Source organism: Nocardioides sp. 31GB23 (assembly GCF_040012395.1).
Lineage (GTDB): Bacteria > Actinomycetota > Actinomycetes > Propionibacteriales > Nocardioidaceae > Nocardioides > Nocardioides salarius.
In genome coordinates, this window is sequence record NZ_JBDYKJ010000020.1 from 1 (window position 1) to 55,673 (window position 55,673).

Here is a 55,673-nt window from a genome sequence, read left to right on the forward strand (position 1 = left end):
GGCGTACGGCGTCGCGTCGTCGAGGCGCCGCCCCGCGGCGGCCGCCCCCGCGACCACCAGCGGGAACGGGACAGCGAGCAGGGCGAGGGCGCCGAAGGACGCCACGGCCAGGGCGACCAGCGCCGGGTGCAGCAGCGCACGCCGCGCGACCCGTACGACGGCCTGCGCGACGATCGCGATCACCGCCGGCGCGAGCCCGAGGAAGAGCGCCTGCACCACGGCGGTCTCGCCGTAGGTCACGTAGACGCCCGAGAGCACCAGCAGCGCCACGACGCCGGGGAGGACGAACAGCACGCCGGCGACCAGCGCACCCCGCACCCCGTTGAGCAGCCAGCCGACGTACGTCGCCAGCTGCTGCGCCTCGGGACCGGGCAGCAGGGTGCAGTAGGACAGCGCGAAGAGGAAGCGCTGCTGGCCGATCCAGCGGGTCTCCTCGACCAGCACCCGCTGCATCACCGCGATCTGGCCGGCCGGGCCGCCGAAGGTCTGCAGCGAGATCGCGAACCACACCCGCGCCGCGGCGCGCAGGGGGATGACGTCGCCCGCGCGTCGGCTCACGCGAGGAGACTACGGGCGCGCCCCGCCGGTCGCCGACCTAGGATGGGCGGGTCGCCCACGGGAGGAACCCATGACCACGATCCCGACCGTCCACGTCGAGGGAGTGCCCGACCCGGTGCCGCCGGGTCTCTCGGTGCTCGACGTCCGCGAACCGACCGAGTGGGAGCACGGCCACATCGACGGCGCCCAGCACATCCCCCTCGGCGAGCTCGGCGCCCGCGTCGACGAGCTGCCCGAGGGGCAGGTCCTGGTGGTGTGCCGCATCGGCGGCCGCTCCGCCCAGGCCGTGGCCTGGCTGGGCCAGCAGGGCCACGACGTGGTGAACCTCGGGGGCGGGATGCTCGACTGGGAGGCGGCCGGCCGGCCGATGGTCAGCGAGACCGGCCGGACGCCCCAGGTCGTCTAGCTCACTGCTCGGAGGAGTCGTCCTGCTCCTCGGCGGGCTCCGACTCCTCGCCGGTGCCCCCCTCGGTGCCGCCCTCGGCACCGTCCTCGGGAGCGGCGGTCTCGGCGCAGGTGGCGCCGGCGTACTGCACGAGCGCGTTCATCTGGTTCTGCTCGGTCTTCGACAGGTCGAAGTCGTCCATGGCCGCGAGGTCCTCGGCGGTCGCGTCGGTGTCGATCTCGGCGAGGATCTCGAGGTAGACGTCGAGGCCCTTCGACGCGTCCTGCGGGGCGTCGTCGGGGATGCCGCTGGCGCTGAGCCCCTCCTTGAGGGCCTCGACGTCGGAGCCGTCCTCGAGGGCGCCGTTGCCGACCAGGGCGGTGCAGAACGCGTCGTCGCTGCCGGGCTCGCCGGCGGCCGAGGGGGAGCTCGACGACGGGGTCGTCGGGTCGCTCGCCGCGTCGGACGTCTCGTCGTCGGAGCCGCAGGCGCTGGCCGTCAGGGCGACGAGCACCGCGAGGGGGGCGAGAGCGTGCTTCACGGGGGGTCCTTCCGTTCGAGGGCGCACGGGGCAGCTGCCCCGGCGCAGCCCACGACGGTGCCACAGGATCCCGAGAGGAACCTGAACGCCGCCGCACGTGCGGCCTACTGCTGCTGGGGGTCGAGCTCGCCGAGGTCCTCCTCGGTGGGCAGGTCGAGCTCGTCGGCGCAGGTCTGGGAGACGTAGCCGATGAAGGCCACGAAGTCGCGCTGCACCTGCTCGCCGAGGTCCTCGCCCAGGGTCTCGAGGTCGTCCTGGCCGTCGGCCCGGCGCACCAGCTCGCCGAGGGTCTCGAAGCCGGACCGGGCGTCGTCGGGGATGTCCTCGGGGGTGCCGACCTCGACCAGCCGATCGACGGCGTCCTTGGCGGCGTCGAGGTCGTCGCCGCCGCTGTCCTCGATCTCGGCGTAGACGCCGCAGAAGTCCTCCCGCGAGGCGTCGTCGGGGTCCGGGTCAGGCGAAGGCCGCCGGCGGCGGCAGCGCCACCGCGACCGCGAGCCGGCGCAGGTACTCCTCGCGGTCGATCTCGACGACGCCGAGGCTGGCCAGGTGGGCGGTGCTCCACTGCACGTCGAGCAGCCGGTCGGCGGCGTGCTCGTCGCCGAGCAGGTCGACGAGGGCCACGAGGGCCACCTTCGAGGCGTCGGTCTCGCGGTGGAACATCGACTCGCCGGCGAAGAGCCCGCCCGAGGCGACGCCGTAGAGGCCGCCGACCAGGCGCCCGTCGTGCCAGGTCTCCACGCTGTGGGCCCAGCCGAGGTCGTGCAGGCACAGGTAGGCCTCGCGGATGTCGTCGTCGATCCACCCCGAGGGCCGGCGCGGGTCGGCGCACGCGTCGAGGACCTGCTCGAAGGCGGTGTCGACGCGGGTCTCGTAGGTGCGCACCGAGCGGCGCAGCGAGCGCGAGACGTGCAGCCCGTCGAGGGGCAGCACCCCGCGCCGCACCGGGCAGAACCAGTACATCGGGTCGCCGGCGTGGCCCGAGGGCATCGGGAAGAGCCCCTGCCGGTACGCCGAGAGCAGGGTGCCGGGCTCCAGGTCGGCGCCGACCCCCACCAGGTCGTCGCGCGCGTCGAAGCGGGCGGGGTCGCCGAACGACCAGGGGGAGGCGGGGGGTTCGATCGGCACCCGGGCGACGGTAACGACCATGCGGGCCGCGGCACAGACCCGGAGGGGGGTTTGTGGTGGGCCTGGGCTGCCTACCATCGGCACATGAGCAAGCGTGGAGCCCTGACGGGGCAGATCGGTCGTCGACTGGCGCCCAAGGTGACCGGCATGGCCCCCGGCGTGACGTCGTCGTTCGTGCGGGAGGCGCTCAACCGCGCCATCAGCGGCGTGGGGCCCCTGCCGCCCGCCGCGGCCGCGGCCGACGAGCAGCGCCGCGAGCAGCACGGCGACGCCGAGAAGGGCGTGCACGAGGTCATCGAGAACCACGTGCGCTACGCCGGCGCCCAGGGGTTCCTGACCAACATCGGCGGCGTGGTCACCGCCGCCGTCGCGATCCCCGCCAACATCACCGGCCTCGCGCTCGTGCAGTGCCGGATGATCGCCGGCATCGCGCACCTGCGCGGCTACGACCTCGACGACCCGCGGGTGCGCAACGCGATCCTGGTCTGCCTGCTGGGCGAGGACAGCGTGCAGCGCCTCGTCAAGGCCGGCACCGTCCCCGCGCACCCCGCCGACCTGGCCACCGGGCCGGACTCCGACCAGGCCCTCGACCGCGCCATCTCCTCGGCGGTCGCCGACGACATCATCTCGCGCATCCTGGGCAAGCGGATGGCGGTCACGGTCGCCCGCCGGGTGCCGGTGGTGGGCGGCGTCGTGGGCATGGGCGCCGACGGTTACGCCACGTGGCGCATCGGGCGCTACGCCGAGCGCGAGCTGCGGCCCCTGGCCAACCGGTAGGCCCGGTGCAGCGCGCGGCCCGGCGCCGAGCGGCGTACGACGCGCAGCGCGCGCTCCTTGGCCCGCTGCACCGGCCGCGCGGCGTCGAGCTCGCGGCGCAGGTGGACGACCTCGCCGTGCAGCCGCTCCTCCTCGTGGCGCAGCCGGGCGTTGTCGAGCAGCAGCGCGCGGACCGCGTCGACCGCGGCGGCGGCCACCTGGCTCTCACGCGGTGAGTCGGGGTCGGCCCAGTGCGGCGCGGCGGGGGCGCCGGTGAGGTCGTCGAGGTCGCCGACGACGTCGTAGCCGCGGCGGCGCAGCTCGGCGATCCACGCGTGCCCGAGCTCCTCGGCCCAGGGGTGCACGTCGGCGGGCAGGCCCAGGCGCGCCGACCGGGTGCGCGCCGACAGGGTCTGGTGGGCCAGCAGCTCGCGCACCAGCGGCCGGTAGTCGGGCGGGTCGAGCACCGGGTTGACGGCCTTGTTGATGCGCCGCAGCAGCGCGGTCTCGGGCACCCCGAGCGAGGGGTTGGCGCGCTCGGCCTCGAGGTCGAGCTCGACCTCGCCGAGCTCGTCGAGCCCGAAGGTGTGCGAGAACCGCTGCCACAGCAGGTCGCGGGGACCGCCGGGCGGCGGCACCGTCACCACGTGCACCCGCTCGGGCGGCAGGGCGTAGCCCCACCGGTCGAGGATCTCGGGGATCTCCTGCACCCCCCAGAACCAGGTGGCGATGCGGGTCGCGTGTTCGGGGTCGCGCAGCTCGGCCAGGAAGCGCTCGAAGGTGATGGTGCTGCGGTGCTTGACGTTCTCCTGCCACTCCGCGGGGATCTGGCGCACCAGGTCGCGCACCGAGACCACCACGTGCACCTCGGTGCCGTCGTCGTGGCCCAGCGAGGCCAGCGCCCGCCCTACCTGGCTGCGCGAGGCGGTGGCCAGGATCTCGTGGCTGATGATGGCGGTGCCCTCGTGGGCCCGCACCTTCGCGGCCAGCTCGTCCCAGGCGCCGATGGCCTCGGTCTCCAGGCCGCCCCAGGGCAGCCGCATCAGGTCGAGCGCGGCCAGGAAGTGCGCGTCGAAGCGGTCCGCGGGGTAGAGCACGCCCGCCTCGAGCAGCCGCTCGCGGTTGCGGAACAGCACGTCCTGGAGGTGGGAGGTGCCGGTCTTGGGGGTGCCGACGTGCAGCAGGACCCGCTGGCTCACCGTCGGTCCTCCTGCCTGGGTCGGTCTGGGTCGTGGTCTGCGTGTGGGTGGGGGTGGCGGCCTGGGTGTCGGCCGGGGTGTGCGCCTGGGTGTGGCTCCGCGTGCTCGAGCAGCATCCGCACGGCCAGGTCGAGCACCCGGTCGTCGTGCGGCTCCCCCGGCTCGGCGCCGGCCAGGCGGCGCGGGTGGTCGAGCAGCGCGTCGGCGGAGCCCAGCACCGTGCCGACGACAGGGTACGGCGCCGCGAGCAGCTCGTGGCGCATCCGGCGCGAACGGCGCACCAGCCACCGGTGGTGCTCGGGCGGGACGCCCAGCACCGGGCCCGGCGAGGAGCCCGGCAGCGGCGCGGGCGCGTCGAGCAGGCGCGGGAGCATCACCTGCCGGAGCACCTGGCGCCCCCGGGCGGGGGTGACCAGCAGGCCCAGGACGCTGCCGACCCGGCGCGCCAGGTCGATCGCGTCGGCCGGCAGCCGCGGAGCCGGTGGCACGCGGCGTACGCCGACCTGGCCCGGCAGCGCGGCCGGGTCGAGGACCACGCGCACCCGGTCGGCGCCGACCCGGGCCGTCCAGCGGCGCGCCGAGGCGACCGGGTCGGCGCCGCGGCCCAGGCGCCCGGTCTCGACGACCGTGTCGACCCAGGTGCGCCACGACGGCACCGGGCCGCCGGTGGAGAAGGCCCGGTCGGTCCACAGGTCGACGAGCATCGTCGAGAGCGGTCCGCCGAGCACCAGCACGGTCGGGTCGGGCCCGCCCGGCGGCCGGCCGTGCGCGACCAGGTGGCGGCGCGTCGCGTCGGCGCGCCACGGGTCGCCGACCAGGCGGTAGCGCGGGCGCCAGGGCCGCGGCCGCGGCGCCCGGCGCAGCCGGGACACCGGGCCCGGGCCGGGCAGCGGCGCGGCGCTCAGGTCCTCGGCCAGCAGGTTGGTGGCCACCCTGACCAGCTCGTCGGCGGGCAGCCCCGCCGGGTCGACCGGCTCGGGGCCGAAGCGCGAGAGCGGGGCGGCGCCGAGCAGCTCGAGGTCGGGGCGCCCGCGGCCGGGGGCGCTGGCCTCGAGCACGCGGCGCGCCAGCTCCTGCTCCGGGCGCACGCCCAGCTCGTGCGTGGCCAGGTTGAGCCGGCGCAGCAGCTCGAGCTGCTGGGCGCCGGGCAGCACCCGCCCGGCGCGCTCGCCGGTGCCCGCCCACCGCGACCAGGGCGTCGTACCGCCGTCGAGCAGGTGGGCCGACCAGGCCCAGGCGCGGCGCTCGCCCGCGGTCTCGTCGTGCTCGGCGGTCACTGGGCGGTCACTGGTCGGTCACCGGCGCCTCACTGGTCGCGCAGGCGGCGGGCCTGGGAGCGGACCCGGTTGACCAGCTGCTGGTCGGGGTCCTCGCGCCGCGCGGCCTCGCGGGTCATCGCCGTCAGCGCGTCGATCGCCACGGCGAGCTCGGCGCGCGCCGAGATCTTGTCGGGGTCGACCCAGGTGCCGTCGGCCGGGCGCTGCGGGCGCAGGTCGGCCACGTCGCCGAGCACCTGCACGCCGGAACCCTCGACGTACTCGATCCAGCGCTCGGCCTCGGCCTCGGCCCAGTCGTACATCTTTGGCGGCAGGCCCAGCGGTGCGGCGCCCTTGCGGCCCGCGAGCTCTTGCTCGGCGAGCAGGTCGCGCACCAGGGTGTCGTAGGTGACCTCGCGGCGGGTACGACGCCCCAGCCGCTTGTTGAGCCGGCGCAGCAGCACGGTCTCGGCGGCCCCCAGGGAGGGGTTGCGCCGCTCGGACTCCTCGGGGGCCCAGGCCGGGTCGATGTCGAAGGCGGCGCAGAAGCGCTGCCACAGCGCGTCGGGCGCCGTCGCGCCGCCGCGCTGGGGCACCGTGACGACGTGCACGTTCTCGGGCGGCAGGCCCGCGCTCCAGGTGCCGAGCACCGAGGGCAGGTCGAAGGAGCGGTAGAACCACGGCTGGCGCTGGCGCACCTTCTTGAGGAACTGGCGGTAGGTCCACTTGCGGCCCTGCTTGATGCTCTCCTGCCAGGCTGCCGGCAGCTGGCGCCCCAGGTCGCGCGCCGAGTAGACGACGTGCACGTCGTCACCGCCGCCCAGCTCGCGCTTGGCCCGCGCGACCGCCTCGGCCGGGGCGGGGGCCAGGATCTCGTGGCTGACGATGACGGTGCCGCTGGAGCGCCGGACCCGGCGCACCAGCGCGTCCCAGCTGCCCTCGGCGTGGCCGGGCTCGCCGCCCCAGTCCTGGCCGAGCAGGTCGAGCGCGGCGCGGAAGTGGAAGAGCCCCGGGCTGACCACCGGGCTGCGGGTCGGCAGCGTGACCCCGTGCGACGACAGCGACCTGGTGTTGCGGGCCAGCCGGTCCTGCAGGTAGGTCGTGCCGGTCTTCGGCGCGCCGATGTGCAGGTAGACGCGTCGGTTGCTCACGCGGGTGATTGTGCCCGATCGGCGCCGAGGGCCCGAACGACGGCCGAGGGGCTGGGGCGCCCGAGCTCGCCGGCCATCCACGCGCTGGTGGCCACGAGGGCCCCCAGGTCGACGCCGTGCTCGATGCCCAGGCCGTCGAGCAGCCAGACGAGGTCCTCGGTCGCCAGGTTGCCGGTGGCGCTGACGGCGTAGGGGCAGCCGCCGAGCCCGCCCGCCGAGGCGTCGTACGTCGTGACGCCGGCGCGCAGCCCGGCCTGGACGTTGCTCAGCGCCTGGCCGTAGGTGTCGTGGAAGTGCAGCGCGAGCCGCTCGGGGCCGACCCCGGCCTCGGCGAAGGCCTCGACCAGGGCGGTGACGTGACCGGCGGTGCCGACCCCGATGGTGTCGCCGAGGCTGAGCTGGGAGGCGCCGAGGTCAAGCAGCTGGCGCCCGGCCGTGACGACCTGCTCGATCGGCACCGGGCCCTCCCAGGGGTCGCCGAAGCACATGGAGACGTAGGCGCGCACGTCGAGGCCGGCCGCGCGGGCGCGGGCCACGGTCGGCTCGAACATCTCCATCTGGGTGGCCAGGGTGCGGTTGAGGTTCTTGGCCGCGAAGGTCTCGGTGGCCGAGCCGAAGATCGCGACGTGGCGCATCCCGAGCTCGAGCGCCCGGTCGAGGCCGCGCTCGTTGGGCACCAGCACCGGCAGGTCGCGGGCCCGGTCGCCGAGCTGGTCGTCGGTCTCGAGCAGCGCCACCAGCTCGGCGGCGTCGGCCAGCTGCGGCACCCACTTCGGGTGCACGAAGCTGGTGGCCTCGACGACGGGCAGGCCGGCGGCGACCAGGCGGCGCACGAACGTCGCCTTGGTCTCCAGCGGCACCAGCGCCTGCTCGTTCTGCAGGCCGTCGCGGGGCCCGACCTCGTAGATCGTGACCCTCTCGGGCAGGCCGGGCGCGGGCACCCGCATGGGCAGCGCGCCGATCGCGGGCTCGCGGTGGGTCATGCCGGCCCCTCCTCCTGTGCGGTTGGTTCCACGTGGAACAACACGTGCCCCAGCGGCACCTGGCGTCCCGTCTCGGCGTCGACCGTGGTGACGGTGCCGTCGAAGGGCGCGATCAGGGCCAGCTCCATCTTCATCGCCTCCAGCACGCCGAGCACGTCGCCCTCGACGACCTGCTGGCCCTGCTCGACGCGGACGTCGAGCACGGTGCCGGGCATCGGCGCGACCAGGGAGCCGTCGCCGGCCTCGGGGCCGTGGTCGGCGAACGGGTCGGGGCGCTGCCAGGCCCAACGCTGGCCGCGGTGGGCCACCTCGACGTCACCGGAGCGCACGTCGAGCACGGCGTGCTCGGCGTGGCCGTCGACGATCAGGTGCACCGTGTGGTCGGCGACCGAGACCGTGCGGACCTCGTGGTCGTCGACCCGGCCGCGGTGCCGGTCGACCACGAGGCTGGTGCCGTCGAGGGTCACGGTGTCGGGCGCCGGGTCGGCGCCCATCCGCCAGCCGTCGGCGTGCCAGGGGCCGCTGGGCGGCGCGCCCGCGGGGCCGCCCGCCGGGGCGTCGGCCTCGCCGGTGTCGAGCAGCACCTGGGTCCAGGCCGCGAGGACCCGGGCCAGGTCGCCGTCGGGGGCGGGCACCTCGTGCCGGTCGAGCCAGGCGGTGTCGATGGTGGCGTCGCGGAACTCCTCCCCCGCCGCCAGCGCGCGCAGGAATCCGGTGTTGGTGGTCAGCCCGAGCACGGCGGTGTCGTCGAGGGCGGCGACCAGGCCGGTGCGGGCGCCCTCGCGGTCGGCGCCCCACACGACGACCTTGCCGAGCATCGGGTCGTAGGCGGTCGAGACCTCCTGGCCCGAGACCAGCGCGTGGTCGACGCGCACCCGGGCGCCCTGGCGCTCGGCGCTCGCCGGCCAGCGCACCAGCGTGGCGGTGCCGGCCTGGGGCAGGAACCCGCCGAAGGAGTCCTCGGCGTAGACGCGCGCCTCGATCGCGTGTCCCTCGAGGCTGACGTCGTCCTGGTCGAAGCCCAGCGGCTCCCCGGTGGCGACCTGCAGCTGCAGCGCCACGAGGTCGACGCGCTCGCCGCGCACCCGGGCCACCTCCTCGGTGACCGGGTGCTCGACCTGCAGGCGGGTGTTCATCTCGAGGAAGTAGAACTCGCCGGAATCGTTGTCGAGGAGGAACTCGACGGTGCCGGCGCCGGTGTAGCCGACCTGAGCGGCCAGGGCCACCGCCGAGGCCGTGATCGCGGCCCGCTGCTCGTCGCTGATCGTGGGGGCCGGGGCCTCCTCCAGCACCTTCTGGTGCCGGCGCTGGGTCGAGCAGTCACGCTCGAAGAGGTGCACCACGTGGCCGTGGGTGTCGCCCATGACCTGCACCTCGACGTGGCGGCCCGACTCGACGTACTTCTCGATGAGCATGGTGTCGTCGCCGAACGACGAGCTGGCCTCACGACGCGCGGCGCCCAGCGCCTCGGCGTACTCGCCGGCCGAGCGGACGACCCGCATGCCCTTGCCGCCGCCGCCGGCCGCGGCCTTGACCAGCACCGGGTAGGCGAAGGTGGCCGGGTCGTCGGCCAGGTCGTACGACGGCACCACGGGCACGCCCGCGGCGACGGCGATGTCGCGCGCGGCGTCCTTGCGCCCCATCGCGTCCATCACCTCGGCGGTCGGGCCGACCAGGGCGAGGCCGGCCTCGGCCAGCGCCCGGGCGAAGGGGGCCCGCTCGGAGAGGAAGCCGTAGCCGGGGTGCACGAAGCCGGCGCGGGTCTCCCTGGCGGCGGCGACCACCTCCTCGATGTCGAGGTAGGAGCCGACCCGCACCGCGACGTCGGCCTCGGTGACGTGCAGCGCGCCGGCGTCGAGGTCGGTGTGCAGGGCCACGGTGCGCCAGCCGAGGCGGCGCGCGGTGGCCAGCACCCGGCGGGCGATCTCGCCGCGGTTGGCGACCAGGAGGGTATGCATGTGCGTCTCCATCATTTGGTTCCCTCGGGGTCCCCGCGGCGTTGTTCGTGGAGGAGCGCAGCGGGGGAACGAAGAACGTCGTGGGGTGATTTCACATCCGGAAGATGCCGTAGCGGGGCTCGGGGATCGGCGTGTACGCCGTGGCCGCGAGGCCCATCCCGAGCACGCGGCGGGTGTCGGCGGGGTCGATGACGCCGTCGTCCCACAGTCGCGCGGTGGCGTAGTAGGGCGAGCCCTGGGTCTCGTACTGCTCGCGGATCGGGGCCTTGAACTGCTCCTCGTCCTCGGCGCTCCACTCCTCGCCGCGGGCCTCCAGGCCGTCGCGGCGCACGGTGGAGAGCACGCCGGCGGCCTGCTCGCCGCCCATCACCGAGATCCGGGCGTTGGGCCACATCCACAGGAAGCGCGGGTCGTAGGCGCGCCCGCACATCCCGTAGTTGCCGGCGCCGTACGAGCCGCCGATGACGACGGTGAACTTCGGGACCACGCTGCAGGCGACCGCGGTGACGAGCTTGGCGCCGTCGCGGGCGATGCCGTTGTTCTCGTACTCGCGCCCGACCATGAAGCCGGAGATGTTCTGCAGGAAGACCAGCGGGATGCCGCGCTGGTTGCACAGCTCGATGAAGTGGGCGCCCTTGAGCGCCGACTCGCTGAAGAGGATGCCGTTGTTGGCCACGATGCCGACCTCGTGGCCCCAGATCCGCGCGAAGCCGCAGACCAGGGTGTCGCCGTAGAGCTTCTTGAACTCGTGGAAGCGGCTGCCGTCGACGACGCGCCGGATCACCTCGCGCACGTCGTAGGGCGTGCGGGTGTCGGTGGGCACCACGTCGTAGAGCGACTCGGGCGGCTCGTGCGGCTCCTCGACCTCGGCGGCCGCGGTGCGGTGGGGGCGCGCCGGGGGCAGGGTGCCGATGACGCTGCGCACGATGTCGAGCGCGTGGGCGTCGTCGTCGGCGAGGTGGTCGACCACGCCGGAGGTGCGGGCGTGCACGTCGCCGCCGCCGAGCTCCTCGGCGGTCACGACCTCGCCGGTGGCCGCCTTCACCAGCGGCGGGCCGCCCAGGAAGATCGTGCCCTGCTCCTTGACGATGACGGTCTCGTCGCTCATCGCCGGCACGTAGGCGCCGCCGGCGGTGCACGAGCCCATCACGCTGGCGATCTGCGGGATGCCGGCGGCCGACATGTTCGCCTGGTTGAAGAAGATCCGGCCGAAGTGCTCGCGGTCGGGGAAGACCTCGTCCTGCATCGGCAGGAACGCCCCGCCGGAGTCGACGAGGTAGACGCAGGGCAGGTGGTTCTCGGCCGCGATGGTCTGGGCGCGCAGGTGCTTCTTGACCGTCATCGGGTAGTAGGTGCCGCCCTTGACGGTCGCGTCGTTGGCCACGATCACGCACTCGCGCCCGTGGATGCGGCCGATCCCGGTGACGATGCCGGCGCTGGGCACCGGCGTCTCCCCCGGCGCGCCGTACATCTCGGTGGCCGCCAGCGGGCTCAGCTCGAGGAAGGGGGTGCCGGTGTCGAGCAGGCGGTCGACCCGCTCGCGGGCCAGCATCTTGCCGCGCCCGGTGTGCTTGGCCCGCGCCGCCTCGCTGCCGCCCGTCCGTGCCGCCGCCAGCCGCTCGCGCAGGTCGGCGACCAGGTCCCTCAGTTCGCTCACCCGCCCAGGTTAGCGATCATTAACCTGCCCCACCACCGCGACCCGGCCTGAATATCGCGCTGACCCGGCCCGAGCTGACACCCGGGATGTCGGAACGGGCCGGGTGGGCGCGAGATATGGGCCTGGTCGGGGTTAACGGGCGCTAACCTCGAGGCATGTCCCGGCGCGAGCAGATCCTGGCCACCGCGGCGGAGCTCTTCGCCAAGCGCGGCTTCCACGGGGTCTCGGTGGCCGACCTGGGCGCGGCCTGCGGGGTGTCGGGGCCGGCGCTCTACAAGCACTTCGCCTCCAAGGACGCGGTGCTCGCCGCGATGCTGGTCTCGATCAGCGAGCAGCTGCTCGAGGTGGGCCGCGAGCGGGTGGCCGCGGCCCCCGACGCCCGGGCCGCGGTGGTGGCGCTGGTCGACTGGCACGTCGACTTCGCGCTGCGCCACCGCCCGCTCATCGTCGTGCAGGACCGCGACTGGGAGTCGCTGCCCGAGCAGGCGCGCGAGCAGGTGCGGGCGTTGCAGCGGGCCTACGTCGACGTGTGGGCCCGCGAGCTGCAGTCGGTGCACCCCGGGCTCGGCCTCGAGCAGGCGCGGTCGATGGCACACGCGACCTTCGGGCTGATCAACTCCACCCCCCACAGCGCGCTGCTGCCCGACCCGGCGATGGGCGACCTGCTGCACCGGATGGCGCTGGGCGCCCTCGGCCTGGAGCCGGCGGGCCTGGCTCAGGTGCCGCAGAACGTCACGTAGGGCCCGGCCCCCTCCGGGCCCGGGCGCGCGTGCGCCTCGAGGCCCGGCCGCTCGTCGTACGGCGCGGTGACGGCCTCGAGCAGCCGGTGCAGCGGCGCCACGTCGCCCGCGGTGGCGGCCTCGAGAGCCTCCTCGACCAGGTGGTTGCGCGGCACGTAGACGGGGTTGACGCGGTCCATCGCGTCGGCGTCGGGGTCGAGGGCCCGCCAGCGCTCGAGCCAGGCGTCGAGGCCGGGCAGGTCGAGCACCACCCCGCGCACGCCCTCGGCGTCGCCGCGCGCCGCGTCGCCCAGCGAGCGCCAGAACGAGGTGTGGTCGACCCGCGCGGCGGCCATCAGCGCCAGCAGGTCCTCGACGAGCGGGGCCACCAGGGCCCGCTCGAGCCCCTCGGGCAGGCCCAGCTTGGTGGCCGCACCGTCGGTGAAGGCGTCGGCGTACGCCGTCGCGAAGCGCTCGAGCGAGGCGGTCGCCGCCGCGACGGCGCGCTCCTCGTCGTCGTCGATGAGCGGCAGCAGGGCCTCGGCGAGCCGTGCGAGGTTCCACTGCGCGGCCGCGGGCTGGTTGCGGAAGGCGTAGCGACCGCCGGTGTCGATCGAGCTGAAGACCGTCGCCGGGTCGTAGGCGTCGAGGAACGCGCACGGGCCGTAGTCGATGCTCTCGCCCGAGATGGTCATGTTGTCTGTGTTCATCACGCCGTGCACGAAGCCGACCAGCACCCACTGCGCGACGAGCCGGGCCTGCGCGTCGACCACCCCCTCCAGCAGCGCGAGGTACGCCGCTCCCCCGGGGCCGGCCCCGCGGGCGGCCGGGTGGTGGCGCTCGATGGCGTGGTCGGCCAGGCGCCGCAGCAGGTCGAGGTCGCCGCTGGCGCGGGCGTACTGGAAGCTGCCGACCCGCAGGTGGCTGGAGGCGACCCGGGCGAGCACGGCGCCGGGCAGCGGCTGGTCGCGGTGCACCGCGCGGCCGGTGGCCACCACCGCGAGCGACCGGGTGGTGGGGATGCCCAGGGCGTGCATGGCCTCGCTGATCACGTGCTCGCGCAGCATCGGCCCGAGCGCGGCGAGCCCGTCGCCGCCGCGGGCCCAGGGCGTGCGCCCCGAGCCCTTGAGGTGCAGGTCGCGCAGCTCGCCGTCGGGGCCGGCCAGCTCGCCGAGCAGCAGCGCCCGGCCGTCACCCAGCCGGGGCGAGTAACCGCCGAACTGGTGGCCCGCGTAGCCCTGCGCGACCGGCGTGGCGCCCTCGGGCAGCACGGCGCCCACCAGCAGGGCGACGCCGTCGTCGCTGCGCAGCCAGGCCGGGTCGAGCCCCAGGTCGTGCGCCAGCGGCTCGTTGAGCACCACCAGCCGCGGCTCCGGGGCCTCCTCGGCCTGCCAGCGCACCGCCAGCTCGGGCAGCGCGTCGGCGAACCGGGTGCCCAGGCGCAGGTCGTCGGAGGTGCTCACGCTCATGCTCCCACGCTACGCCGGGAGGCCAGCGCGGCCGGTCACAGCAGGTGGTCGACCTCGGGAGGCCCGTCGCCCAGCAGCACCTCGAGCAGCCGGGCGGCGCGCGCGGCGGCGTCGTACGCCGTGGTCAGGTCGTCGTCGTCGGGCTCGGCGTCGCCGTCGGGATCGGCGGGCCCGCGGGCGTGCAGCCGTGCCAGCAGCTCCTCGCGGCCGGTGCCGCGCAGGTGCAGCAGCACGAACGGGTCGGCCTCGAGCAGCCAGGTGAGCTGGTGCAGCACCGCCAGCGCGTGCACGCACGGGTCGACCCACCCCTCGCAGCTGCAGGTGGTCTCGAGCTCGCCGCCGTAGGGCAGCAGCTCGACGCCGGCCTCCTCGGCGTGCTCGACCAGCTCGTGGGGCAGGTCGCCGGCCAGCAGCGCGGTGACGCGGCCGGCCTGGGCGGCGACGGTCTCGACCAGCGCCGCGGCGCCGGCGTCGTCGAGCACCGGCACCGCGACCTCGACCCGCCACTGACCGCCGCGCTCCTCGACGACCGCCACGGCCGTGCCGGGGCCCACCTCGATGGCCCGCACCCGGCCCGAGCGCGCCAGCGAGCGGCCCGCGACCAGGTCGGCCTCGGCGTACGCCGACTCCTCGACCGCACGCACCCACGCCTTGCCCCACCACCGGTCGGCGCGGCTGGTGCGGCGGCGCGGGGGCAGCCGCGGGTGCACCACGGTCTGCCCGCTCACCACTCAGTCCTCCCGGCGCAGGGTGACCAGGTCGCGCAGCTCGGCGTCGCTGAGCTCGGTCAGCGCGGCCTCGCCGTTGCCGAGCACCGCGTCGGCCAGCGCCCGCTTGCGGGTGAGCAGCTCGGCGACCTTCTCCTCGATGGTGCCGCGCACCACCGGGCGGTGCACCTGCACGGGCCGGGTCTGCCCGATCCGGTAGGCCCGGTCGGTGGCCTGCTCCTCGACGGCGGGGTTCCACCACCGGTCGAAGTGCACGACGTGGTCGGCGCGGGTCAGGTTGAGACCGGTGCCGCCGGCCTTGAGCGAGAGCAGGAAGACCGGCGCCTCGCCGGGCGGGGCGTCCTGGAAGCGGCGCACCATCGCCTCGCGCTCGCGCACCGGGGTGCCGCCGTGCAGCAGCTGGGTGGGCACCCCGCTGACGGCCAGGTGCCGCTCGAGCAGCCGGGCCATGGCGACGTACTGGGTGAAGACGAGCACGGCGCCGTCCTCGGCGAGCACCGTGCCGACCAGCTCGTCGAGCAGGTCGAGCTTCTCCGAGCGGCCCCCGAGCCGGCCGCCGGCCTGCTTGAGGAAGTGGGCGGGGTGGTTGCAGATCTGCTTGAGCCCGGTCAGCAGCATCAGCACCAGCCCGCGGCGCGAGTCGGGGTCGGCGCGCTCGATGCGCTCCATCGTGTCGCGCACGAACGCCTCGTAGAGCACCACCTGCTCGCGGGTCAGGCTCAGCGGGTGGTCGGTCTCGGTCTTGGGCGGCAGCTCGGGGGCGATGCCGGGGTCGGACTTGCGCCGGCGCAGCAGGAACGGCGCGATCAGGTCGGCGAACTGGCGCGCCTTCGTCGGCTCCTCGCCCGTCTCGATCGGCGCGGCCCAGACCCGGCGGAAGGCGTTGCGGCTGCCGAGCAGCCCCGGGATCGCCCAGTCGAGGATCGCCCACAGCTCGGTCAGGTCGTTCTCGACGGGGGTGCCGGTGAGCGCCACCCGGGCCTGGCTGGTCAGGGTGCGGAGCATCCGCGCGGTCGCGGCACGCGGGTTCTTCACGTGCTGGGCCTCGTCGGCGACCACGACCCCCCACGCCACCGGGCGCAGGCTCGAGGTCTCGGGGTCCTTCGCGTCGCTGCGCATCGTGCCGTAGGTGGTCAGCACGAACCCGGGGTCGCCGTCGAGCCCCGCCTCGAGGTCGCCGAGGCTGCGGGCGGAGCCGTGGAAGCGCCGCACCGGCACGCCCGGCGCGAAGCGCCGCACCTCGGCCTCCCAGTTGCCGAGCAGGCTGGTCGGGCAGACCACCAGTGTCGGCAGCGGCTCGCGGCCCTCGGCGCGCGCGGCCTCGACCCGGTGCAGGTGCAGCGCGATGACCTGCACGGTCTTGCCCAGGCCCATGTCGTCGGCCAGGCAGGCCCCCAGCCCGTACGACGTCAGGTCGGCCAACCAGGTGAGCCCGTGCCGCTGGTAGTCGCGCAGGGTGGCGGCCAGGCCCGCGGGCGGCTCCACCGGGTCGCGGGTGGCGGCGCTGGTGATCCGGTCGCGCACCTGCAGCAGGCTGGCGCCCACCACGACGCTCTCCTGGCTCTCGGCGCCCCGCTCGACGGCCGCGACGCCGGTGAGCGCGGAGGCCAGCGCCTCGGCGGGGCGGACCTCGCGGACCAGCCGCCTGCGGGCCCGACGGGCCACCGCGGGGTCGACGACGGTCCACGCCCCGCGCAGCTTCATCACCGGCGAGGCGGCCTCGGCGAGCTGGTCCATCTCCTCGGGCGTGAGCGGGTCGCCGTGCAGCGCCACCTGCCACTGGAAGGCGAACATGCTCTCGGGCGTCAGCAGCCCGGTCTGCAGGGGCTCCTCGCGCGGGCCGGGGCTGCGGGGCGCCTTGTCGAGCACCGCGCGGGTGGTCAGCTCGCGGCCCAGACTCTTGGGCCACAGCACGTCGACGCCGACCCCACCGAGCGCGGCGACCCCGTCGTCGAGCAGGCTCACCAGCTCGTCGGAGTCGAGCGTCAGCTGGTCGGGCACCCGCAGGTCGAGCAGCCGCTCGAGCACCGGCCACGCCTCGGCGGCGGCGCGCAGCGCGATGGTGGCGTGGGTGCGGGCCCGCTCGCCGAAGCCGTGCACCTCGGGCTCGTCGAGCCACAGCGACGCGGCGTCGGTGACGTGCAGCGGGTCGCGCTCGTCGTGCACCTGCAGGACCACCCGCACGGTGCCGCCGAGCAGCTCCTCCTCGTCGGCCTCGACCCGCAGGCTGACGGTCACCAGGTGCGGCAGCTGGCCGGCGTGGCGGTGCCGGGCGATCCGGCGCTGCAGCCGGTCGCGGAAGTCGGGCGAGGGCTGCAGCCCGCCCTCCCCGGCGGCCGCCGCCCCGGGGCGCTCGGCCGGCCCGGGCCGCGGCCGCGCCGGCCGGGAGGGCGCGACCGGGGCCCCGCGCGGCATCGCGTCGACCACGGCGTCGAGCACGCGGCGTACGACCTGCTCGGCCTCGGCCTCGTCGCAGCCCTCGTGGGCGCGGGCCCGGGCCAGCATCCGCACCCGGTCCTCGTCGTCGTCGCCCAGCGGCGCCACCCGCCACTGCGGCGGTCGGCCGTCGGCGGGCGCGGGCTCGAACGCGCCGGCCGCGACCAGGCGCATGCCGAGCAGCACCGCGCCCGAGAGCAGCCCGACGCTGGGGTGCAGGTCGTCGCGGGCGTGGGCCTTGGTCAGCACCGGCAGGGCGGCGCGCACCGGCAGCGCCACGGTGCGCCGGGCGTCGACGAACTCCACGACGCCCTCGCGCGGCGGGTCGGCCGGCAGGAACGTCGCTGTGCCGGTGACCGGGACGAAGCTCACGTCCGCGACGCTAGCCCCCGCCACCGACCACGTGCCCAGGGGCGGGGCGCGCGCGTCCTAGGCTCGGGGGCCATGAGCATCCTCGACGCACCGCTGGCCCGCCTCGACGGCACCGAGGGCACCCTGCGCGACCTGACCGGCGGCCGGGCCGCGCTGCTGGTCAACGTTGCCAGCCGCTGCGGGCTGACCCCGCAGTACACCGGCCTCGAGCAGCTGCACGAGAGCCACGCCGGGCGGGGCTTCACCGTGGTCGGGCTGCCCTGCAACCAGTTCGGCGGCCAGGAGCCCGGCAGCGCCGACGAGATCGCCACCTTCTGCTCCGCGACGTACGGCGTCACCTTCCCGATGAGCGAGAAGGTCGAGGTCAACGGCCCCTCGCGGCACCCGGTCTACGAGGAGCTGACCCGCGTCCCCGACCAGGACGGCGAGGCCGGCGACGTGAGGTGGAACTTCGAGAAGTTCCTGGTCGCCCCCGACGGCGCGGTGCTGGCGCGCTTCGGCCCCGCCGTCGAGCCGGACGACCCGCGCCTGGTGACCGCGGTCGAGGCCGCCTGCGGCTGAGCGGCGACGTGACCCAACGCACGCGATATCCGCTCGCGCTGAGAGGGCTCCCTACCTAGCCTTGGTCGGTGAGCACCGACACCGCGCCGACCCCGGCGCCCGCCCCGCGACCCGACGACGACAAGCTCGACAAGAACGTGCTCCTGGTGGCCGGCGTGGTCGTGCTGGGCGCGATCATGTCGATCCTCGACATCACCGTCGTCAGCGTCGCGCAGCCGACCTTCCAGGCCGACTTCGACGCCACCCCGGCGCAGACCGCCTGGACGATGACCGGCTACACCCTGGCCCTGGCCACGGTGATCCCGCTGACCGGCTGGGCGGCCGACCGCTTCGGCACCAAGCGCCTCTACATGCTCGCGGTGACCCTCTTCACCGCCGGCTCGCTGCTGTGCGCGGCCGCCACCACCGTCGAGATGCTGACCCTCTTCCGGGTGCTGCAGGGCCTGGGCGGCGGCATGCTGATGCCGCTGGGCATGACGATCATGACCCGCGCCGCCGGCCCGCACCGGATCGGCCGCGTGATGGCGGTGCTGGGCGTGCCGATGCTGCTCGGCCCGATCTTCGGGCCCATCCTCGGCGGCTGGCTGATCGACATCGCCTCGTGGCACTGGATCTTCCTGATCAACCTGCCGATCGGCATCGGCGCGATCGTGTACGCCGCCAAGGTGCTGCCCGCTGACGCGCCCACCCCCTCCGAGCGCTTCGACTTCGTCGGCATGCTGCTGCTCTCGCCGGGCCTGGCCCTGTTCCTCTACGGCGTCTCCTCGATCCCCGAGGAGGGCACCGTGCTGGCCGGCAAGGTGCTGGTCACCGCGGCCCTGGGCCTGCTGCTGGTCGTGGCGTTCGTGCTGCGCACGCTCAAGGCGCCGCCCAAGCACCCGCTGATGGACCTGCACCTCTTCCGCAACCGCACCCTGACCACCGCCGTGATCGCCATGTCGCTCTTCGCGATCGCCTTCTTCGGCGCCAGCCTCCTCTTCCCGCAGTACTTCCTCTTCCTGCGCGACGAGACCACCCTGGGCGCCGGCCTGCTGCTGGCCCCGCAGGGCATCGGCGCGATGCTGACGATGCCGATCGCCGGCGTGCTGACCGACCGCATCGGCCCCGGCAAGATCGTGATGACCGGCGTCAGCCTGATCGTGGTGGCGATGGTGATGTTCACCCAGGTCTCGGTCGGCCCGGGCGCTGTCGAGCTGGGCGAGACCTTCGCCAGGGTCGGCGACCCGTCGTACGCCTACCTGCTGGGCGCGCTGTTCGTGATGGGCCTGGGCATGGGCGGCACGATGATGCCGATCATGACCTCGGCGCTGCAGACGCTCAGCGACCACGAGATCGCCCGCGGCTCCACGCTGATGAACATCACCCAGCAGGTCGCGGCCTCGATCGGCACGGCCGTCTTCTCGGTGCTGCTGACCAACGGCTTCAAGGACTCCCCCGCCGTCGGCCAGGCCCAGGCCGCGATGCGCGAGGGCGCCCCGGTCGAGCCCGGCGTGCTGGCCCAGGGACTCTCCGACATGTCCGAGGCCTTCGGCAGCTCCTTCGCCGTGGCCGCGGTCCTGGTGGCGCTGGTGCTGGTGCCGGCGTTCTTCCTGCCGCGCCGCAAGCCGGCCCGGCAGGTCGAGCCCGGCGCGCTGGTCCACTGACGCCCGTTCCCCGCGAGCCGGCGCCGGTTCCGAACTGGCGCCGGCTCGGCGGGGCGGCTACCCCAGGTCGTCGGCGAAGCGCCGGCGCACCTGCGCCTGGTAGAGCGAGGGCGCGAGGCGCCAGAGCAGGCTCGCCACGACCGTGCCCCGGTCGGGGAAGAGCCGGGGCCGACCGGCCCGCAGCGCCTCGTCGATGCGCGCCGCGGTCTCGTCGGCCGAGCGCAGCCGGCCCACCGTCGAGCGGGCCCGCCCGGTGGGCCGGCCGTCCTCGCCCAGGGCGTGCTCGTCGATCGGGGTGTCGAGGAACGAGGGGTGCACCATCAGCACCTGCACGCCCTGGGGCTCCAGCTCGAGACGCAGCACCTCGAAGAACTGGGTGAGCGCCGCCTTCGCCGCGCCGTACGCCGCCCGGCCCGGCACCGGCATCCAGCCCGCCATCGACGAGATGCACACGACCGTGCCGCCGCTCTCGCACAGCAGCGGCAGCGCCGCCATCGTCAGCTCGACCGGGCCCTGCCAGTCGACGGCCATCACGGTGCGGAAGACCGCGGGGTCGGTGCGGTGCGCGGGGCTGCGGTGGGTGATGCCGGCGTTGTTGACCAGCACGTCGAGGCGCCCGAAGCGCTCGCGGGTCGCCTCGACCAGCGCCGCCAGGTCGCCGGCGTCGGTCACGTCGGTGACCACGCCGAGCACCCGGTCGGGGTCGAGCCCAGCGACCCGGTCGGCCAGCCCGGAGGCATCGACGTCGGCCAGCACCAGCTCGTGGCCCGCCTCGTGCCAGAGCCGGGTCATCGCCCAGCCCAGCCCGGAGGCCGCGCCGGTCACCAGGACCACGCTCACGCCGGCCCCCTCACGCCAGCACCATCCCGCGCGCCCGGGCGAAGCCCTCGAGCACCTCGGCCGTGGTGCGCTGCGGCACGTAGCCCATCTCCTCCTTGAGCCGGCGGTTCGACAGCACCGGCCGGTAGCGCAGGAACGCCACCTGCTCGGGCCCGACCGGGCGGCCCCGCCAGCGCTGCACCTGCAGCCCCGCGCGCACCAGCGGCACGGGCAGCGCCAGCAGCGGCTTGCCGAGCCGCTCGGCGATCTCGGGCATGGTCAGCGCGCCGTCACCGGCGAGGTTGTAGATGCCGGCGTGGTCGGTGGCGATGCCGTGCTCGAGCACCCCCAGCACGTCCTGGTCCCAGATCAGCACGAACGGCGAGGGGCAGCCGCGCAGCGCCACCACCCGTGCGCCCGTGAACAGCCCGGTGATCTGGTTGTCGGTGCTGTCGCCGAGCACCGTGCCGGGGCGCAGCACCAGCTGGCGCAGCCGCGGGTGGGTCTCGCGGTAGCCCGCGAGCAGCTCCTCGACCTGTCGCTTGTGGTCGCTGTAGGCGAACTCGGGGTTGCCGCGCAGCGGGTCGTGCTCGTCGATCCACGCCGGGTTGTCGGGGTGGTAGCCGTAGGCGGCGCCCGAGCTGGTGACCGTGAGGTGCTCGACCCCGGCGCCCAGGCAGGCCTCCACGACGTTGCGGGTGCCGTTGACGTCGATGTCGAAGTCGCGGGCCCGGTCGCGCGAGGCGACCAGCACCGAGGCCAGGTGCACCACGTGGGTGGCGCCGAAGCCGCGCAGGGTGTCGACCAGCGCCGGGTCGCGCACGTCGCCGCGGCGCAGCTCGAAGCCCAGCTCGTCGGCGTCGCCCAGCTCGGCGGGGTCGCGCACGTCGAGCCCCACCACGTCGTACGACGCCGCGAGACGCCGCGCCAGCTGGCGCCCGAGGTAGCCGGCCGCCCCGGTGACGACCACGCGGCGGCTCATCGCGCGCCCACCGGGTCGCGGTGCACCGGGTCGTCGGCCGGCAGCGGGCGCCGCGACCAGACCTGGGCCAGGGTGAGCCCGGAGACCAGGTGCCACACGCCCCAGAACGCGGCGACCAGCAGCACCCCGCCGAGCTCGGGGAAGAAGGTGAAGGCGATGACCAGGCCCAGCCCGGAGTTCTGGATGCCGACCTCGAGCGTGACCGCGCGGCGGTCGCTCACCGGCATCCGCAGGCCGCGGCCGATGAGCTGGCCCAGCAGCAGCGCCAGCGCGTTGTGACCGACCACGACCCAGAAGAAGGTGCCGATCTGGTCGAGGAAGAGCTCGAGGTTGTTGCCGAAGGCGATCGCGACGAAGGCCAGGAAGACCAGCATCGAACCGATCCGCCACGGCTTCTCGCTGCGCGCGGCGAAGCCCGGGAACCGGCCCCCGACGAGCATCCCCAGCGCCATCGGCAGCGCGAGCACCAGCAGCACGAGCAGCAGCAGGTCGACCCGGTCGAGCGAGATGTCGGTCATCAGGTCGCGGGTGCGCGGGTTGAGGGTGCCGTAGAGCGCGAAGTTGAGCGGCGTCAGCACGGTCGCCGCCAGGCTCGAGACGGCCGTCATCGAGACCGACACCGCCACGTTGCCGCGGGCCAGCCAGGTCAGGATGTTGGAGAACGACCCGCCGGGGCAGGCCGCCACCAGCATCATCCCCAGCGCGACCTCGGCGCTGACCGGCAGCAGCCAGGCCGCCAGGCAGGTGCCGGCCGGCAGCAGCACGAACTGCGCCACCAGCCCGGCCGCCGGTGCCTTGGGCGCCTTGACGATGCGCACGAAGTCGGCGGGGCGCAGGGTGAGCGCGACCCCGAACATCATCAGGCCGAGCAGGATGTTGAGCAGGGTCAGGTCGGGCAGCGCGATCTCGGTCATGCGTGCACCCGCTCGCCGGCGCGCCGCGCGGGGGCAGCGGGCGGCTCGGGGAGCTCGGGCAGCTCGGCGAGGTGCGCCGAGAGCGCGTCGAGGTAGGTCTGCTTGTCGACGTAGTAGGCCATCCGCGCCAGCGGCAGGTAGTCGTATCCGCCGTCCTCGCGCTGGGTCGAGCGCTCGCGCCGGGCCCGGTCGAGGGCGTCGGTGGCGCCGGTGCCGGCCCGGCGGTGGGCCAGGTAGCGCGCGACCAGCAGCGCCTGCTGGTGCCGGCCCTCCCAGCCCAGCCCGGTGGCCTCGACCATCCCCATCACGAAGAGGTCGTCGCGCTCGGGGTGGAAGACGTTGAGGTAGAGCTGCGGCGCGTCCACGCCCGCCGGCCAGGCCAGGTCGTCGCGGTCGAGGAAGGGGTAGTCGAGCTCGTAGCCGGTGGCCAGCAGCAGCACGTCGTACTCCGCGCTCTCGCCGTCGCCGAAGGTGACCCGGTGCCCCTCGATCGCGGTGATGTCGCGCCGCGCGGTGATGTCGCCGTGCCCGAGGTGGTGCAGCACCAGCGAGTTCACGACCGGGTGCGACTCGTAGAGCCGGTAGTCGGGGTCGGGCAGGCCGTAGTCGCTGGGCCGGCCGACGAGGCCGCGGATCAGCGCACCGTCGACGCGCTGCTTGACCGCCCGGGGCAGCCGCAGCCGGCCGCCGAGGGTGTCGATGGGCCGGCCGGCGACGAACTTGGGCAGGAAGTGGTAGCCGCGGCGTACGCTCATGTCGACGCTCGCGGCGTGGTGCACCGCGTCGACGGCGATGTCGGCGCCGGAGTTGCCGCAGCCCACCACCAGCACCCGCTGGCCGGTGAACACCGACGGCGAGCGGTACTGCGAGGAGTGCAGCACGGTGCCGGCGAACTCGCCGGGCAGCTGCGGCAGCCGCGGCGTGTGCAGGGTGCCCGAGGCGACCAGCAGGCCCTCGAAGACGCGGGTGCGCTGCTCGCCGTCGTGCTCGGTGACCAGCTCCCAGCCGGCCTCGTGCGGGCGGGCCGAGACCACTCGCGTGCCCAGCTCGTAGTGCGAGCGCAGGTCGAAGCGCTCGGCGTAGGAGGCCAGGTAGTCGCGCACCTCGCTGTGGTGGGGGTACGCCGCCCCCGCGGGGTCCATCGGGTGCTCGGCGAACTCGGTCATGTGCCGCGAGGAGATCAGGTGCGCGCTGTCGTACATCGTCGAGTGCGGGTTCTCGATGTCCCACAGACCGCCGACGTCGGTGTGCAGCTCGAGCCCGGTCACGGGCAGCCCGGCCCGGGTCAGCGCCCGCACACAGGCCAGCCCCATCGGTCCGGCACCCACCACGGCGTACCCGTGCGTCTCCATCACCCTCTCCTCCCCGGCACCGCGACGGCGCCGTGACCCACGTCACCCTAGGAGCACCGGTCACCCCGGCGCCCGGCCCTTCGGGACGGCCCGGTCGGCAATCCGGGACGCGCAGGAGATGATCGGGCCATGGACCCCAGGCCCGGGCGCGAGGTGACCGCGCAGTACGCGCACGCGCTGCTGCAGGCCGCGCAGGAGACCGGCATCGCCCTCGACGACTCGCTGGTCGCTCGGCTGCGCGCCGCCGAGCGGGTGCCGCTGGCCTGGCAGGACGAGCTGTGGGAGGAGTACTGCGCGGGCGCCGGCGACCCGCTGGCCGGGCTGCGCCTGGGGCTGCGGATGCAGGTCGGGCACCTCGACAGCGCCGGCATGCTGCTGGTGACCTGCGCGACGCTGGGCGAGGCGCTGGAGGAGCTGACGGCCTACGCGCCGGTGATCGGCCCGGGGGCGTTCACCCTGCACCGCGACGGGCCGCTGGTGCGCGTCGAGTTCGAGCACGACTTCGGCGTACGCCCGCTGGAGCGCACCGAGGCGGCGCTGACCACGCTGCTGCACCTGGCGCGCTGGGCCACGGGCGGGCACGTCGCGCCGGTCGCGCTCGAGCTGGCGCACGCGGCCCCCGGCCCCGACCCGGCGCACGCCGCGGTGCTGGGCCTGCCGGTGCGCTTCGACGCCGCCGGCCACGCGCTGGTGCTCGAGGCCGCCCAGCTCGAGCTGCCGCTGGTGCAGGCCAACGCGGCGCTGCGCGACCACCTGCGCGAGCTGGCCGACCGCACCCTGGCCCGGCTCGGCGAGCAGGACCTGGCCGTGCGGGTGCGCGAGGTGGTGCTGGCCCACCCCGACTGGGGCCGCGAGCGGGTCGCCGAGCACCTCGCCCACAGCGGGCGGCACCTCAACCGGCTGCTCGCCGAGGACGGGCTGAGCTTCTCGGCCGTGCGCGAGCGCACCCTCGAGCAGCTCGCGGTGCGGGCCCTCGAGCGGGGCGAGCGGGTCTCCGACGTGGCGCTGCGCCTGGGCTACTCCGACGAGACCGCCTTCGCCCGGGCCTTCCGGCGCTGGCGCGGCGAGACACCGGGCCAGGCCCGGGCCCGGTCGACGAGCGGGGCCCGACCGGGCTGAGCAGCCGGGCCGAGGCGACGGGCCGAGGCGACGGGGCTGAAGAGGAGGGGCGTCAGCCGCGGCGCGGGGCCGGCACCGGCCCGAAGCGCTGGAAGCAGTCGCTGCCCGCGCAGCCGTCGAGGGCGCGCAGCCGCTTCTTCAGCTCCAGGCGCACCGGGCGGTAGCGCCGGGTGCCCGCCAGGTTGTCGACCTGCTCGGGGTCGCGGCGGCGGTCGAAGAGGTCGATGTGGATGCGGCCCGAGCGCTTGCGCCACTTCGTGAGCGTGTAGCGGTCGGTGCGCACGCCCCGGAACATCCACGGTCCGGTCCCGGCGCGGGCCGAGCGGGCGCCCGCCTGCACCAGCACCGTGTCGGCGCGCAGCCGGGCCCGGCCGCGGGCGGCCCCGGCGAGGCTGCGCCCGTCGAGGGTGCGGCCCGGGGTCGCGCCGGCCAGGTCGACGACGGTCGAGGCCAGGTCGACGGTGGTGACCGGCTCCTTGACCTTGGTCCGCCGCGCGATGCCCGGGCCACGCACCAGGAGGGGCACCCGCAGCGCCTCCTCGTAGGCCAGGGTCTTGCCCAGGTAGCGGTGCTCGCCGAGCAGGTAGCCGTTGTCGGAGGTGAACATGACCACGGTGTCGTCGAGCTCGCCCGCCGCGCGCAGGGCCCGCACGATCGCGGTCACGCCGTCGTCGACGCTGCGCAACGACTGGATCCGCTGGCGGTGGAACTGCGCGATCCGGGCACGGTCGAGCACCGCCTTGCCCTTGATGTGCGGGTTGGGGTCGTCGAGGCGGGCGTCGTACGACGCCTTGGCGAAGCTGGGTGGCGTGGCGCCGGGGTAGAGGTCGCGGTAGCGCTTCTCGGGGGCGGGGCCGACCTTGCAGGAGCCCTCGCCGCACTCGCCGTGGGGGGCGTAGTAGGAGGTCCAGATGAAGAACGGCTTGTCCTCGCCCGGCGCGCCGTCGCGCAGCGGGTCACGCCCGGCGCTCCAGTCCTCGACGAGCTGCACGGTGCGCTCGGTGGTGTAGGTCGTGGAGTAGGACTCGCCGTCGTCGTAGCGGGTGCGCTCGCCGTTGGTGAACATGTCGAAGTCGTAGTAGCCGAAGGAGTTCTTCGCCGAGGCGTCGAACCACTCCCAGCCCAGCGGCACGGCCTGGGTCTCGGGGAACCAGTAGTTGATGAACTTGCCGACGACCGCGGTGTGGTAGCCGGCCTCGTAGAGCCAGCGCTGCAGGGTGTTGTCGGGCTCGCGCAGGGCCATGTAGCCGCCCCACTCGCCGCCGTTGGAGTGCACGCCGTTGTTCTGGGCGTACTGGCCGCTGATGATCTCGGCGCGCGCGGGGCAGCACAACGGGTGCGGCGAGACCATGTCCTTGAAGACCGCACCGTGCTTGCCCAGCTTCTTGCGGGTCTGCGGCATGTGGCGCAGGTCGTCGAGCGTCTGGTCGTCGGTGGTGATCAGGATGATGTTGGGCGCGTCGGGCGCTGCGGCCTTGCTTACCTGCGGCAGCGGCCGGATGCCCTCGGCCGCGACCGGGGGCGTGCCGGCGTCGGCGCTCGCCTGGTCGGCGACCGGCTCGGCGACCAGCGGCAGCGCCGCCAGGGCGGCGACGAGCAGCCCGCCGAGGACGAGGCGGGTGCGGGGGCTGGGGGGACGTCCGGCTCTCACGTCGCGGAAGGGTAGTTGAAGAGCACTCTTGACCATGATTCGTCGATGATTCGTCGATGATTCGTCGATGATCCGTCGTTGGTCCCCCGGTGGTCCGTCGACGGCTCAGGTGGGTCGGTAGCCCTCGGGCTCGCTCGCCCCGTTGCCCTGGCCGTACCAGTCCAGCCACCGGTCGTCCTCGATCGCCGCCCCGGCCTCCTCGTAGTGCTCGCTGGTGCGCAGCCCCACCGCGGGATCCGTCACCACCGCGCGCAGCAGGTCGGCCAGCTCGTGGGTCTGGGCCACGTCGTCGGCCTCCCCCTCGTCGCCGGCGGCCGGCACGAAGGGGCCGTGGGCCGTGGCGAGCACCACGACCCCGTCGCGGCGGCCCACCGCCCCGACCAGGCCCGGGTCCTCCTCGGGGTAGCCGGCCTCGCGCAGCAGCACGTACGACGTCGCGCCGACCACGTCCTGCTCGCAGTCCCACGTCGCGGGCATCCCCCGGCAGCTCCGGAGCTGCTCGGCGTCGGGGTCGGCGCCCGGGGCCGAGACGACCACGCGCACGTGGGCGTGGTCACCCACCGGCCGGTCGAAGGCGAGCTCGACACCCACCGCGCCCGGGGGCAGGCCGTCACCGCTGAAGAGCGGGGCCGCCGCGACGGCCTCGCGGCCCAGGTGCGTCTCGACCGCGGCCGCCAGGGCCCGCTCGGTGACGACGACCGCCGTCGGGTCGCCCCCGGGAGCGGACGACGGGCTGTCGTCCTCGGCGCAGGCGCCCAGCAGCACGACCGGCCCGAGCAGGACGGTGAGGAGACGGCGCGAGGCCCGGGACGCCATGGCGTGACGCTACTCCCGCGGCCCGTCGCCGGAGACGATCCGCGGGTGAGTCGCCGGGGCGCGCTCCCGGCTACGGTCGACCAGATGAGCACTGACGACGAGCGCGACCAGCTCCACCGCGACGGCCGCTGCGACGTGGTGGTGGAGATCCCCCGCGGCAGCCGCAACAAGTACGAGGCCTCCGAGGATGGCGAGATCTGGTTCGACCGCCGGCTGGGCGGCCCGGCCGGCTTCCCCGGCGACTACGGCTACGTCATCGGCTCCGAGGGCGAGGACGGCGACGCCCTCGACGCGCTGGTGCTGCTGGAGGAGGCGACCTTCCCCGGCGTGCACATGCGCTGCCGGGTCATCGGCGCCTTCGCCCTGCAGGTCGGCGACATCGCCGAGACCAAGCTGATCGTGGTGCCGGAGACCGACCACCACGCCGACCACCTGCGCGACCTCGGCGACCTGCCGCCCGCCTTCCTCGACGAGCTCGACGCCTTCTTCACCGCCTACCGGATGCTCGAGGACGTGCCCGTCGACGTGCGCGAGCGCCTCGACCGCTCCCGCGCCCTCGAGGTGCTGGTGGCCGGCGAGGGCTGAGCCGCGAGCCGGCGCCAGTTCCCCGTGGTCGGTCAGCCGCGCAGCTGCGGCAGGGCGTCGGCGACCTGCTCGAGCACCCGCTCGTCGCCGGCGTAGGGCTGCTCGCCGCGCGGCCAGTGCGTGACGAGGTCGGTGAACCCGAGCTCGGCGGCCCGGCCGGCCATGTCCTCGAAGGCGCCGAGGCTCGCGAGCGCGAAGCCGGCCGGCCCCACGCGTCCGGTGTCGGCGAGCAGGTAGCGGGGCAGGTCGGCGGGCTCGCGCCCGGCGGCGACCAGCGCCTCCTCGTAGGTGTCGCGGGCGCGGGCCAGGCCGGCGTACCAGCCCTCGAGCGTGGTCTCGGCGTGCGGCCCGGTGGTCACCCACCCGTCGCCTGCCCGCGCCGAGAACCGCAGCGAGCGGGGGCCGTTGGCCGCGACCAGCAACGGCGTACGCCGCAGCGGCGGCAGGGTGCGGGCGTCGCGGGTGGCGAACCAGCGTCCGTCGGCGTCGACGTGGTCCTCGTCGCGCAGCCGGGCCAGCAGGGTCACGAACTCCTGGAACCGGTCGACCCGCTCGCGGGTGCTCAGCGCCTCGCCGCCGAGCACCTCGGAGTCGCGGTCGCCGCCGACGCCCAGGCCCAGCAGCACCCGGCCGTCGGCGATGCCCTCGAGGGCCTGCACGTCGCGCAGGAACGGGTAGGGGTGGCGGAAGTTCGGCGCGGTCACCAGGGTGCCCAGCCCGATGCGCTGCGTCGTGGCCGCGGCCGCGGCCAGGGTCGGCACCGCACCGGTCCACGGGCTCTCCGGCAGCCCGCCCCACACCAGGTGGTCGTAGGTCCAGGCGTGGTCGAAGCCCATCTCCTCCGCGGCCCGCCACCGCGGCCCGGCCTCGGCCCACGGCAGGTCGGTCAGGATCGTCAGCCCGAAGCGCATGGGTCGACCCTAGGGGCCGCCGCCCAGGACGTCATACAGGCGGGACGTCCGTCCGTGCGGGGGGTATGACGTCCCGCGGCCGCTGGCTCAGCCGGAGACGCCCAGCACCAGCGGGCGCACGGCGACGGCACCCGCGCGGCGGATCGCCCGCGCGGCCATGGTCAGGGTCCAGCCGGTGTCGGTGAGGTCGTCGACCAGCAGCACCGAGCGGCCCTCGAGCGAGCCGGGGTCGGCGTGCAGGTCGAAGCGGCGGCCGACGGCGGCCACGCGCTGGGCGGAGTTCATCGACCCCTGGCCGGGCGCGACGTCGGGGTCGACCACCGCCCACCGGCCCAGCAGCGGCACCTGGAGGTAGCGCGAGAGACCGTCGGCCAGGCTGTCGACGAGCTCGCCGCGGCGCACCGACTCGACCGAGACGATCGCGTCGACCTGCGGGCGCCAGTCGTTGAGGACCTCGATCACGGCCTGCACCAGCGGCACCGGCACCGGCACGTCGGCCACGCCGTCGGGACCCTCGCGGAAGAGCTCGCGCAGCGCCTGGCCGTAGCCCAGGTCGGTCAGGCGCGCCACGGCGCGGCCCTCCTCGGCGGCGCCGTCGGAGATCTTGCCCTTGAGCTGGACGCCGAGGCGATCCATGCCGGTCGGCCACATCTTGCGCGGGGCCACCGGCACACCGGGTCGGGCCAGCCGGGCCTGTGCCTCCTCGATGGCGGCCGCGGAGACGTCGGTGGAGAGCTGCAGCCCGCCGCAGTTGTCGCAGCGCCCGCAGGCCTGCGCCTCGGGGTCGTCGAGCTGGTCGCGCAGGTAGAGCATCCGGCACTGGTCGGTGCGCAGGTACTCCAGCATCGCGTCCTGCTCGCGCTGGCGGGCCTCCGCGACCCGGCGATAGCGCGGCTCGTCGTAGGTCCACTCCCGACCGGTGGACTCCCAGCCGCCGCGCACGCGGCGTACGGCGCCGTCGACGTCGAGCACCTTGAGCATCGTCTCGAGGCGGGTGCGGTTGAGCTCGACGCGGGTCTCGAGCGCCGCGGTGCTCATCGGGCGCCCCTCCTCGGCGAGCACGGCCAGCGTCTCGCGCACCTGCTCCTCGCGGGGGAAGGCCAGGGAGGCGAAGTAGGCCCAGATGTCGCGGTCCTCGACCGCGGGCAGCAGCACCACCGTGGCCGACTCGCTGCGGGCGTCGAGGCCACGCCCGGCACGCCCGACCTGCTGGTAGTAGGCCACCGGCGAGCTCGGCGCGCCCAGGTTGACCACGAAGCCGAGGCTGGCGTCGAAGCCCATCCCGAGCGCGGAGGTCGCCACCAGCGCCTTCACCCGCCCCGCGGCCAGGTCGCCCTCGAGCGCCTGGCGCTCGGTGGTCTCGGTCTGCCCCGAGTACGCCGCCACCTCGTGGCCGCGGCTGCGCAGGTAGTCGGCGACCTCCTGGGTGGCGGCGACGGTGAGGCAGTAGACGATGCCCGACCCGGGCTGCTCGGCCAGGTGGTCGGCCAGCCACGCCAGGCGCTGGTCGGCGGTCTTGAGGTGCACCACCCCCAGGCGCAGCGACTCGCGGTCCAGCGAGCCGCGCAGCACCAGCACGTCGCGGCCCAGCTGCTGCTGGACGTCCTCGGTGACGCGCTGGTTGGCGGTCGCGGTGGTGGCCAGCACCGGGATGCCCTCGGTGAGGTCGTCGAGCAGGGTGCGGATGCGGCGGTAGTCGGGGCGGAAGTCGTGGCCCCAGTCGGAGATGCAGTGCGCCTCGTCGACCACCAGCAGGCCGCAGGTCGCCGCCAGCCGGGGCAGCACCTCGTCGCGGAAGCCGGGGTTGTTGAGCCGCTCGGGGCTGACCAGCAGCACGTCGACCTCACCGGCCTGGATGGCCTCGTGGATCGGCTCCCAGTCGCCGATGTTGGTGGAGTTGATGGTCACCGCGCGGATGCCGGCGCGCTCGGCGGCCTGGATCTGGTTGCGCATCAGCGCCAGCAGCGGGCTGACGATCACCGTCGGGCCGGCGCCGCGCTCTCGCAGCAGCAGGGTGGCCACGAAGTAGACCGCCGACTTGCCCCAGCCGGTGCGCTGCACGACCAGGGCGCGGCGCCGGTCGACGGCCAGCGCCTCGATCGCCGACCACTGGTCCTCGCGCAGCACCGCGTCGTCGCGACCCACCAGCGCCCGCAGGTGCGCCTCGGCCGCCTCCCGTGCCTCGGCACGGTCGACGGTGGGAGCGGGGGTCGCCTCTGGGCTCGCTGCGGGGGAGGTCATGGCGCCCTGTCTACCAGCGCGCACCGACGGCACGCAGCGCCCGTCCCCGGCCTGTGGAAGACGCCACGCTCGGCCAGCACCCAGGACGTCATACGTCGCGCACAGGCGGACGTCCCGCCCGTATGACGTCAGGCCCGGGCCGTCACCAGATCCGCACCCGCTGGCCCGGGTCGAGCCACAGCCCGTCGCCCTCGCGGGTCTCGAAGACCTCGTGGAACTCGTCGAGGTTGCGCACGATGTTGGCGCGGAACTCCGGCGGGGAGTGCGGGTCGATGGTGAGGTACTGCGCCTCCTGCTCCTTGCGGCGCTTGGTGCGCCACACGTAGGCCCAGTTGGTGAAGAGCGTGCGCCGCTCCTCGACCGAGGCCTGGCCGTCGGTGGAGATCAGGTAGGCCTCGTGGGCGATGGTCAGCCCGCCGAGGTCGCCGATGTTCTCGCCGACGGTCAACGCGCCGTTGACCCTCTCGCCGGGCAGCGCCCGCGGCTCGAACTCGTCGTACTGGGCGACGAGCGCCTTCGACTTCACCTCGAAGGCGGCCTTGTCGTCGGCGGTCCACCAGTCGTTGAGGTTGCCGGCGCCGTCGTACTGCGCGCCCTGGTCGTCGAAGCCGTGCCCGATCTCGTGACCGATGACCGCGCCGATGCCGCCGTAGTTCTCGGCCGGGTGCGCGTCGGGGCTGAAGAACGGTGCCTGCAGGATGCCGGCGGGGAAGCAGATCTCGTTGGTGCCGGGGTTGTAGTAGGCGTTGACGGTCTGCGGCAGCATGAACCACTCGTCGCGGTCGACGGGCGAGCCGATCTTGGTGATCTGCCGGTCGGTCTCGAACGCCGAGGCCGCGGCGACGTTGCCCATCAGGTCGTCCTGGCGCACCTGCAGGGCGGAGTAGTCGCGGAACGTCTCGGGGTAGCCGATCTTGGGCCGGAAGGTCGCCAGCTTCTCGTAGGCGCGCTCCTTGGTCTCCTCGGTCATCCAGTCCAGGCGCGAGATCGAGACCCGGTAGGCGGCCAGCAGGTTGGCGACCAGGTCGTCCATCATCTGCTTCGAGCGCGGCGGGAAGTGCCGCTCGACGTAGACCCGGCCCACCGCCTCGCCCAGCGCGCCCTCGACCAGCGCCACGCCTCGCTTCCAGCGCGCCCGCAGCTCGGGGGTGCCCGACAGGGTGCGGCCGTAGAAGTCGAAGTTGGTCTCGACGAAGTCGTCGGGCAGGTACGCCGCGGTGGCGCGCAGCACATGGCTGGTCAGCCAGTCGCGCCACTGCTCGACCGGCACCCCCTCGAGCACCGAGGAGAGGTGCTCGAAGTACGACGGCTGGCGCACGCAGACCTCGCCCAGCACGTCGGCCGCGGTGCGGGTCGAGGCGGTGAGGTTGGTGACGTAGACGTCGAAGTCGAAGCCGGGGCACATCTCCTGCAGCTCGGCCAGGGTGCGCAGGTTGTAGGTCTTCTGCACGTCGCGGGTCGCCGCGCGCTCCCAGTGCCCGGCGGCCAGGCGGGTGTCGATGGCCAGGATGGTGCGGGCCGCGCCCTCGGGGTCGGCGTGGTCGGCCAGACCGAGCAGGCGGGTCAGGTAGGCGACGTACTTCTCGCGGGTCTCGGCGTGCTTGTCGTCGCGGTAGTAGGACTCGTCGGGCAGCCCGAGCCCGCCCTGGACCAGGTGGAAGAGGTAGCGGTCGGACTGCTTGTCGTCGGTGTCGACGTAGGAGCCGAAGAGGCCGTGGCCGCCGATCCGCTCGAACTCGCCGAGGAAGGCCGCCAGGTCGCGCTTGTCGCGCAGGCGCGCGGCCGCGTCGAGCAGCGGCCGCACCGGCTCGATGCCCTTCGCGGCGATCGCCTCGGTGTCCATGAAGGAGGCGAAGAGGTCGCCGATCTTGCGGGCGTCCTCGTCGGGCGCCTCCTGGTCGGGGGCGGTGGCCAGGGCGGCGAGGTCGGTGATGATGTCGCGCACCTGCGCCTCGGCCGCGTCGGCCAGCTGCACGAACGGGCCCCAGCTCGAGCGGTCGGAGGGGATCTCGGTCTCCTCCAGCCAGCGCCCGTTGACGTGGCCGAAGAGGTCGTCCTGGGGGCGGGTGTCGGGGTCCATGCCCGGGCGGGCGTCGTCGAGGATGCTCACCCCACGACCCTAACCGTCGTGCTCTCCCCTGCCAGGGTGGCCGGGTGCGCCCGGGCCTGCTGCCCGGGGGCGGGCTCAGCCGGCGGCCTGGTCGATGGCGGCGCGCACCGACATCACCACGCTCTCGGGGTCGACCTGGTCGCGCGCGGCGAGCTCGGCGACCAGGCGTCGTACGACGAGCATGACGCCGCCCATCAGCGGGGAGATGTCGAGCTCGAGCTCGTCGCCGTCCTCGTCCATCTTCAGCTCGACGGCGCCGATCTCGAGCAGGTGGCCGAAGGCAAGCTCGACGGGGTTGGGCCCGCCGGGCAGCACGTCGGGGTCGGCCTCGGCGGCGACCACGCCGTCGAGGATGACGTGGCCGGCGCGGCGCAGCCGCTCCTCGGGGTCCAGCGTGTGCTCGTCCACGGGCCCATCATCCCCGGTGCGTCCCTGTCGCCGGGCAGCGAGGGCCGATAGGTTCGCCGCCATGAGCCAGCACCTGCGCGTCGTCGCCACCATCCCCACCGCCCCCGAGCACGCCGAGGCGGTGCGCGCGGGCCTGCGCGACCTGGTCGCCGCGACCCAGCAGGAGGAGGGCTGCGTGGCCTACGACTGCTTCGAGTCCGACGCCGCCCCGGGCACCTTCGTGATGGTCGAGGAGTGGGCCAGCCAGGAGGCCATGGACGCCCACATGAGGACCCCGCACATGGCCGAGGTCTTCAAGGTCCTCGGCCCCGCGCTGGCCGGCGACGTGGCCATCCACCCGCTGCGCCCCCTGGGCTGACTGGGCTGACTGGGCTGACTGGGCTGACTGGGCGGCGGGCCGCGCTCAGCGGATCCGCACCACGCCCTTGCCCAGCGTGCGGCGCTGGTCGAGGTCGAGCAGCGCCTTGCCGAAGTCCTCGATGCCGTACGTCGCGCCCACGGGCGGGCGGATCGTGCCGGCCTCCATCATCGGCACCAGCTCGGCCCACTGCTGCTCCATGAAGCCGGGGCGCATCATGGCGTAGGCGCCCCAGCCGACGCCGCGCACGTCGATGTTGTTGAGCAGGAGCCGGTTGACCTTGACCTCGGGGATGCCCTGGCCGGCGGCGAAGCCGACCACGAGCAGGCGGCCCTGCGGGGCGAGCGCGCGCAGCGAGTCGGTGAAGACGTCGCCGCCCACCACGTCCATGACGATGTCGACTCCGAGGCCGCCGCTGAGCTCCTTGGCGGCGTCCTTGAACCCGTCGATCAGCACGGCCTCGTCGGCGCCGGCGTCGCGGGCGACCTGGCACTTGGCCTCGGTGGAGCAGACCGCGATGGTGCGCGCGCCGTACCCCTTGGCGACCTGGATGGTGGCGGTGCCGACGCCGCCGGCGGCGCCGTGCACGAGCACGGTCTCGCCCTTCTTCAGCCCGCCGCGCTCGGCGAGCGCGAACTGGGCGGTCAGGTAGTTCATCGGCAGCGCCGCGCCCTCGTCGAGGCTCAGCGAGTCGGGGAGCGCGAAGGTGGACACGGCCGGGTTGACGACCAGCTCGGCCGCGGCGCCGTAGGGCGCGACCCCGGCGACGCGGGTGCCGGGCGCGAGGTCGGCGCGGCCCTCGGGTCCCTGCACCACGACGCCGGCGAAGTCGACACCGAGCGTGAAGGGCGGCTCGGGCCGCATCTGGTACTCGCCGCGGCTGAGCAGCAGGTCCGGGAAGGACGTGCCGACGGCGTGCACCTCCACCAGCACGTCGTCGGCGCCGGGGGTCGGCTCGGCGACGTCGTTGACCTGGAGGTGCTCGGGACCGGTGGTGTCGATGACCTGGACTGCTCGCATGTGGCCACCGTAGCCATCCGGACGGGCCGCGGGTCCGAAGGTCCGTTGTGCGACCCGCCCAACGTCTCCAGGCGATGCTGATCCATGCCGGCGCCCGCTTCGCGGTGCGCTACGGCGAGGACCTGCGCCTCGCCGGCTCCGACCTGCCCCGGCCCCGCCGGCTGCGGGTGCCCACCCGGCACGGCCCGGTGCCGGTGCGCGAGTACGCCCCGCCCGCCCTGCGCGGTCGCGACGACGCGCCCGCCCATGTGCACCTGCACGGCGGCGCCTGGCTGATGCGGCACCCGGGCATGGACGACTGGTGGTGCCGCTACCTGGCCGCCACCGCGGGCGTGCGGGTGCTCAACGTCGACTTCACCACCGCGCCGTACGCCGTCTACCCGCGCGCCCAGGAGCAGTCCCACGACGTCGCGGCTCGGGCCGCCGCCTCGGCGTCGGTGTCGGTGGGCGGCTTCTCCTCCGGGGGCGGGATGGCCGCCGCGGTGTGCCTGATGGCGCGCGACACTGCCTCGTTCGTCCCGCGGCTGCAGGTGCTCGGCGTCCCGGCGCTCGACCTGGCCACGGAGGTGCCCCGGGGCGGCCCGGGCACCATCGCCCCGTCGCTGCGGGCGCTGGTGCGCGCGGCGTACTTCCCCGACCCCGCGACGCGCGCCGAGGCCTACGCCTCACCGCTGCTGGCGCCCTCGCTGGCCGGGCTGCCCCGGGCGCTGGTGCTGACCGCCGAGCGCGACACGCTGCGCCGCGACGGCGACGACTACGCGGTGCGGCTGCGCGAGGCGGGGGTCGAGGTGTGGCACGACGTCACGCCGGGCGTCGACCACTACTTCTTGACCGAGGACCCGGTCCGTGCCCGCGCCACGATGGCGAGGATCGCGACCGAGGTCGCGGCCGCGCTGGCCTGACGGCTCGGCTGCCGGCTCAGGGCTCGGTCGGCTCGGTCGGCTCGGTCGGCTCGGTCGGCTCCGTCGGCTCCGTCGGCTCAGTCTGCTCGGCGGACTCCTCGCACTTCGCCAGCCGCTGCTCGGCCTTGGCGAGGCGCTGGACCTGCGCCTTCTTCGCCTTCTTCGCCTTGGTGCGGTCCTGCTTGGCGTCGTCGAGGTCCTCCTCGACCTCGGCCTGCTCCTCCTCGGTCTCCGCCTGGGCCGCGGCCTTCTTGGCCTTGCGCACCTCGCGCTTGGCCTTGGCGAAGACGTCCTGCAGGCGCTCGAGCTTGGCGGCGGCGCGGTCGACCTGGGCCTGCTGCTTGGCGCAGTCGCCCTCGACGGCGGGTGCGGCCTGGGCCCCCGGGACGGGGCCGACGGCGAGCAGCGCGGCCACGGCGAGGCCGGCGAGCGGGGTGGTGAGGCGGGAGAAGGGCACAGGGGACTCCTGGGGCAGGGGACCGGCGGGGGACGGTCGGGCGGCACCATCGTGCACGAGCCGGACCGGGCGCCGGGGCGGAACGCGCCGAACTTTACCGGCGTCTCAGCGCACGTCGACGATGCGCACGGCCTCGAAGTGCATCGGGTCGGTGAAGCGCCAGTCGCCGCCCCAGCCGAAGCCCCACTTCTTGAAGATGGCCACCACGGTGCGGTCCATCTCGCCGACGGTGCCGCGCTGGTTGCCGGGGGTGTTGAGGTCGAGGGCGAGGCCGAAGGAGTGGTTGGACAGCGTGGTGGCGCCGGCGATGAAGCGCGGGTAGTAGCAGCCGGCGTACTCGCCGGGGTTGATCTCGTCGGCCAGGCCCGTCTCGACGACCTCGCGCAGCGCCGCGGTGAGCTGCGGGATGATCGCCTTGTTGCAGCGCACCGAGCCGAGGATCGGGACCTGGGCGGTGGTGATGTTGGCGCGCTCCCAGGCCGGCTCGGGCGCGATCCGGCCGCCGCCGAGCACGGTGTAGTTGAAGACGCCGACCGCCGAGGAGACCGAGCCGACCACGAAGGCGGTCTGCTTGGCGTTGATGTCGAGGCCGAAGCGGGCCACGGAGTCGAGGCGCTGCACCGAGGTCTGCTGCGGCAGCAGGCGCGTCAGCGGCTTCACCACCTTGTCGGGGGCGGTGATGCCGGTGGAGACCAGCAGCGCGTTGCCGGGCTCGGCGCCCCACTTGACGTTGACGACGGCGTCGACGGCGTTCTCGATCTGCGGCGCCAGGGCGCCCAGGTGCACCTCGGGGCTGCCGGTGTCGAGGCTGACGAAGCCCTGCTCGTCGATGGGCAGCTTCTTCTGCAGCTCGGGGCTGATGGCCAGCTCGCCGCCGGCGACGCGGTCCCAGACCTCGCGGCTGCGGGGCACCTGGCCGGGGGTGAAGCGACGGAAGGTGGCGGGGTCGACGGCGGCCAGGTTGAGCACCCGGTTCTCGATGCCGACCTGCAGCATCGAGAACTGCTCGACGTCCTGGACGCCGGGCAGCGCCCGGATCTCCTCGAGCGTCTCGTCGGTGATGCCGCTCTCGGTCTGCACGAGGATGTCGGCGGTGCGCGGCAGGTCCTTGAGGCGCCCGGGCGCCTCGACCGCGAACGCCGGGTCGAGACCGACCGTGGGCTGCTCGCCGCCGCCCGAGCCGTCGCCGTCCTCGGAGTCCTTGCCCGACCCGGTGCCGCGTGCGGGCCCGGACGCCGCGTCGGCGGGCGAGGGGGTGCTCGCGACGGCGGGGACCTCGGCGCCCTGCGTGGCCTCGTCGGCGTCCGGGCTGCCGCAGCCGGGCAGCAGGAGGACCAGCGCGATAGCTGCGCCCATCGGCGCGCGCCGGGACAGGGACCGGCCTCGCAGCCCCGCTCGCCTCATGGCGCGCTCCTCCCCGGGCTCACCCCACGCGGCCCCGGCCACCAGCGTAGGCGGTGCGCGGGAGCGCCACCCACGACATGGCGCCGCCGAGCACCAGCAGCCCGGCGCAGCTGAGGACCACCAGGGTCCACGCGGGGTCCAGCGCCGCGGGGTCGGCGTACTCCTCGCCGCTGAGGCCGACCAGGCTCGGCACCGCCGCGACCGCCAGCAGGCCACCCGCCCGCGAGACCGCGTTGTTGACGCCGCTGGCGATGCCGGCGTGCTCGTCGGGGGCCGCGGCCAGCACCGTCGCGGTCAGGGTGGCCACCAGCAGCGCGAGGCCCAGCGCGAAGACGACCACGCCCGGCAGCACCGCGACGACGTACGCCGCCTCCCCGGCGCCGAGGAGCAGCAGCACGCCGGTCGCCATCACCAGCGGACCGAGCGTCAGCGGGATCCGCGGCCCGATGCGCGCGCCGAGCGCCCCACCGCGACCGGCGAGCAGCAGCATCACCAGCGGCAGCGGCAGCGTGGCCAGCCCGGCCGCGAGCGGACCGTCGCCGCCGACCACCTGCAGCTGCAGCGGCAGCATGAAGAGCAGCACCGACAGGGCGCCGTAGACCAGCAGGGTCATCGCGTTGGTGGCCGAGAAGGTGCGGTCGGCGAAGATCCCCAGCGCCAGCATCGGCTCGGCGACCCGCGACTCGACGACGACGAACGCCAGCGCCGCGAGGAGACCGACCACGACGGCCGGCCACGCGGCGGGGTCGCCCCACTGCACCAGCGCGTAGGTGACCCCGCCCAGCGCGAGCGTGCCGAGCACGGCCCCGGGCAGGTCGAGGTGTTGGGCGGCCCCGGGGTCGCGGGTCTCGGGCACGCCGCGGGCCAGCCACAGCGTCAGCACCGCGACCGGCAGGTTGATCCAGAAGATCAGCCGCCAGTCGGCGTGCTCGACCAGCACGCCGCCCACCAGCGGTCCGGCGGCGGCCGCGATCGCCCCCAGGCCGGTCCAGGTGCCGATCGCGCGCGCCCGGTCGTCGGGGTGGAAGGCGCCCTGGATCATCGCCAGCGAGCCGGGCACCATCAGCGCGGCGGCGACCCCCTGCAGCGCCCGGGCCGCCACCAGCACCTCGGCGCTCGGCGCCAGCCCGCACAGCGCCGAGGCGACGCCGAAGGCGAGCGTGCCGGCCACGAAGACCCGGCGCCGGCCCAGCCGGTCGCCCAGCGAGCCGCCGAGCAGGATCAGCGAGGCCAGGGCCAGCAGGTAGGCGTTGGTGATCCACTGCAGGTCGTTGATCGAGGCGTCGAGGTCGGCGCCGATGGTGCGCAGCGCGACGTTGACCACCGTGCCGTCGAAGAGCGACATCGCCGAGCCCAGGGTCGCGGCCCCCACGACGGCTCGCCCGGTGGCCGAGCCGGTGCGCACCAGCCCGGGGCCGTCGGGTGATGCGGACGTGGACACCCGGCCAGCCTAGAATCCGAGGGTGTCCCAGCCCCGCCCGTCCGCCCAGCGCCTGGTCGACCACGTCGACCGGCTCGGTGCCGAGCACCCGCCCATCACCCTCGACTCCGTCGACTTCACCGTCGTCGACCCGGTCACCCTCGAGGCCCGCTTCGGCCACGTGCTCGACTACATGGCCCGCGTCGAGCTCGAGGTCGACCGCAACGTGCTCGAGCTGATGACGATGCTGCCCGACCCGCCCGAGGTCGACGTGCACTTCTACCGCGACGTGTGGCAGCCCCAGGAGATCCAGCACGGGCGCATCCTCGACGAGCTGCAGGTGCGGCTGGGCCGCGACAACGCCGACGCCGACCTCGACTCGATCGGCACCAAGCTCAAGGTGCTCGGGGCGCTGGGCCACCTCGGCGCCTTCCAGGACGTCTCGCGGATGCTCTACTACGTCACCGGCATGGCCACCGAGCGCTCGGCGGTGCTGGCCTACAACCTGCTGCACGACGGCGTGGCCGAGATGGGCGAGACGGCGGTGGCCCAGACGATCATCGCCCCGATCCGGCGCCAGGAGCCGGGCCACTACGCCTTCTACCAGCTCTCCGCGCGGCTGCTGTGGAGCGAGCTGGCGGCCTGGCAGAAGTGGCTGGTGCGCCACCTGCGCCGCCTCTCCTTCTCCCCCGTCGGCGCCAACGACGACGAGCAGAAGGCCGACTTCGGCGACCTGATGGCCACCCTCGGCATCGACGACGACTCCGACTTCACCGCCCAGATCGCCCGTGTCGAGATGGAGCTGCTGTGGGCGCGCGACAAGGGGCTGCCGGTGCCGGAGTACGTCACCCGCGCCTTCCGCGAGGCCCGCGAGCTCTCCGTGGCCCGCGCCCAGGGAGTTTCATCGGCCGGCCGATGAACCTGGCGGGTGGACGATGAAACTTCATCGTCCACCCAGGAGATCCGTCGGCCGGCCGATGAAACTCCCGCGGGTGGGGGCGCGGGTGGCGGCGCCGGGCTAGGCGCCCAGCACCCGCGCGGCGATCCAGGCGATCTGGTCGGCGGTGGCCTCGGCCGGGCCGGAGGGCTGCATCACGTGGCTGAGCACGATCCGCACCACCATGTCGATGGCCGCGTCGAGCTCGGCGGCGCGCAGGTCGACGTCGTACGGCGCGATCCGCGCCGCGATGACGTCCTTGGCGGCGGCCAGCAGCGAGCCCGCGTGGGTGGTCAGCAGCGGCAGCAGCTCGGTGTCGGCGCCGTGGGTGGCCGAGACGACCGCGTGCAGGAGGGGGTTGCTGGGGGCGACCTCGAGGACCGAGCGGGCCGAGGCCCGGATCGCCTCGACCAGGTCGTCGGGGTGCTCATCGAAGGCGACGGTCACCGTGGCCAGGAACCGCTCGAGCTCGCGCAGGATCATCGCCTCGGCCAGCCCGGCCTTGGTGCCGACCTCGTTGTAGACGGTCTGGCGCGAGACGCCCACGTCGTCGGCCAGGCGCGCCATCGTCACCTTGGCCCAGCCGACCTCGGTGGTCAGCCGCACGGCCGAGTCCACGACGCGGTCGCGCATGCTGGGCTGGGCGGCGGTGCTCACGTCGTCGAGTGTAGGAAGCACCGCCACCCCCGCCGGCATCGCCACAGCCATCCCTGCTGACGTCGTGACAGTCATCCCTGGGCCACGTCCACCACCCAGGACGGCCAGGATCATCCCTGGAGCGTCAGCGCCAGCACCGGGCAGGCCTGCACCGCGGCGTGCACGTGGGCGCGCTGCGACTCCTCGGGCTCCTCCACGAGCACGTGCATCACCTCGTCGTCGTCGATCTCGAAGACGTCGCTGGCCATCGCCTCGCACATGCCCAGGCCCTCGCAGCGGTCGCGGTCCACCTCGATGCGCATCAGCGGGCCTCGGCGTTGCTCAGGGCGACGAAGTCGACCTTCTCGCGCACCCCGCAGTCGGGGCAGCACCAGTCGTCGGGGATGTCGGCCCACGCGGTGCCGGCGGCGAAGCCCTCGAGCTCGTTGCCGACGGCGACCTCGTAGGTGTGCCCGCAGCCCGGGCAGCGCGCGGCCAGCACCTCGTCGTCCTGCGACTCCTGCGCCACCGGTGCCGGTACGCCGGCATGATCGTGCTGGCGCTCGTGCCGCCGCTGTGGCGCTGCAGGTGGTAGAGCAGCACGTTGGTGGCGATGTTGTTGGAGTTCCAGGAGTGCGAGGGGTCGACGCGCTCGTAGCGCTGGCGGGTGCCCGAGCCGACCTTCTGGCGGCGCATCCCGTAGTGCTCCATGTAGTTGACGACCTCGAGCAGGGAGAAGCCGACGACGGCCTGGAGCACCAGGAAGGGCAGCACGACCGGGCCCAGCCACACCGTGAGCGCGCCCCAGAGCACCGCCGACATCAGCCAGGCGTTGAGCACGTCGTTGCCGAGGTGGAAGGGGTGGGTGTCCTTGCGGGCGTAGCGCTTCTTCTCCAGGTGCCAGGCGCTGCGCAGCGAGCCCAGCACGGTGCGCGGCCAGAACCGGTAGAAGCTCTCGCCGAAGCGGCTGGAGGCGGGGTCCTCGGGGGTGGCCACGCGCACGTGGTGGCCCCGGTTGTGCTCGATGTAGAAGTGGCCGTAGAAGCTCTGGGCCAGGGCGATCTTCGAGAGCCAGCGCTCGTTGGCCTCGCGCTTGTGGCCCAGCTCGTGGGCGGTGTTGATGCCGATCCCGCCGATCACCCCGATCGACAGAGCCAGCCCGATCTTGTCGACGGTGCTCAGCTCGCCCAGGCCGAAGGGCGCCCCGTTGGCGATGACGTAGAGCGCGCCAACGAACCCGGCGTACTGGATCGGCAGGAAGGCGTAGGTGATCCAGCGGTAGTACTTGTCGCTCTCGAGCGCCTCGATGGCGTCGTCGGGCGGGTTGGCGCGGTCGAGGCCGGCGACCAGGTCGATGGCGGGCACCACCCCGAGCACCACGATCGGGCCGACCCAGAACCACACGCCCCACCCGGTGAGGGCCCAGCCGCCGCCGGCGACGAAGGCCAGCGAGGGCACGACCAGGCCGATCAGCCACAGGTAGCGCTTGTGGTCGCTCCAGGCCTCGGTCGAGCCCTCGGGCACGGTCGAGCGCGGGACCTGCGGGGACGAGGGGGACGGTGCGGTGCTGCTGGCCACGGGGAGCCTCCTGGCGGTGACGGGGGTCACGACATCTGCTTGACAACACCGTAGGGAATGTCAAGCAGATTGACAAGAGGGGTCTAGTTGTAAACTTCGAGGCCCGGGCTCGCCGTCGGCCTCACCTGCGGCGGGCCCCCGCCTCCCGCGCCAGTGCCGCCAGCTGCTCGGCCAACGCCGGCGCGCCCAGGCACCGGATCCGCAGCACGTGCGCCGGGGTCCGCACGCCGACCGCCCGCGAGACGCGGCCGCCGCCCACCTCCACCCCGCTCACCTCGCGCAGGTCGACGGTGAGCATCGAGGCGCCCCGCGCGGCCCGGGTGGGCATGAAGGTCAGGTGCAGCGTCGTGGTCGTCAGGCGCCCGGCCACCCACGTCGAGCCCCAGGCCCCCTGGAAGCGCAGGAGCGCGGCGTCCGAGGCCGTCGCCCCCGTGGCTGCCACGGTCTCGACGAGCACGTGCACGCTCTTCGACGACAGCACTCCGTAGGACATGACTCATGGTGCGCCCGTCCCCGCCGCGCCGCACGGGTCGGAGGTCCCTGGTCCGCACCGGTCCAGACCGCGTGGGCGCCACACAGGTGAACCGGCCCGGTCGCGGCAGCGGGCACAATGGGCGTCGCCGCCGTGCCACCGACCACGAGGAGGCGGACGTGAGCGCTCCCCGGCGCCCCGACAGCCCAGCCGACCCCCAGGGCGACCCCCAGGGCGACCCCCAGGGCGACTCCGAGGACGACACCGAGCCGGCGTTGCCCGCGGGGATGCTCGAGGCGCTCTACTCGCGCCCCAGCCGGGCCCGCACCGCGCTGGTCGTGGTGCCGCTCCTGGCCGGGCTCGCGGTGGCGGCGTACGTCGGCAGCACGCTGGTGTGGCCCGGCGACGACGAGCCGGCGGCCAGCAGCACCACCGGCACCGACGCCACCGGCGTGACCTGCTGGAACGGCGACGTCAAGACCGACGAGCGCTCCTGCGTGCTGCCCACCGGGCGTGCCGGGCTCGAGCACGTCTTCCCCTCCTTCGACCCCGAGCAGCAGACCTGCCGCGACGAGCTGGTCGAGAACCCGCAGTTCAAGCGGCCGGCGATGTGGACCTGCGACGTCGAGCTGGCGGGCCCGGTCTCCATCACCTACAGCCAGGTCAGCGGGGCCAAGGCGGCGCGCCGCTACTTCGGCGACCTGCACGGCGTCGAGCCCGTCAAGGACCGCTCCTCCAGTGGGGTGCGGCGCGACCGGTGGCGCACCTCCGAGGTCGACGGCGCCAGGAACCCGCGGCTGTGGTCGGGCAGCGTGCTGGTGCGCGGGGCGCCGTACGCCGTCACCGTCACCGCCCAGCGCCGCGCCGACGTGGGCCGGGCGCTGGACCGACGGGTGCAGATGCGCCCCCTCGAGGAGCTGCGCGTCGCCGCGCCCGACTCCTCCGCCCAGGGCTGAGGAGCGCGGGCCGAGGGGCCGCGCCGAGGAGCCCGCTCAGCCCTTGATCGCCGAGGCCACCGCGCCCGGGACGTCGGGGTGGAAGACCGTGGGGATGATGAAGCTGGGGTTGAGCTCCTCGTCGTGCACGACGTGCGCGATGGCCTCGGCGGCCCGGAGCATCATCTCGATCGTCACGTTGGAGGCCCGGGCGTCGAGCAGGCCGCGGAAGACGCCGGGGAAGGCCAGCACGTTGTTGATCTGGTTGGGGTAGTCCGAGCGGCCCGAGGCCACCACCGCGGCGTACTTCGAGGCCTCGGCGGGGTCGACCTCGGGGTCGGGGTTGGCCAGCGCGAAGACGACCGCGTCGTCGGCCATGTCGGGGATCCACTCGGCCTGCAGCACGCCGGGCGCGGAGACGCCGATGAAGACGTCGGCCCCGTGCAGCACCGTGTGCAGGTCGCCGCGGCGGCGCTCGTGGTTGGTGCGCGAGGCCAGCTCGGCCATCGCCGGCGAGAGCGTGTCGTCGTCGCTCGACAGCGCGCCGTCCTTGTCGCAGACCACCACGTCGCCCACGCCCGCGGCGAGCATCAGCGTGACGATCGCGGTGCCGGCGGCGCCCGCGCCGGCGACCACCACGCGCACCTGGTCGAGCTGCTTGCCGACCACGCGCAGCGCGTTGGTCAGCGCGGCGAGCACCACGATCGCGGTGCCGTGCTGGTCGTCGTGGAAGACGGGGATGTCGAGGCTCTCGCGCAGGCGACGCTCGATCTCGAAGCAGCGGGGGGCGGCGATGTCCTCGAGGTTGATGCCGCCGAAGCCGGGGGCGATGAGCTCGACGGCGCGCACGATCTCGTCGGTGTCCTGGGTGTCGAGGCAGATCGGCCAGGCGTCGATGTCGGCGAAGCGCTTGAAGAGCGCAGCCTTGCCCTCCATCACCGGCAGCGCCGCGCCGGGCCCGATGTTGCCGAGCCCCAGCACCGCGGAGCCGTCGGTGACGACCGCGACGGAGTTGCCCTTGATGGTCAGGCGCCGCACGTCCTCGGGGTTCTCGTAGAGCGCCATGCTGACCCGACCGACGCCGGGGGTGTAGGCCATCGAGAGGTCGTCGCGGTTCTTCAGCGGCACCTTCGAGCCGACCTCGATCTTGCCGCCGATGTGCAGCAGGAAGACGCGGTCGCTGGTGCGGTAGACCTCGACGCCCGGCACGGCGGCCGCGACGTCCTGCAGCTCCTGGGCGTGGTCGGCGTCACCGGCAGAGCAGGTGACGTCGACGACGAGGCGCTCGTGGCTCGACTCGGCCACGTCGATGGCGGTGACGATGCCCCCGGCCTGGCTGATCGCGGTGGCTACCGCGCCCACCACCCCGTGGTCGGGCGCCGTGTGCAGACGCATGGTGATCGAGTACGACGACGTGGTGGCTGACCTGGACACGTGCTCAGCCTCTGCCCACCGGGTGGTTACCGGCAAGTCGGACGCGCGACCACCCTCGCTTGTGACGGACGGCACAAAGTTCTGCACTTTTGGATTGATAGTGCAGAATGCACTACGTGTCCGAGAGTGCAACCACGTCCCCGGGGGTCCCGCCCACCAAGCAGGCCCTGACCCGCGCCCGCATCCACCGGTGCGCGATGCAGCTGACCCAGGGCCGCGGCCTCGACGGCTGGACCATGGAGGACCTCGCCGGCGCCGCCGAGGTGTCGCGCCGCACGCTGTTCAACTACTTCAGCTCGAAGGTCGATGCCGTGCTCGGCGCGGTCGGCTCCCCCATCCGGCGCCGCGACGAGGTCGCCGCCGACGCCTTCGCCACCTTCGTGGCCGGCGGTCCCACCGGCGACCTCGTCGACGACCTCGCGGTGCTGGCCCGACCGATCCTGGCCGGCGAGGACTTCGACCAGCAGACCGTCGCCCTGCGCCGCAGCGTGCTGACCTGCTCGAACCGGCTGATGGAGGCGGTGCACGAGCACTTCGAGCAGACCGCCGACGACATCGTCGCCCTGATCCTCCAGCGCGAGGGCGACGGCTTCGGCGAGGACCGGGCGCACCTGATGGTGCGCCTGCTCGTGGCCGTCTTCGACTCCTCGATGCGGGCCTACCTGGCCGCCGAGGACCCCACCGAGACCGACCTGGTCGACCTGTTCGTCGACCACCTGCGCGTGGCCGGCGAGCTCCTCGGCCGCGCCTCCCGGCCGGCCTGACCCCTGCCTGACCCCTGCCTCACTCAGCCCAGACCCACGACCGGCACGAGCGTGCCACCCACAGGAGAGACACCATGGCCACCCTGCTAGCCCGACTCGGGACCACCGCCTACCGACGCTGGCCGTTCTTCATCGCCGCGTGGGTGGTCGTGCTGGCCGTGATCATCGGCCTCGCCGCCGCCTTCTCCAAGCCGATGTCGGACAACTTCACCATCCCCGGCATCCCCTCCGAGCAGGCCGCCGACCTGCAGGCCGAGCTCTTCCCCGGCGCCACCAGCGCCTTCGACCAGGCCGACGTCAACGTCGTGGTCCAGGCGCCCGAGGGCGAGACCCTGGCCGATCCCGACAACGCCGCCGTCGTCGAGGAGCTCATCGCCGACCTCGAGGCGCTGCCGCAGCAGCCCGACGACGTCGAGATCCTGCCCCCGGGCGAGGTCGCGGCCGGGCAGGAGCAGATGCTGGTCGAGCAGGCCGAGGCCTCCGGCGGCTCGGTCGAGCAGGCTCGCACCAACGCCGCGGCCCTCTCGCCGCTGACCGAGGACGGCCGCACCGGGCTGATCACCTACACCTGGGACGTCGACAGCCCCGCCGAGGTCGAGATGACGACCCTCGACGCCCTCGACGACGTCATGGACGACGCCCGCGACCAGGGGCTGGTCGTCGAGGCCAACGGCTCCGGCGCGACCGGCTTCACCACCCCCGGCCTGGCCTCCGAGGCCATCGGCATCGGCGTGGCCCTGCTCGTGCTGATCCTGACCTTCGGCTCCCTGGTGGCCGCCGGGCTGCCGATCATCACCGCCCTGATCGGCGTCGGCATCGGGCTGACCGGCGTGACCGCCATGACGGCGCTGGTCGACATCTCGAGCAGCACCTCGATCCTGGCCACGATGATCGGTCTGGCCGTCGGCATCGACTACACGCTCTTCATCCTGGCCCGCTACCGCACCGAGCTGCACCACACCGACGACCGGGCCCGCGCCGTGGGCATCGCGGTGGGCACCGCCGGCTCGGCGGTGGTCTTCGCCGGCCTGACCGTGCTGATCGCCCTCTCGGCCCTCTCGGTCGTGGGCATCCCGTTCCTCAGCGCGATGGGCCTGGCGGCCGCCGCGACCGTGTTCGTCGCCGTGCTGATCTCGCTCACGCTGCTGCCCGCCGTGCTCGGCCTGCTGGGGCGCCGCGCCTTCGGCGGCCAGGTGCGCCGCTACGCACCCAAGCGCGACGAGCAGGGCCTGGTCGTCAACAACGGCGTGCGCTGGGCCCGCTGGGTCGGCAAGCGCCCGGTCGCCCTGGTGCTGGTGGTCGTGGTGGCCCTCGGTGCCCTCGCGATCCCGCTCAAGGAGCTGCAGCTGGCCTTCCCCACCGACTCCACCGCCGCCAGCGACACCACCCAGCGCCAGGCCTCCGACATCATCTCCGCGGAGTTCGGCCCCGGCCGCGAGGCACCGCTGCTGGTCGTCGTCGACGCCCGTGACGTGGCCGACGGCGAGCAGGGCGCGGCCTTCGGCGGCGTGGTCGAGTGGGCCACCGGCCTCGAGGGCGTCGAGAACGCCCAGGTCGTGGCCACCAACGCCGACCCGAGCGCCGAACCCGGCACGCCGGCGGCGGCCGCGACCGGCGCTCTGGTGCAGGTGCTGCCCGAGTTCGGGCCGGCCGACGCCGAGGCGCAGGACCTGCTCACCGACCTGCGCGAGGGCGAGTCGGACATCGAGGACTCCACCGGCACCGACATCGGCGTGACCGGCCTGACCGCGATCACCACCGACGTCTCCGACCGGCTGGCCGACGCGCTGCCCGTCTACCTGACCATCATCGTGGGCCTGGCCTTCATCCTGCTGATGATCGTGTTCCGCTCGATCCTGGTGCCGCTCACCGCGACCCTGGGCTTCCTGCTCTCGGTGCTGGCCACCCTGGGCGCCACCGTGGCGGTCTTCCAGCTCGGCTGGGGCGGGTTCGTCGAGGGCCAGCCGCTGGTCAGCTTCATCCCGCTGTTCCTGATCGGCGTCGTCTTCGGCCTCGCGATGGACTACCAGGTCTTCCTGGTGACCCGCATCCGTGAGGCCCGGGTGCACGGCATGTCGACCCCCGAGGCGATCGTCGACGGCTTCCGCAACTCGGCGCGCGTGGTCACCGCGGCGGCCGCGATCATGACGGCGGTCTTCTCCGCGTTCATCCTGCAGGACGACGCGATCATCAAGTCGATGGGCTTCGCCCTGGCCATCGCGATCGTCTTCGACGCCTTCGTGGTGCGGATGGTGCTGATCCCGGCGCTGCTCTACCTGATGGGCGACAGGTCCTGGTGGCTGCCGGCCTGGCTCGACAAGATCCTCCCCGACGTCGACGTCGAGGGCGAGAAGCTCGACCGCGGCCCCGGCTACCACGCCGAGGAGGGCGACCTCGACGGCGAGCTCGACGAGCTCAGCGACGAGCAGACCCAGCGGGTCTGACCCGCCCCGCCGCCGCACCGTGACGGCGTACGACGCAGCAGCCCCCGGCCACCACGGCCGGGGGCTGCTGCCGACCCGGCCCGAACTTCGCGCTGACCCGGCCCGGATCTCGCGCTGACCCGGCCTGGACTTCCCACCGAGCCGGCCCGAACCGGCCCGGCCGGCCCGCTCAGGCCTCGGTGGTGCCCAGGCGGTCGAGCAGGTTCTTCGAGAACCGGTCGCCCATCTTCTCGATGACCCCGCCCATCGTCGCGGTCACGGCCTTCGAGGAGACCTTGGGCAGCGGCAGGTCGAGGGTGATCTCGAGGTTGGTCGCCAGGTGCGTGCCCTCCTCGGCGTCGGAGAGCTCGTACCAGCCCTCGACGGCCGAGCGCTCGGTCGTGCCGGCGGGCGGGTCGTGGCGGAACTCGATGCGCTCGAGGTCGGTGAAGGTCATCTTCTCGGTGAAGGCGGGCGAGACGTTCTTGCCCAGCACCTCGAGGCCGCTCATCTCCCAACGCCAGTGGTCGCCGTCGGCGGTGATCCGCTTGACGAAGGGCGTCATCTCGGCGATCGCGTCGGGGTCGACCAGCAGGTCCCAGATCTCCTGGCGGGTCGCCCTCACGACGGCGGTGGCCTCGGTGCTGGCGGAGAAGCGGGTCATCGGGCGAGCTCCTTCTCGATGTCGGCGGCGATCTTCTCGGGCTTGGTGGTGGGCGCGTAGCGGTCGACGACCGACCCGTCGCGCCCGATGAGGTACTTGGTGAAGTTCCACTTGATCTTGCTGCCCAGCATCCCGCCCTTCTCCGAGCGCAGCCACTGGTAGAGCGGGTGGGCGTCGTCGCCGTTCACCTCGACCTTGGAGAACAGCGGGAAGGTGACCCCGAAGTTGCGCTCGCAGAAGCCGGCGATCTCGTCGTCCTCGCCGGGCTCCTGGCCGCCGAACTGGTCGCAGGGGAAGCCCAGCACGCTGAACCCCTGCTCGGCGTAGGCGTCGTGCAGCTGCTGCAGGCCCTGGTACTGCGGGGTGAAGCCGCACTGCGAGGCGGTGTTGACCACGAGGACGACCTGGCCGCGGTAGTCGGCGAGGTCCACCTCCCGGCCGTCGATGCTGCGGGCGCTGAAGTCGTCCAAGGCGGTCATGCCAGGCAGTGTGGCAGCCGCCGGGTCGCCGACGCCCCACCCACCGGGCGCGAGCCGGCGCCAGTTCCCCGCGAGCCGGCAACAGTTCCCCGCGAGCCGGCGCCAGTTCCTGCTCAGCCCACCATCGTGCCGCGGACCTCGACGCCCTCCTGGTGCCCAGCCGGGTTGTGGTGGCCGTCGAGGTGCACCCGGACCCGCCGGTCGCCGACCTCGAGCACCACCTCGTCGTCCTCGATCGCCGCCACCGCGCCGCGCACCCGGTAGGTCTGGCCCTCGATCCGCTCGAGCAGGCCGTCGGTGTCGGAGCTCGTCTCGAGGTCGCCGGTGGCCAGCAGCCGCAGCTCGGGGCGCAGCCGGTGGCGCAGCAGCAGGAAGAGCCCGACCAGCACCACGAGCACTCCGTCGGCGACCAGCGTGGTCAGCAGCGCCGCGTTGCCAGAGTCGCGCCCGGTCACCCGGTAGACCTTCGGGTTGTCGGGCAGGTAGACGACCTCGGCGCGCCCGCTCTCCACCACCGCGTCGTACGCCGGCCGCTCCAGCGACACCACGACCCGCTCGTCCTGCGCCTCGGGGGCGTCCTGCTCGCGCTGCTCGCCCACCACGGCCTCGACCACGGCGTCGGGCAGCGAGACCCCCACCAACCGGTCGACGACGTCGCTGCCGGCCTCCGGGGAGACCGTGACCGGCTGGGCCGGCACGTCGACCCGGGTACCGTTGGCCCCCAGGTCGCGCTGCTGCAGCAGGCTGCCGGCCAGCGGCAGGTTGATCATCGTGACCAGCACGCCCACCAGCAGCCAGGTCTTCAGTCGTCGGCTCACCCGACCAGTATCCGGCCGCGACCCCCGGCTCCCCCCAGACGGGTCGGCCAGACGGGTCGGGCCGGTCGGGTCAGTCGGGGCCGCCCAGGAGCACCGAGGCCGCGGTGCCCGCCGCGGCCACCGCCGCCGCGCCGGCCAGCCAGACCCCGGCGACGGGTGGGGCGTCCCTGACGACCAGCGCCAGCGCGTAGGTCGCGGGCGCCGCCACGAGGACCAGCAGGCCCCGGCGCAGCCACAGCAGCGCCAGGCCCGGGTCGACCGGCATGCTCACCGGCCCGTACGACGCCACGGTGGCCGCGACGTGCGCCGTCAGCAGGGCCAGGCTGGCCGGCAACGCCCACGGGTGCAGCCCGTCGCGCAGGCCGATGCCCCACCAGGCGAGGACCAGCACCAGCACCGTGGCACCCGCGGCCGACTCTGGGAAGCAGGCCCAGCCCACGCCCAGGACCAGCACGAGCACCACGAACCAGGCAGCCGGCCCCTCGCCGGCACCGATCGTGCACAGCACGGCCGCCAGCGGCATCAGCGCGACGAGCGCCCGCAGCGTCCACTGCCCCGCGCCGACGGCCCCCAGCCACCGGCTCACCTGCCACCCGCTCACCGGGCACCCGCCCGGCGGGCCCGGGCCGGCCCGGAGAGTCCGCGCAGCACCTGGTCGAGGGTGCCCGGTCCGCGCCAGGGGACCACCGGGCACCCGTGCGCGGCGACCTCGTCGAGCAGCAGGTCGCGCTCGACGCACCGCATCCGCCACGCGAGCGCCTCGACGCCCGCGGTCCCGGCCGCGGCCGACGCCGGGGTGAGCACCGGGGGCAGGGTGTCGACCACGAGCGTCGGCAGGCCGTTGCGCGTCAGGGTGGCAGTCATCGTCGAGACGAGCTCGTCGAGCATCGGCGAGAGCACCACGACGACGGTGCCGGGCGCGACCCGCAGGCGGAGCCGGTCAGCGGACAGGGCTGCGGCACGGCCGGGCCGCACGGCCGCGAGGGTGGTGAGGATCCGCTGCTGGTGGCGGGCTCCGGACCCGTAGGCCACCGCTGCCGCCGCGGGCCCGACGACCCGCAGGCCCACGCGGTCACCGGCGCGGCCCACGTGAGCGGCGACGGCGGCCGCGGCGCGGACCGCGAGGTCGAGGCTGCTCGCCTCACCGTCGATCCCCCCGGAGCGGCCGTGGTCGGCGAGCGCGTCGACCACCAGCAGCACTGCGCTGTCCTGCTCGGCGCGGGTGGAGACGACGTGCAGCTCGCCGGTGCGCAGCGAGACCCGCCAGTCGATCCGCTGCAGCCGGTCGCCGACCTGGAAGCCGCGGACGCCGGCGGGCTCGGTGCCGGTCCCGTTGCGCTGAGAGCGGTGGGCGCCGACGAGGCCGACCGGCTGCGGCATCTCGGCCCGGGAGTCGAAGGCCGCGCGACCGGGGAGCACCCGCAGCGACGGAGCCGTCAGCGCCACCGGACCCCACCGCCAGGCGCCCCAGGCCGTCGTGAGCGCCACCTTCTCCTCGGCCGGCCGGTGCAGGCCCCACCGCCGTGGGCCCACCTCGAGGTCGAGACCGCGTCTGCGGTCCCACAGGGTCCCGACGACGCCGTCGGCGGGGTGCAGCGCCAGGTACGCCGCGCGCCCGCTGACCCTGGCCACGTGCTCGGCCGCGTCGGCGTCCTCGAGCCGCAGCCGTGACGTCGTGCCCTGGCCCTCGTGCAGCACCGAGTGGTCGAGCAGCACGTCGACCCGGGGCCGCGAACGGGTGGTGTGCAGCAGCCCCAGCGCGGCGCAGAGCGCCAGCGGTGCGGCCAGCACCACCAGCACCGGGTCGCCCAGGAGGACCGCCAGGGCGCCCGCCGTCGTCGCGACCAGCACCGCCCGGCCGAGGGAGGCTGTCGCCCGCCACCGCGTCACGCGGGCTCCAGCGTGGCCGGGACGGCCACCTGGGCGAGCACCGCGGCCACGACCTGCTCGGTCGAGGCGTCCGACATCCACAGCTCGGGCCGCAGCGTGATGCGGTGCGCCAGCACGGGCACCGCGACGGCCTTCACGTCCTCCGGGACGACGTAGTCGCGGCCCCGCAGCACCGCCAGCGCCCGGGCGACGAGCACCAGGGCCAGGGACCCGCGGGGGGACGCGCCGGTCAGCACCTGCGGGTGCGAGCGGGTCGCCGTCGACAGGGCGACGCAGTAGCGGGTGACGCTCTCGTCGACCTCGACGTCCTCCACGGCCTCCTGCATGGCCAGCAGCCCGGCCGCGTCGGTGACCCGGTCGAGCACGACCTCCTCGCGGCGCCGGTCGAGCCGCCCGGTCAGCACGGCGTGCTCCTCGTCGGCGGAGGGGTAGCCGAAGGAGACCCGCAGCAGGAAGCGGTCGAGCTGGGCCTCGGGCAGGGGGTAGGTGCCCTCGTGCTCGACGGGGTTGGCGGTGGCGAGCACGTGGAAGGGCTCGGGCAGCACGAAGGTCCGGCCCTCGATGGTCACCTGGCGCTCCTGCATCGCCTCCAGCAGCGCGGCCTGCGTCTTGGGCGGGGTCCGGTTGATCTCGTCGGCGAGCAGCAGCCCGGTGAAGACGGGGCCGCGGCGCAGCTCGAAGTCGCGGCTGCGCTGGTCGTAGATGAAGGAGCCGGTCAGGTCGGCGGGCAGCAGGTCGGGGGTGAACTGGGCCCGGGCGAAGTCCAGCCCCAGGGCCTGGGCCAGGCAGCGTGCCGCCAGGGTCTTGCCGAGGCCGGGCACGTCCTCGAGCAGGACGTGGCCCCGGGCCAGCAGCCCGGCCAGCACGACCTCGAGCTGGTGGTGCTTGCCGATCACGGCGCGCTCCACCTCGGCGAGGACGTCGCCGGCGCGGCGCCCGGCCTCCTGGACCGTCAGGGACGGGGTCATCTCAGATCTCCTCGATGTGGTGCAGGCAACGGTCGATCTCGGCGCCGTCGAGGCGCCGCGGCGCGGCGTCGAGCACCGCGAGCAGGTCGGGGTGCAGCCGCTCCCGGGCCGCCGGGTCGTCCCACGCCAGGTCGTGGCGCCGAGCCAGCACCGCCCGAGCCAGCCGGGCCAGCGCGTCCCGCACGGCCGGGTCGGGGGCGGCACCCTGGAGGTGGCTGTCCAGCATCCGCCGGTACGTCGACAGCCTGGTGTCGGCGCCGGGCTCCGCGACCGCGGGCTCCACGACCACCCCCCAGCCGGGCGGGGTCGACGAGCACGTCAATCACGACCCACGCGGCCGCGACGCACACCGCCCCGAGCAGGAGCACGCGCAGCGGGTCGGGCTCGAAGCCGGCGACCTGCAGCGCCAGCGCCACCACGACGACCAGCGCCGTCGACGCCACCACCCGTGCGCGCCAGCGCCGCGTCACGCCCGTCCCCCGGGCCGCACACCGGGCCGCGGGCCGAGTCCGGCGTGCACCTCCTCCAGCAGCGCGAGGACCCGCACCCGGGCGTCCTCGCCGACCTCGTGGCGGCTGAAGCGCGCCGCGCGGAACTCCTCGGCCAGGGCGTTCACCGCGTGGGCGTCGACGCCGGCGAGGTCGAGCACCCGCCGGGCCAGCTCGCTGGAGGTCTCCGACGCGCGGCGGGGCACCCCGGCCGCGGCCGCGAGCTCCTCGAACCGCTGCCAGCTCGCCACCACGGCGTTCCTCGGCGTCCCGCGGCGCAGCGCGCGGAGCTGCTCCTCGAGGTCGGCCGCCAGGGCGTCGCGCAGGGCGGCCCGCGAGGGCGCGTCCAGGACCTCGAAGTCGACGTGCTCGCCCGGCTCGGCGGCGGGCGGACGCAGCCGCAGCAGGTGACGCACGGCCAGCACCGCTCCCACCGCCACGGCGAGCCCCAGCGCGACCGCGACCAGGCCCACGAGCACCGACCCCAGCAGGCCCAGCAGCGGTGACTGGTCCTCGGCACGCGGCGGCGGCTGCTCCCCCGTGGCTCCCAGGTCGGCGAGCGACGGCGTCGTCGCGGTCGACGAGGGCAGCACCACACGACCCGGGCCGTCCCCGCGCAGGACCTCGCCGGGCCCGGTGGCGGCGGCCCAGACCGCCAGCAGCAGCACCACCAGCGTGCACCCCGCGACCGCGACGACGGCGGTGCGCGCGGCCGCTGTCGAAGGAGCCCGAGACGCCATCGCGCCAACGTAGCGGCGGCGGCACCCCGGGTAAAGGAGGCCGCCCGCCGCCCTGGCGGGCCCTCGGCCGCGACCCCGGGGTCAGCCCAGCCGGGGCGTGGCGGTGACCGTGGCGACGTACTCGAGCAGGCGTGCGCGCAGGTCGGGGTCCTGCTCGCGCTGCCAGCCGAAGGTGGTGGGGCGCTGGGCCCGGTCGTGCCAGAAGTGCTGGCCGCCGGAGGCGGGCCGGGTGGCGACCAGCCACACGGCGGTGTCGGCACCGTCCTCGGGCTCGCGCAGCAGGCGGCTGACGACCCTGTCGAAGGTGGGCAGGCTCTCGCTGACGCCGGGGGTGCGCACCCAGCCCGGGTGCATGCTCTCGACCAGGACGCCGGTGCCGGCCAGCTCGGTGGCCCAGGCGTCGGCGAGCACGACCTGCATCCGCTTGGTGCGGGCGTAGGCCTGCACGCCCTTGTACTCGCCGCGGCGGTACTCGATCTCGTCGTCGTCGCGGGTGGTCAGCCCCGAGCCGTACATCCCGCCCGAGCTCATCCACACCACCGAGCCGGGCCCGGCGACCAGGCGCTCGCGCAGCAGGTGGGTCATCAGGTGCGGGCCGAGCACGTGGGCGGCCAGCGACATCTCGTGGCCCTGCGCGCTCTCGGTGCGCTCGGGCGGCATCAGCCCGGCGTTGTGGACCAGCCCGTGCAGCGCCTCGACGCGCCCGGCCAGGTCGGTGGCGAAGGTGCGCACGGCGTCGAGGTCGCTGATGTCGCAGACCTCCTCGACGACGTCGGCGTTCGGCACCTCGAGGCGCAGCTCGCGGGCGTAGTCGGCGACCTTGTCGGGGTTGCGGCCCAGCAGGTGCACGGTCGCCCCGAGGTCGAGGAAGGAGCGCGCCATCGCCTCCCCGATCCCCGAGGTGGCCCCGGTGACCAGCACCCGCTTGCCGGCCAGCGCGCCGGGTTCGGGGTCGGCGGGCCAGAACCTGCGGCGCACGCCGGAGCCGATGGAGGTGTAGCCCAGCACCACCGACCGGTCCAGCGCGGTGTCGACGGCACGGGTGAGCAGCGCGTTGGCGTCCATTGCTCGAGCCTAGGCAGGCCGGGCGGGCCCGCCGCTCACCCGTGCCCCCGGTGTGCGCGAGGTCTCGCAACGCACGAACGGCCGGACCCTGGGGCCCGGCCGTTCGACTGCTGGTGGTGCGCGAGGGGGGAGTTGAACCCCCACGTCCTTTCGGACACACGGACCTGAACCGTGCGCGTCTGCCTATTCCGCCACTCGCGCTTGAAGCGTGATGAGGTTAGCCCAGCGGCTCTCCGTTCCCCAAACCGGGCCGCCCCCGGGGGTCGGGGGTGCCCACTCCCACCGCTCGACCCCGTTACGATCGGGTGCGACCCGGCACCCCCGCCGGGCCGGTCGGCCTGCACGACGAGCCGGCTCCCCCGCGTCGCCGAGGACGGAAGGAGGCCGAGTGAGCGCCTTGCAGCGGTTCGAGC

At 74.4% G+C, this 55,673-nt stretch carries 55 protein-coding genes, 1 tRNA gene and 1 pseudogene (1 of these 57 running past the window's edge); 14 read left to right on the plus strand and 43 right to left on the minus strand.

Annotation, left to right across the window (positions count from 1 at the left end):
• The coding region (locus ABKW28_RS08270) for a chromate transporter (RefSeq protein ID WP_348608133.1) at positions 1-558 on the minus strand (558 nt) is incomplete at its 3' end.
• Between the two features lie 70 nt (positions 559-628).
• Between ABKW28_RS08270 and ABKW28_RS08275 the strand changes: the two genes are divergently transcribed.
• Positions 629-964, plus strand: coding sequence for a rhodanese-like domain-containing protein (locus ABKW28_RS08275; RefSeq protein ID WP_348608136.1), 336 nt, complete (start codon positions 629-631; stop codon positions 962-964).
• A gap of 1 nt (position 965) precedes the next feature.
• Here the strand turns inward: ABKW28_RS08275 and ABKW28_RS08280 are convergent, their stop codons facing one another.
• The 3 genes from ABKW28_RS08280 to aat form a co-directional block, all read right to left on the minus strand.
• Positions 966-1,484 carry a hypothetical protein gene (locus ABKW28_RS08280; RefSeq protein ID WP_348608139.1) on the minus strand — a complete coding sequence of 173 codons (519 nt, stop codon included), beginning with the start codon at positions 1,482-1,484 and terminating at the stop codon, positions 966-968.
• A 104-nt stretch (positions 1,485-1,588) separates the two neighbouring features.
• A complete protein-coding gene (locus ABKW28_RS08285; protein ID WP_348608142.1) occupies positions 1,589-1,759 on the minus strand; it encodes a hypothetical protein in 171 nt (56 codons plus the stop codon).
• Between the two features lie 178 nt (positions 1,760-1,937).
• Positions 1,938-2,612, minus strand: a complete 675-nt coding sequence (aat, locus tag ABKW28_RS08290; RefSeq protein WP_348608145.1) for a leucyl/phenylalanyl-tRNA--protein transferase — start codon at positions 2,610-2,612, stop codon at positions 1,938-1,940.
• A gap of 84 nt (positions 2,613-2,696) precedes the next feature.
• Here aat and ABKW28_RS08295 point away from each other — a divergent pair, with 84 nt between their 5' ends.
• Positions 2,697-3,389, plus strand: coding sequence for an EcsC family protein (locus ABKW28_RS08295; protein ID WP_348608148.1), 693 nt, complete (start codon positions 2,697-2,699; stop codon positions 3,387-3,389).
• Here the strand turns inward: ABKW28_RS08295 and ABKW28_RS08300 are convergent.
• The 6 genes from ABKW28_RS08300 to ABKW28_RS08325 form a co-directional block, all read right to left on the minus strand.
• Positions 3,350-4,567, minus strand: coding sequence for a hypothetical protein (locus ABKW28_RS08300; protein WP_348608151.1), 1,218 nt, complete (start codon positions 4,565-4,567; stop codon positions 3,350-3,352). The genes ABKW28_RS08295 and ABKW28_RS08300 overlap by 40 nt on opposite strands.
• On the minus strand, positions 4,564-5,844 hold the full coding sequence (locus tag ABKW28_RS08305) for a hypothetical protein (RefSeq protein WP_348608154.1): 1,281 nt from the start codon (positions 5,842-5,844) through the stop codon (positions 4,564-4,566). The genes ABKW28_RS08300 and ABKW28_RS08305 overlap by 4 nt, the downstream gene beginning before the upstream one ends.
• Before the next feature lie 29 nt (positions 5,845-5,873).
• Positions 5,874-6,974, minus strand: a complete 1,101-nt coding sequence (locus ABKW28_RS08310; protein WP_348608157.1) for a hypothetical protein — start codon at positions 6,972-6,974, stop codon at positions 5,874-5,876.
• Positions 6,971-7,957 (minus strand): hydroxymethylglutaryl-CoA lyase, encoded by a 987-nt coding sequence (locus ABKW28_RS08315; protein ID WP_348608160.1) that lies wholly within the window; start codon positions 7,955-7,957, stop codon positions 6,971-6,973. The genes ABKW28_RS08310 and ABKW28_RS08315 overlap by 4 nt, the downstream gene beginning before the upstream one ends.
• Positions 7,954-9,915, minus strand: coding sequence for a biotin carboxylase N-terminal domain-containing protein (locus ABKW28_RS08320; RefSeq protein WP_348608163.1), 1,962 nt, complete (start codon positions 9,913-9,915; stop codon positions 7,954-7,956). Before ABKW28_RS08320 ends, ABKW28_RS08315 begins: the two co-directional genes overlap by 4 nt.
• A gap of 91 nt (positions 9,916-10,006) precedes the next feature.
• A complete protein-coding gene (locus ABKW28_RS08325; protein WP_348608165.1) occupies positions 10,007-11,572 on the minus strand; it encodes a carboxyl transferase domain-containing protein in 1,566 nt (521 codons plus the stop codon).
• Positions 11,573-11,727: 155 nt separating this feature from the next.
• Here ABKW28_RS08325 and ABKW28_RS08330 point away from each other — a divergent pair, with 155 nt between their 5' ends.
• Positions 11,728-12,312 (plus strand): TetR/AcrR family transcriptional regulator, encoded by a 585-nt coding sequence (locus ABKW28_RS08330; RefSeq protein ID WP_341229647.1) that lies wholly within the window; start codon positions 11,728-11,730, stop codon positions 12,310-12,312.
• On the opposite strand, the gene ABKW28_RS08335 is transcribed toward ABKW28_RS08330, so the two are convergent.
• The 3 genes from ABKW28_RS08335 to ABKW28_RS08345 are packed head-to-tail and all read right to left on the minus strand — an operon-like array spanning position 12,288 to position 17,296.
• The gene (locus ABKW28_RS08335) at positions 12,288-13,760 is read right to left on the minus strand and encodes a protein adenylyltransferase SelO (RefSeq protein WP_348608168.1); all 1,473 of its coding nucleotides are present in this window, start codon (positions 13,758-13,760) and stop codon (positions 12,288-12,290) included. The two genes, ABKW28_RS08330 and ABKW28_RS08335, sit on opposite strands and share 25 nt — an antisense overlap.
• Before the next feature lie 35 nt (positions 13,761-13,795).
• Entirely contained in the window at positions 13,796-14,488 is a 693-nt protein-coding gene (locus ABKW28_RS08340) for an SWIM zinc finger family protein (RefSeq protein WP_348608171.1), read from the minus strand.
• A 3-nt stretch (positions 14,489-14,491) separates the two neighbouring features.
• The gene (locus tag ABKW28_RS08345) at positions 14,492-17,296 is read right to left on the minus strand and encodes a DEAD/DEAH box helicase (protein WP_348608174.1); all 2,805 of its coding nucleotides are present in this window, start codon (positions 17,294-17,296) and stop codon (positions 14,492-14,494) included.
• 72 nt (positions 17,297-17,368) lie between these two features.
• On the opposite strand from ABKW28_RS08345, the gene ABKW28_RS08350 reads away from it, so the two are divergent.
• Positions 17,369-17,857: a glutathione peroxidase gene (locus tag ABKW28_RS08350; RefSeq protein ID WP_348608177.1), complete on the plus strand. Its 489-nt coding sequence runs from the start codon at positions 17,369-17,371 to the stop codon at positions 17,855-17,857.
• Positions 17,858-17,925: 68 nt separating this feature from the next.
• Entirely contained in the window at positions 17,926-19,500 is a 1,575-nt protein-coding gene (locus ABKW28_RS08355) for a DHA2 family efflux MFS transporter permease subunit (protein ID WP_348608180.1), read from the plus strand.
• Positions 19,501-19,557: 57 nt separating this feature from the next.
• On the opposite strand, the gene ABKW28_RS08360 is transcribed toward ABKW28_RS08355, so the two are convergent.
• From ABKW28_RS08360 to ABKW28_RS08375, 4 genes are read right to left on the minus strand one after another with little or no spacing between them, the layout of a single operon-like run.
• A complete protein-coding gene (locus ABKW28_RS08360; RefSeq protein ID WP_348608183.1) occupies positions 19,558-20,340 on the minus strand; it encodes an SDR family oxidoreductase in 783 nt (260 codons plus the stop codon).
• Positions 20,341-20,350: 10 nt separating this feature from the next.
• Positions 20,351-21,301 carry an SDR family oxidoreductase gene (locus ABKW28_RS08365; protein WP_348608186.1) on the minus strand — a complete coding sequence of 317 codons (951 nt, stop codon included), beginning with the start codon at positions 21,299-21,301 and terminating at the stop codon, positions 20,351-20,353.
• Entirely contained in the window at positions 21,298-22,215 is a 918-nt protein-coding gene (locus ABKW28_RS08370; protein ID WP_193670503.1) for a bile acid:sodium symporter family protein, read from the minus strand. The genes ABKW28_RS08365 and ABKW28_RS08370 overlap by 4 nt, the downstream gene beginning before the upstream one ends.
• Complete coding sequence (locus tag ABKW28_RS08375) at positions 22,212-23,567, minus strand: NAD(P)-binding domain-containing protein (RefSeq protein WP_348608189.1); 1,356 nt, start codon at positions 23,565-23,567, stop codon at positions 22,212-22,214. The genes ABKW28_RS08370 and ABKW28_RS08375 overlap by 4 nt, the downstream gene beginning before the upstream one ends.
• A 129-nt stretch (positions 23,568-23,696) precedes the next feature.
• On the opposite strand from ABKW28_RS08375, the gene ABKW28_RS08380 reads away from it, so the two are divergent.
• On the plus strand, positions 23,697-24,686 hold the full coding sequence (locus ABKW28_RS08380) for an AraC family transcriptional regulator ligand-binding domain-containing protein (RefSeq protein ID WP_348608192.1): 990 nt from the start codon (positions 23,697-23,699) through the stop codon (positions 24,684-24,686).
• Positions 24,687-24,738: 52 nt separating this feature from the next.
• On the opposite strand, the gene ABKW28_RS08385 is transcribed toward ABKW28_RS08380, so the two are convergent.
• A complete protein-coding gene (locus tag ABKW28_RS08385; RefSeq protein WP_348608195.1) occupies positions 24,739-26,337 on the minus strand; it encodes a sulfatase in 1,599 nt (532 codons plus the stop codon).
• 105 nt (positions 26,338-26,442) lie between these two features.
• A complete protein-coding gene (locus ABKW28_RS08390; protein ID WP_348608198.1) occupies positions 26,443-27,153 on the minus strand; it encodes a hypothetical protein in 711 nt (236 codons plus the stop codon).
• An 84-nt stretch (positions 27,154-27,237) separates the two neighbouring features.
• Between ABKW28_RS08390 and ABKW28_RS08395 the strand changes: the two genes are divergently transcribed.
• Positions 27,238-27,738 carry an inorganic diphosphatase gene (locus ABKW28_RS08395; RefSeq protein WP_341229411.1) on the plus strand — a complete coding sequence of 167 codons (501 nt, stop codon included), beginning with the start codon at positions 27,238-27,240 and terminating at the stop codon, positions 27,736-27,738.
• Positions 27,739-27,770: 32 nt separating this feature from the next.
• Here the strand turns inward: ABKW28_RS08395 and ABKW28_RS08400 are convergent, their stop codons facing one another.
• The 4 genes from ABKW28_RS08400 to ABKW28_RS08415 all read right to left on the minus strand — a co-directional run bounded on the left by ABKW28_RS08400 (position 27,771) and on the right by ABKW28_RS08415 (position 33,408).
• On the minus strand, positions 27,771-28,649 hold the full coding sequence (locus ABKW28_RS08400; protein WP_348608201.1) for an LLM class flavin-dependent oxidoreductase: 879 nt from the start codon (positions 28,647-28,649) through the stop codon (positions 27,771-27,773).
• A gap of 87 nt (positions 28,650-28,736) precedes the next feature.
• Positions 28,737-30,890 (minus strand): DEAD/DEAH box helicase, encoded by a 2,154-nt coding sequence (locus tag ABKW28_RS08405; RefSeq protein ID WP_348608204.1) that lies wholly within the window; start codon positions 30,888-30,890, stop codon positions 28,737-28,739.
• A 142-nt stretch (positions 30,891-31,032) separates the two neighbouring features.
• Entirely contained in the window at positions 31,033-33,000 is a 1,968-nt protein-coding gene (locus ABKW28_RS08410) for a M13-type metalloendopeptidase (RefSeq protein WP_348608206.1), read from the minus strand.
• Positions 33,001-33,075: 75 nt separating this feature from the next.
• Complete coding sequence (locus ABKW28_RS08415) at positions 33,076-33,408, minus strand: hypothetical protein (protein ID WP_348608209.1); 333 nt, start codon at positions 33,406-33,408, stop codon at positions 33,076-33,078.
• Between the two features lie 61 nt (positions 33,409-33,469).
• Here ABKW28_RS08415 and ABKW28_RS08420 point away from each other — a divergent pair, with 61 nt between their 5' ends.
• Complete coding sequence (locus ABKW28_RS08420) at positions 33,470-33,766, plus strand: putative quinol monooxygenase (protein ID WP_348608212.1); 297 nt, start codon at positions 33,470-33,472, stop codon at positions 33,764-33,766.
• Between the two features lie 45 nt (positions 33,767-33,811).
• Here ABKW28_RS08420 and ABKW28_RS08425 read toward each other — a convergent pair whose 3' ends face one another.
• Complete coding sequence (locus ABKW28_RS08425) at positions 33,812-34,786, minus strand: NADPH:quinone oxidoreductase family protein (protein WP_348608215.1); 975 nt, start codon at positions 34,784-34,786, stop codon at positions 33,812-33,814.
• Between the two features lie 74 nt (positions 34,787-34,860).
• Here ABKW28_RS08425 and ABKW28_RS08430 point away from each other — a divergent pair, with 74 nt between their 5' ends.
• On the plus strand, positions 34,861-35,688 hold the full coding sequence (locus tag ABKW28_RS08430; RefSeq protein ID WP_348608218.1) for an alpha/beta hydrolase fold domain-containing protein: 828 nt from the start codon (positions 34,861-34,863) through the stop codon (positions 35,686-35,688).
• Between the two features lie 16 nt (positions 35,689-35,704).
• Here the strand turns inward: ABKW28_RS08430 and ABKW28_RS08435 are convergent, their stop codons facing one another.
• The 3 genes from ABKW28_RS08435 to ABKW28_RS08445 all read right to left on the minus strand — a co-directional run bounded on the left by ABKW28_RS08435 (position 35,705) and on the right by ABKW28_RS08445 (position 38,990).
• Positions 35,705-36,145 carry a hypothetical protein gene (locus ABKW28_RS08435; RefSeq protein ID WP_348608221.1) on the minus strand — a complete coding sequence of 147 codons (441 nt, stop codon included), beginning with the start codon at positions 36,143-36,145 and terminating at the stop codon, positions 35,705-35,707.
• Positions 36,146-36,250: 105 nt separating this feature from the next.
• Positions 36,251-37,549: a M15 family metallopeptidase gene (locus ABKW28_RS08440; protein WP_348608224.1), complete on the minus strand. Its 1,299-nt coding sequence runs from the start codon at positions 37,547-37,549 to the stop codon at positions 36,251-36,253.
• A 19-nt stretch (positions 37,550-37,568) separates the two neighbouring features.
• A complete protein-coding gene (locus tag ABKW28_RS08445) occupies positions 37,569-38,990 on the minus strand; it encodes an MFS transporter (protein ID WP_348608226.1) in 1,422 nt (473 codons plus the stop codon).
• A gap of 22 nt (positions 38,991-39,012) precedes the next feature.
• On the opposite strand from ABKW28_RS08445, the gene ABKW28_RS08450 reads away from it, so the two are divergent.
• The gene (locus ABKW28_RS08450; protein ID WP_348608229.1) at positions 39,013-39,888 is read left to right on the plus strand and encodes a GTP-binding protein LepA; all 876 of its coding nucleotides are present in this window, start codon (positions 39,013-39,015) and stop codon (positions 39,886-39,888) included.
• A gap of 99 nt (positions 39,889-39,987) precedes the next feature.
• Here ABKW28_RS08450 and ABKW28_RS08455 read toward each other — a convergent pair whose 3' ends face one another.
• The 5 genes and pseudogenes from ABKW28_RS08455 to ABKW28_RS08475 all read right to left on the minus strand — a co-directional run bounded on the left by ABKW28_RS08455 (position 39,988) and on the right by ABKW28_RS08475 (position 42,613).
• Entirely contained in the window at positions 39,988-40,563 is a 576-nt protein-coding gene (locus ABKW28_RS08455) for a TetR family transcriptional regulator (protein ID WP_348608232.1), read from the minus strand.
• Between the two features lie 110 nt (positions 40,564-40,673).
• Positions 40,674-40,865: a ferredoxin gene (locus tag ABKW28_RS08460; protein ID WP_193670517.1), complete on the minus strand. Its 192-nt coding sequence runs from the start codon at positions 40,863-40,865 to the stop codon at positions 40,674-40,676.
• Complete coding sequence (locus ABKW28_RS08465; protein WP_348608235.1) at positions 40,865-41,071, minus strand: rubredoxin; 207 nt, start codon at positions 41,069-41,071, stop codon at positions 40,865-40,867. The genes ABKW28_RS08460 and ABKW28_RS08465 overlap by 1 nt, the downstream gene beginning before the upstream one ends.
• 104 nt (positions 41,072-41,175) lie before the next feature.
• Positions 41,176-42,150, minus strand: a pseudogene (locus tag ABKW28_RS08470) (alkane 1-monooxygenase); the annotation flags it as partial.
• Between the two features lie 91 nt (positions 42,151-42,241).
• Positions 42,242-42,613, minus strand: coding sequence for a hypothetical protein (locus tag ABKW28_RS08475; RefSeq protein ID WP_193670519.1), 372 nt, complete (start codon positions 42,611-42,613; stop codon positions 42,242-42,244).
• Positions 42,614-42,771: 158 nt separating this feature from the next.
• Between ABKW28_RS08475 and ABKW28_RS08480 the strand changes: the two genes are divergently transcribed.
• Positions 42,772-43,548, plus strand: coding sequence for a hypothetical protein (locus ABKW28_RS08480; RefSeq protein ID WP_348608238.1), 777 nt, complete (start codon positions 42,772-42,774; stop codon positions 43,546-43,548).
• A gap of 36 nt (positions 43,549-43,584) precedes the next feature.
• On the opposite strand, the gene ABKW28_RS08485 is transcribed toward ABKW28_RS08480, so the two are convergent.
• Positions 43,585-44,922 (minus strand): NAD-dependent malic enzyme, encoded by a 1,338-nt coding sequence (locus ABKW28_RS08485; protein ID WP_193670588.1) that lies wholly within the window; start codon positions 44,920-44,922, stop codon positions 43,585-43,587.
• 155 nt (positions 44,923-45,077) lie between these two features.
• Here ABKW28_RS08485 and ABKW28_RS08490 point away from each other — a divergent pair, with 155 nt between their 5' ends.
• Both ABKW28_RS08490 and ABKW28_RS08495 read left to right on the plus strand, forming a co-directional pair.
• Complete coding sequence (locus ABKW28_RS08490; protein WP_348608241.1) at positions 45,078-45,725, plus strand: TetR/AcrR family transcriptional regulator; 648 nt, start codon at positions 45,078-45,080, stop codon at positions 45,723-45,725.
• 74 nt (positions 45,726-45,799) lie between these two features.
• Complete coding sequence (locus ABKW28_RS08495) at positions 45,800-48,169, plus strand: MMPL family transporter (protein ID WP_341230336.1); 2,370 nt, start codon at positions 45,800-45,802, stop codon at positions 48,167-48,169.
• A gap of 169 nt (positions 48,170-48,338) precedes the next feature.
• On the opposite strand, the gene ABKW28_RS08500 is transcribed toward ABKW28_RS08495, so the two are convergent.
• The 10 genes from ABKW28_RS08500 to ABKW28_RS08545 form a co-directional block, all read right to left on the minus strand.
• A complete protein-coding gene (locus tag ABKW28_RS08500; RefSeq protein ID WP_193670523.1) occupies positions 48,339-48,812 on the minus strand; it encodes an SRPBCC family protein in 474 nt (157 codons plus the stop codon).
• Positions 48,809-49,291 carry a glutathione peroxidase gene (locus tag ABKW28_RS08505; protein WP_341230335.1) on the minus strand — a complete coding sequence of 161 codons (483 nt, stop codon included), beginning with the start codon at positions 49,289-49,291 and terminating at the stop codon, positions 48,809-48,811. Before ABKW28_RS08505 ends, ABKW28_RS08500 begins: the two co-directional genes overlap by 4 nt.
• Before the next feature lie 113 nt (positions 49,292-49,404).
• The gene (locus ABKW28_RS08510) at positions 49,405-50,109 is read right to left on the minus strand and encodes a hypothetical protein (protein ID WP_348608244.1); all 705 of its coding nucleotides are present in this window, start codon (positions 50,107-50,109) and stop codon (positions 49,405-49,407) included.
• A gap of 70 nt (positions 50,110-50,179) precedes the next feature.
• Entirely contained in the window at positions 50,180-50,695 is a 516-nt protein-coding gene (locus tag ABKW28_RS08515; RefSeq protein WP_348608247.1) for a hypothetical protein, read from the minus strand.
• A gap of 11 nt (positions 50,696-50,706) precedes the next feature.
• A complete protein-coding gene (locus ABKW28_RS08520; RefSeq protein WP_348608250.1) occupies positions 50,707-51,999 on the minus strand; it encodes a DUF58 domain-containing protein in 1,293 nt (430 codons plus the stop codon).
• The gene (locus ABKW28_RS08525) at positions 51,996-52,967 is read right to left on the minus strand and encodes a MoxR family ATPase (RefSeq protein WP_341231420.1); all 972 of its coding nucleotides are present in this window, start codon (positions 52,965-52,967) and stop codon (positions 51,996-51,998) included. The genes ABKW28_RS08520 and ABKW28_RS08525 overlap by 4 nt, the downstream gene beginning before the upstream one ends.
• 1 nt (position 52,968) lies before the next feature.
• A complete protein-coding gene (locus ABKW28_RS08530; RefSeq protein WP_348608253.1) occupies positions 52,969-53,250 on the minus strand; it encodes a hypothetical protein in 282 nt (93 codons plus the stop codon).
• Between the two features lie 183 nt (positions 53,251-53,433).
• Positions 53,434-54,195, minus strand: a complete 762-nt coding sequence (locus ABKW28_RS08535; protein WP_348608256.1) for a DUF4129 domain-containing protein — start codon at positions 54,193-54,195, stop codon at positions 53,434-53,436.
• A gap of 81 nt (positions 54,196-54,276) precedes the next feature.
• Entirely contained in the window at positions 54,277-55,260 is a 984-nt protein-coding gene (locus ABKW28_RS08540) for an SDR family NAD(P)-dependent oxidoreductase (RefSeq protein ID WP_348608259.1), read from the minus strand.
• A 114-nt stretch (positions 55,261-55,374) separates the two neighbouring features.
• Positions 55,375-55,461 (minus strand) — tRNA-Leu (locus tag ABKW28_RS08545).
• A 187-nt stretch (positions 55,462-55,648) separates the two neighbouring features.
• On the opposite strand from ABKW28_RS08545, the gene ABKW28_RS08550 reads away from it, so the two are divergent.
• On the plus strand, positions 55,649-55,673 hold the beginning of the coding sequence (locus ABKW28_RS08550; RefSeq protein WP_193670547.1) for a DUF3662 and FHA domain-containing protein. Its footprint extends 689 nt past the window's final position; 25 of the gene's 714 nt are visible here — the first part of the coding sequence; the start codon lies at positions 55,649-55,651; its stop codon lies off the right edge, out of view.

Excerpts from the sequence above, each read along its gene's own strand:
- ABKW28_RS08275 (WP_348608136.1), top strand. The coding sequence starts at position 629 with ATGACCACGATCCCGACCGTCCACGTCGAGGGAGTGCCCGACCCGGTG.
- ABKW28_RS08295 (WP_348608148.1), top strand. The coding sequence starts at position 2,697 with ATGAGCAAGCGTGGAGCCCTGACGGGGCAGATCGGTCGTCGACTGGCG.
- ABKW28_RS08315 (WP_348608160.1), bottom strand. The coding sequence starts at position 7,957 with ATGACCCACCGCGAGCCCGCGATCGGCGCGCTGCCCATGCGGGTGCCC.
- ABKW28_RS08320 (WP_348608163.1), bottom strand. The coding sequence starts at position 9,915 with ATGCATACCCTCCTGGTCGCCAACCGCGGCGAGATCGCCCGCCGGGTG.
- ABKW28_RS08330 (WP_341229647.1), top strand. The coding sequence starts at position 11,728 with ATGTCCCGGCGCGAGCAGATCCTGGCCACCGCGGCGGAGCTCTTCGCC.
- ABKW28_RS08335 (WP_348608168.1), bottom strand. The coding sequence starts at position 13,760 with ATGAGCGTGAGCACCTCCGACGACCTGCGCCTGGGCACCCGGTTCGCC.
- ABKW28_RS08350 (WP_348608177.1), top strand. The coding sequence starts at position 17,369 with ATGAGCATCCTCGACGCACCGCTGGCCCGCCTCGACGGCACCGAGGGC.
- ABKW28_RS08365 (WP_348608186.1), bottom strand. The coding sequence starts at position 21,301 with ATGAGCCGCCGCGTGGTCGTCACCGGGGCGGCCGGCTACCTCGGGCGC.
- ABKW28_RS08370 (WP_193670503.1), bottom strand. The coding sequence starts at position 22,215 with ATGACCGAGATCGCGCTGCCCGACCTGACCCTGCTCAACATCCTGCTC.
- ABKW28_RS08375 (WP_348608189.1), bottom strand. The coding sequence starts at position 23,567 with ATGGAGACGCACGGGTACGCCGTGGTGGGTGCCGGACCGATGGGGCTG.
- ABKW28_RS08380 (WP_348608192.1), top strand. The coding sequence starts at position 23,697 with ATGGACCCCAGGCCCGGGCGCGAGGTGACCGCGCAGTACGCGCACGCG.
- ABKW28_RS08390 (WP_348608198.1), bottom strand. The coding sequence starts at position 27,153 with ATGGCGTCCCGGGCCTCGCGCCGTCTCCTCACCGTCCTGCTCGGGCCG.
- ABKW28_RS08395 (WP_341229411.1), top strand. The coding sequence starts at position 27,238 with ATGAGCACTGACGACGAGCGCGACCAGCTCCACCGCGACGGCCGCTGC.
- ABKW28_RS08400 (WP_348608201.1), bottom strand. The coding sequence starts at position 28,649 with ATGCGCTTCGGGCTGACGATCCTGACCGACCTGCCGTGGGCCGAGGCC.
- ABKW28_RS08405 (WP_348608204.1), bottom strand. The coding sequence starts at position 30,890 with ATGACCTCCCCCGCAGCGAGCCCAGAGGCGACCCCCGCTCCCACCGTC.
- ABKW28_RS08420 (WP_348608212.1), top strand. The coding sequence starts at position 33,470 with ATGAGCCAGCACCTGCGCGTCGTCGCCACCATCCCCACCGCCCCCGAG.
- ABKW28_RS08425 (WP_348608215.1), bottom strand. The coding sequence starts at position 34,786 with ATGCGAGCAGTCCAGGTCATCGACACCACCGGTCCCGAGCACCTCCAG.
- ABKW28_RS08430 (WP_348608218.1), top strand. The coding sequence starts at position 34,861 with ATGCTGATCCATGCCGGCGCCCGCTTCGCGGTGCGCTACGGCGAGGAC.
- ABKW28_RS08440 (WP_348608224.1), bottom strand. The coding sequence starts at position 37,549 with ATGAGGCGAGCGGGGCTGCGAGGCCGGTCCCTGTCCCGGCGCGCGCCG.
- ABKW28_RS08460 (WP_193670517.1), bottom strand. The coding sequence starts at position 40,865 with ATGCGCATCGAGGTGGACCGCGACCGCTGCGAGGGCCTGGGCATGTGC.
- ABKW28_RS08475 (WP_193670519.1), bottom strand. The coding sequence starts at position 42,613 with ATGTCCTACGGAGTGCTGTCGTCGAAGAGCGTGCACGTGCTCGTCGAG.
- ABKW28_RS08485 (WP_193670588.1), bottom strand. The coding sequence starts at position 44,922 with ATGCGTCTGCACACGGCGCCCGACCACGGGGTGGTGGGCGCGGTAGCC.
- ABKW28_RS08495 (WP_341230336.1), top strand. The coding sequence starts at position 45,800 with ATGGCCACCCTGCTAGCCCGACTCGGGACCACCGCCTACCGACGCTGG.
- ABKW28_RS08500 (WP_193670523.1), bottom strand. The coding sequence starts at position 48,812 with ATGACCCGCTTCTCCGCCAGCACCGAGGCCACCGCCGTCGTGAGGGCG.
- ABKW28_RS08505 (WP_341230335.1), bottom strand. The coding sequence starts at position 49,291 with ATGACCGCCTTGGACGACTTCAGCGCCCGCAGCATCGACGGCCGGGAG.
- ABKW28_RS08525 (WP_341231420.1), bottom strand. The coding sequence starts at position 52,967 with ATGACCCCGTCCCTGACGGTCCAGGAGGCCGGGCGCCGCGCCGGCGAC.
- ABKW28_RS08535 (WP_348608256.1), bottom strand. The coding sequence starts at position 54,195 with ATGGCGTCTCGGGCTCCTTCGACAGCGGCCGCGCGCACCGCCGTCGTC.
- ABKW28_RS08540 (WP_348608259.1), bottom strand. The coding sequence starts at position 55,260 with ATGGACGCCAACGCGCTGCTCACCCGTGCCGTCGACACCGCGCTGGAC.